Origin of the sequence: Nitrosovibrio sp. Nv4 (assembly GCF_900215485.1) — a bacterium.
Lineage (GTDB): Bacteria > Pseudomonadota > Gammaproteobacteria > Burkholderiales > Nitrosomonadaceae > Nitrosospira.
Genome location: NZ_OCMZ01000002.1, coordinates 689,835 through 747,505, shown reverse-complemented (window position 1 = coordinate 747,505; position 57,671 = coordinate 689,835). Strand labels below are relative to the sequence as shown.

Annotated in this window: 51 protein-coding genes (2 of these 51 cut by a window edge); 26 read left to right on the top strand and 25 right to left on the bottom strand. The window is 52.8% G+C overall.

Translation table 11 applies throughout. The features are described 5' to 3' along the window. The 8 genes from ctaD to CRO05_RS15900 all read left to right on the top strand — a co-directional run. Window positions 1-406, top strand: the end of a protein-coding gene (gene ctaD / locus CRO05_RS11670) for a cytochrome c oxidase subunit I (RefSeq protein WP_097067336.1). The gene continues 1,172 nt to the left of window position 1, outside the view; only the last 406 of its 1,578 coding nucleotides appear in the window; its start codon lies beyond the left edge, outside the window; its stop codon occupies window positions 404-406. Window positions 407-626: 220 nt separating this feature from the next. After that, window positions 627-1,475: a cytochrome c oxidase subunit 3 gene (locus tag CRO05_RS11665; protein ID WP_097067335.1), complete on the top strand. Its 849-nt coding sequence runs from the start codon at window positions 627-629 to the stop codon at window positions 1,473-1,475. Between the two features lie 64 nt (window positions 1,476-1,539). Beyond that, window positions 1,540-2,013, top strand: coding sequence for an Rrf2 family transcriptional regulator (locus CRO05_RS11660; RefSeq protein ID WP_097067334.1), 474 nt, complete (start codon window positions 1,540-1,542; stop codon window positions 2,011-2,013). Between the two features lie 135 nt (window positions 2,014-2,148). Then, entirely contained in the window at window positions 2,149-2,832 is a 684-nt protein-coding gene (locus tag CRO05_RS11655) for a helix-turn-helix domain-containing protein (RefSeq protein WP_235001419.1), read from the top strand. Between the two features lie 845 nt (window positions 2,833-3,677). Beyond that, a complete protein-coding gene (locus CRO05_RS11650) occupies window positions 3,678-3,977 on the top strand; it encodes a helix-hairpin-helix domain-containing protein (RefSeq protein WP_097067956.1) in 300 nt (99 codons plus the stop codon). A gap of 269 nt (window positions 3,978-4,246) precedes the next feature. Next, window positions 4,247-6,061: a translational GTPase TypA gene (gene typA, locus CRO05_RS11640; RefSeq protein WP_097067331.1), complete on the top strand. Its 1,815-nt coding sequence runs from the start codon at window positions 4,247-4,249 to the stop codon at window positions 6,059-6,061. A 138-nt stretch (window positions 6,062-6,199) separates the two neighbouring features. After that, on the top strand, window positions 6,200-6,832 hold the full coding sequence (locus tag CRO05_RS11635) for a DsbA family protein (protein WP_235001418.1): 633 nt from the start codon (window positions 6,200-6,202) through the stop codon (window positions 6,830-6,832). Window positions 6,833-7,200: 368 nt separating this feature from the next. After that, a complete protein-coding gene (locus tag CRO05_RS15900; protein ID WP_235001417.1) occupies window positions 7,201-7,377 on the top strand; it encodes an RcnB family protein in 177 nt (58 codons plus the stop codon). A gap of 25 nt (window positions 7,378-7,402) precedes the next feature. Here the strand turns inward: CRO05_RS15900 and CRO05_RS15345 are convergent, their stop codons facing one another. Beyond that, the gene (locus CRO05_RS15345; protein WP_143860925.1) at window positions 7,403-7,588 is read right to left on the bottom strand and encodes a hypothetical protein; all 186 of its coding nucleotides are present in this window, start codon (window positions 7,586-7,588) and stop codon (window positions 7,403-7,405) included. Between the two features lie 55 nt (window positions 7,589-7,643). Between CRO05_RS15345 and CRO05_RS11625 the strand changes: the two genes are divergently transcribed. After that, on the top strand, window positions 7,644-8,345 hold the full coding sequence (locus tag CRO05_RS11625) for a PEP-CTERM sorting domain-containing protein (RefSeq protein WP_181319833.1): 702 nt from the start codon (window positions 7,644-7,646) through the stop codon (window positions 8,343-8,345). 125 nt (window positions 8,346-8,470) lie between these two features. On the opposite strand, the gene CRO05_RS11620 is transcribed toward CRO05_RS11625, so the two are convergent. Both CRO05_RS11620 and CRO05_RS11615 read right to left on the bottom strand, forming a co-directional pair. Further along, entirely contained in the window at window positions 8,471-9,145 is a 675-nt protein-coding gene (locus CRO05_RS11620; RefSeq protein ID WP_097067330.1) for a hypothetical protein, read from the bottom strand. Window positions 9,146-9,454: 309 nt separating this feature from the next. Continuing rightward, window positions 9,455-9,886: an exosortase system-associated protein, TIGR04073 family gene (locus CRO05_RS11615; protein WP_097067329.1), complete on the bottom strand. Its 432-nt coding sequence runs from the start codon at window positions 9,884-9,886 to the stop codon at window positions 9,455-9,457. Window positions 9,887-10,391: 505 nt separating this feature from the next. On the opposite strand from CRO05_RS11615, the gene CRO05_RS11610 reads away from it, so the two are divergent. Both CRO05_RS11610 and CRO05_RS11605 read left to right on the top strand, forming a co-directional pair. After that, entirely contained in the window at window positions 10,392-12,989 is a 2,598-nt protein-coding gene (locus CRO05_RS11610; RefSeq protein WP_097067328.1) for a glycosyltransferase family 39 protein, read from the top strand. 216 nt (window positions 12,990-13,205) lie between these two features. Further along, window positions 13,206-14,672 (top strand): DUF4139 domain-containing protein, encoded by a 1,467-nt coding sequence (locus tag CRO05_RS11605; protein ID WP_097067327.1) that lies wholly within the window; start codon window positions 13,206-13,208, stop codon window positions 14,670-14,672. Between the two features lie 54 nt (window positions 14,673-14,726). Here the strand turns inward: CRO05_RS11605 and CRO05_RS11600 are convergent, their stop codons facing one another. The 5 genes from CRO05_RS11600 to pdxJ form a co-directional block, all read right to left on the bottom strand. After that, window positions 14,727-15,530: a class III extradiol ring-cleavage dioxygenase gene (locus CRO05_RS11600; RefSeq protein WP_097067952.1), complete on the bottom strand. Its 804-nt coding sequence runs from the start codon at window positions 15,528-15,530 to the stop codon at window positions 14,727-14,729. A gap of 144 nt (window positions 15,531-15,674) precedes the next feature. Then, a complete protein-coding gene (locus CRO05_RS11595; protein WP_097067326.1) occupies window positions 15,675-16,112 on the bottom strand; it encodes an Hsp20/alpha crystallin family protein in 438 nt (145 codons plus the stop codon). A 238-nt stretch (window positions 16,113-16,350) separates the two neighbouring features. Next, the gene (nagZ, locus tag CRO05_RS11590; protein WP_097067325.1) at window positions 16,351-17,400 is read right to left on the bottom strand and encodes a beta-N-acetylhexosaminidase; all 1,050 of its coding nucleotides are present in this window, start codon (window positions 17,398-17,400) and stop codon (window positions 16,351-16,353) included. Window positions 17,401-17,599: 199 nt separating this feature from the next. Continuing rightward, on the bottom strand, window positions 17,600-17,977 hold the full coding sequence (gene acpS, locus CRO05_RS11585) for a holo-ACP synthase (RefSeq protein ID WP_097067324.1): 378 nt from the start codon (window positions 17,975-17,977) through the stop codon (window positions 17,600-17,602). Beyond that, entirely contained in the window at window positions 17,974-18,699 is a 726-nt protein-coding gene (gene pdxJ / locus CRO05_RS11580) for a pyridoxine 5'-phosphate synthase (protein ID WP_097067323.1), read from the bottom strand. The genes acpS and pdxJ overlap by 4 nt, the downstream gene beginning before the upstream one ends. Window positions 18,700-19,250: 551 nt before the next feature. Between pdxJ and CRO05_RS11575 the strand changes: the two genes are divergently transcribed. After that, window positions 19,251-19,631, top strand: coding sequence for a YidH family protein (locus tag CRO05_RS11575; RefSeq protein ID WP_097067322.1), 381 nt, complete (start codon window positions 19,251-19,253; stop codon window positions 19,629-19,631). Between the two features lie 273 nt (window positions 19,632-19,904). Next, a complete protein-coding gene (locus tag CRO05_RS11570) occupies window positions 19,905-20,159 on the top strand; it encodes a hypothetical protein (RefSeq protein ID WP_097067321.1) in 255 nt (84 codons plus the stop codon). 110 nt (window positions 20,160-20,269) lie between these two features. Here the strand turns inward: CRO05_RS11570 and recO are convergent, their stop codons facing one another. From recO to rpoE, 10 genes are all read right to left on the bottom strand, one after another. Next, window positions 20,270-20,998: a DNA repair protein RecO gene (gene recO, locus CRO05_RS11565; protein WP_097067320.1), complete on the bottom strand. Its 729-nt coding sequence runs from the start codon at window positions 20,996-20,998 to the stop codon at window positions 20,270-20,272. A gap of 15 nt (window positions 20,999-21,013) precedes the next feature. Continuing rightward, on the bottom strand, window positions 21,014-21,925 hold the full coding sequence (gene era, locus CRO05_RS11560) for a GTPase Era (protein WP_097067319.1): 912 nt from the start codon (window positions 21,923-21,925) through the stop codon (window positions 21,014-21,016). 89 nt (window positions 21,926-22,014) lie between these two features. After that, on the bottom strand, window positions 22,015-22,689 hold the full coding sequence (rnc, locus tag CRO05_RS11555; protein WP_097067318.1) for a ribonuclease III: 675 nt from the start codon (window positions 22,687-22,689) through the stop codon (window positions 22,015-22,017). Between the two features lie 182 nt (window positions 22,690-22,871). Further along, on the bottom strand, window positions 22,872-23,675 hold the full coding sequence (lepB, locus tag CRO05_RS11550) for a signal peptidase I (protein WP_097067317.1): 804 nt from the start codon (window positions 23,673-23,675) through the stop codon (window positions 22,872-22,874). A 109-nt stretch (window positions 23,676-23,784) separates the two neighbouring features. Then, the gene (gene lepA / locus CRO05_RS11545) at window positions 23,785-25,581 is read right to left on the bottom strand and encodes a translation elongation factor 4 (RefSeq protein WP_181319835.1); all 1,797 of its coding nucleotides are present in this window, start codon (window positions 25,579-25,581) and stop codon (window positions 23,785-23,787) included. A 294-nt stretch (window positions 25,582-25,875) separates the two neighbouring features. Further along, window positions 25,876-26,166 (bottom strand): glutaredoxin family protein, encoded by a 291-nt coding sequence (locus CRO05_RS11540; RefSeq protein WP_235001416.1) that lies wholly within the window; start codon window positions 26,164-26,166, stop codon window positions 25,876-25,878. Beyond that, a complete protein-coding gene (locus CRO05_RS11535) occupies window positions 26,150-27,559 on the bottom strand; it encodes a DegQ family serine endoprotease (RefSeq protein ID WP_097067314.1) in 1,410 nt (469 codons plus the stop codon). The genes CRO05_RS11540 and CRO05_RS11535 overlap by 17 nt, the downstream gene beginning before the upstream one ends. 298 nt (window positions 27,560-27,857) lie before the next feature. Further along, window positions 27,858-28,862, bottom strand: coding sequence for a MucB/RseB C-terminal domain-containing protein (locus CRO05_RS11530; protein ID WP_097067313.1), 1,005 nt, complete (start codon window positions 28,860-28,862; stop codon window positions 27,858-27,860). Beyond that, window positions 28,859-29,407: a sigma-E factor negative regulatory protein gene (locus CRO05_RS11525; protein ID WP_097067312.1), complete on the bottom strand. Its 549-nt coding sequence runs from the start codon at window positions 29,405-29,407 to the stop codon at window positions 28,859-28,861. Before CRO05_RS11525 ends, CRO05_RS11530 begins: the two co-directional genes overlap by 4 nt. A 2-nt stretch (window positions 29,408-29,409) precedes the next feature. Continuing rightward, entirely contained in the window at window positions 29,410-30,012 is a 603-nt protein-coding gene (gene rpoE, locus CRO05_RS11520; protein WP_090878497.1) for an RNA polymerase sigma factor RpoE, read from the bottom strand. A 332-nt stretch (window positions 30,013-30,344) separates the two neighbouring features. Between rpoE and CRO05_RS15895 the strand changes: the two genes are divergently transcribed. From CRO05_RS15895 to nadB, 3 genes are all read left to right on the top strand, one after another. Continuing rightward, window positions 30,345-30,881, top strand: a complete 537-nt coding sequence (locus CRO05_RS15895; RefSeq protein WP_181319831.1) for a hypothetical protein — start codon at window positions 30,345-30,347, stop codon at window positions 30,879-30,881. 261 nt (window positions 30,882-31,142) lie between these two features. Further along, complete coding sequence (locus tag CRO05_RS11505; protein ID WP_235001415.1) at window positions 31,143-32,126, top strand: cation diffusion facilitator family transporter; 984 nt, start codon at window positions 31,143-31,145, stop codon at window positions 32,124-32,126. A gap of 166 nt (window positions 32,127-32,292) precedes the next feature. Further along, entirely contained in the window at window positions 32,293-33,885 is a 1,593-nt protein-coding gene (gene nadB / locus CRO05_RS11500; RefSeq protein WP_097067309.1) for an L-aspartate oxidase, read from the top strand. A gap of 233 nt (window positions 33,886-34,118) precedes the next feature. Here the strand turns inward: nadB and CRO05_RS11495 are convergent, their stop codons facing one another. Continuing rightward, on the bottom strand, window positions 34,119-34,382 hold the full coding sequence (locus CRO05_RS11495) for a hypothetical protein (RefSeq protein WP_097067308.1): 264 nt from the start codon (window positions 34,380-34,382) through the stop codon (window positions 34,119-34,121). A 408-nt stretch (window positions 34,383-34,790) separates the two neighbouring features. Between CRO05_RS11495 and CRO05_RS11485 the strand changes: the two genes are divergently transcribed. Beyond that, window positions 34,791-36,620, top strand: coding sequence for an ABC transporter ATP-binding protein (locus tag CRO05_RS11485; protein WP_097067306.1), 1,830 nt, complete (start codon window positions 34,791-34,793; stop codon window positions 36,618-36,620). A gap of 64 nt (window positions 36,621-36,684) precedes the next feature. Here CRO05_RS11485 and CRO05_RS11480 read toward each other — a convergent pair whose 3' ends face one another. Continuing rightward, window positions 36,685-37,632, bottom strand: coding sequence for a CysB family HTH-type transcriptional regulator (locus tag CRO05_RS11480; RefSeq protein WP_097067305.1), 948 nt, complete (start codon window positions 37,630-37,632; stop codon window positions 36,685-36,687). 257 nt (window positions 37,633-37,889) lie between these two features. Beyond that, the gene (locus tag CRO05_RS11475; protein WP_097067304.1) at window positions 37,890-38,411 is read right to left on the bottom strand and encodes a protein YgfX; all 522 of its coding nucleotides are present in this window, start codon (window positions 38,409-38,411) and stop codon (window positions 37,890-37,892) included. Between the two features lie 88 nt (window positions 38,412-38,499). Here CRO05_RS11475 and CRO05_RS11470 point away from each other — a divergent pair, with 88 nt between their 5' ends. From CRO05_RS11470 to CRO05_RS11435, 8 genes are all read left to right on the top strand, one after another. Then, a complete protein-coding gene (locus tag CRO05_RS11470) occupies window positions 38,500-39,570 on the top strand; it encodes a folate-binding protein YgfZ (RefSeq protein ID WP_097067303.1) in 1,071 nt (356 codons plus the stop codon). A 208-nt stretch (window positions 39,571-39,778) separates the two neighbouring features. Next, entirely contained in the window at window positions 39,779-42,595 is a 2,817-nt protein-coding gene (locus tag CRO05_RS11465) for an endo alpha-1,4 polygalactosaminidase (protein WP_235001414.1), read from the top strand. Beyond that, complete coding sequence (locus tag CRO05_RS11460) at window positions 42,585-45,299, top strand: tetratricopeptide repeat protein (RefSeq protein ID WP_097067302.1); 2,715 nt, start codon at window positions 42,585-42,587, stop codon at window positions 45,297-45,299. Before CRO05_RS11465 ends, CRO05_RS11460 begins: the two co-directional genes overlap by 11 nt. Further along, window positions 45,296-46,576: a protein PelD gene (locus CRO05_RS11455; protein ID WP_097067301.1), complete on the top strand. Its 1,281-nt coding sequence runs from the start codon at window positions 45,296-45,298 to the stop codon at window positions 46,574-46,576. Before CRO05_RS11460 ends, CRO05_RS11455 begins: the two co-directional genes overlap by 4 nt. Beyond that, on the top strand, window positions 46,576-47,679 hold the full coding sequence (locus CRO05_RS11450; RefSeq protein WP_097067300.1) for a protein PelE: 1,104 nt from the start codon (window positions 46,576-46,578) through the stop codon (window positions 47,677-47,679). Before CRO05_RS11455 ends, CRO05_RS11450 begins: the two co-directional genes overlap by 1 nt. Then, entirely contained in the window at window positions 47,676-49,262 is a 1,587-nt protein-coding gene (pelF, locus tag CRO05_RS11445) for a GT4 family glycosyltransferase PelF (RefSeq protein WP_097067299.1), read from the top strand. Before CRO05_RS11450 ends, pelF begins: the two co-directional genes overlap by 4 nt. 1 nt (window position 49,263) lies before the next feature. Then, a complete protein-coding gene (gene pelG / locus CRO05_RS11440) occupies window positions 49,264-50,634 on the top strand; it encodes an exopolysaccharide Pel transporter PelG (protein ID WP_097067298.1) in 1,371 nt (456 codons plus the stop codon). 481 nt (window positions 50,635-51,115) lie between these two features. Next, entirely contained in the window at window positions 51,116-52,159 is a 1,044-nt protein-coding gene (locus CRO05_RS11435) for a glutathione S-transferase family protein (protein WP_304528818.1), read from the top strand. Window positions 52,160-52,500: 341 nt separating this feature from the next. On the opposite strand, the gene CRO05_RS11430 is transcribed toward CRO05_RS11435, so the two are convergent. The 3 genes from CRO05_RS11430 to CRO05_RS15570 form a co-directional block, all read right to left on the bottom strand. Then, window positions 52,501-53,130, bottom strand: coding sequence for a PEP-CTERM sorting domain-containing protein (locus tag CRO05_RS11430; RefSeq protein ID WP_097067297.1), 630 nt, complete (start codon window positions 53,128-53,130; stop codon window positions 52,501-52,503). 242 nt (window positions 53,131-53,372) lie between these two features. After that, window positions 53,373-53,879: a hypothetical protein gene (locus CRO05_RS11425; RefSeq protein ID WP_097067296.1), complete on the bottom strand. Its 507-nt coding sequence runs from the start codon at window positions 53,877-53,879 to the stop codon at window positions 53,373-53,375. Between the two features lie 108 nt (window positions 53,880-53,987). Next, window positions 53,988-54,143 carry a hypothetical protein gene (locus CRO05_RS15570; protein ID WP_159462733.1) on the bottom strand — a complete coding sequence of 52 codons (156 nt, stop codon included), beginning with the start codon at window positions 54,141-54,143 and terminating at the stop codon, window positions 53,988-53,990. Between the two features lie 146 nt (window positions 54,144-54,289). Here CRO05_RS15570 and CRO05_RS11415 point away from each other — a divergent pair, with 146 nt between their 5' ends. Continuing rightward, window positions 54,290-57,340 carry a winged helix-turn-helix domain-containing protein gene (locus CRO05_RS11415; protein WP_097067294.1) on the top strand — a complete coding sequence of 1,017 codons (3,051 nt, stop codon included), beginning with the start codon at window positions 54,290-54,292 and terminating at the stop codon, window positions 57,338-57,340. A gap of 125 nt (window positions 57,341-57,465) precedes the next feature. Here the strand turns inward: CRO05_RS11415 and CRO05_RS11410 are convergent, their stop codons facing one another. Beyond that, window positions 57,466-57,671, bottom strand: partial view of a RimK family protein gene (locus CRO05_RS11410; RefSeq protein ID WP_097067293.1) — the end only. The gene runs 1,306 nt beyond the window's last position; only the last 206 of its 1,512 coding nucleotides appear in the window; its start codon lies off the right edge, out of view — the gene reads right to left on this strand; it ends in the stop codon at window positions 57,466-57,468.

Sequence of the window (57,671 nt, the reverse complement as noted above, 5' to 3'; positions counted from 1 at the left end):
CGTGCTGGTATCAGGCTCGCTCTTCGCCATATTCGCAGGGGCTTACTACTGGCTGCCGAAATGGACCGGGCATATGTATGACGAGACACTGGGCAAGTGGCATTTCTGGCTATCCATGTTCTTCTTCAACCTCACCTTCTTTGTCCAGCACTTCCTGGGGTTGGCAGGCATGCCGCGCCGTATTCCCGATTATGCACTGCAGTTTGCGGATTTCAACATGATTTCCAGTATCGGCGCCTTCGGCTTCGGCTCCACCCAGTTACTATTTCTTTACATAGTACTGAAGTGCATCCGTGGCGGCGCGAAAGCACCGGCCAAAGCGTGGGAGGGTGGGAAGACGCTGGAGTGGACATTGCCATCACCGGCGCCTTATCACAGCTTCCACACATCCCCAGTCATAAAGTAACCAGAGATAGGAGCGGACCATGCCAGCAGATATGAACATGCCGAACGCGGATATACCGGACAGCGCAGAAATAGAGAGAAGGCTTGCGGCAATCAAAACCGCCCTGTTCCTGCTGGCTTTCTCTCAGGTCATCCCTATATCGTATTATTTGTGGCAAGCTTATTGTTGCTAACTGATTTACGAAAATTTATTTAATGACATCATGAGCGAGAGAAAGAGCATGAGCCAGGGGAGTCACTATTACGTTCCAGCGCCATCGACTTGGCCTATCACCGGGTCGATAGCGCTGTTATTCATGGGTTTCGGTGCGGCATTTTCGGTCAATAAGATGCCGCTGGGCTACGGGTTGCTGGCATTCGGTTTTGCCGTGCTCATTTACATGCTGTTCGGCTGGTTTGGCACCGTTGCCCGGGAAAGCGAAAGCGGCAAGTTCAACCAGCAGGTGGATAAATCCTTCCGCTGGGGGATGAGCTGGTTCATCTTTTCCGAAGTCATGTTTTTTGCCGCCTTCTTCGGTGCGCTCTATTATATGCGGATATATTCCGTTCCCGAGCTTGGCGACCTGGAGCATAAATCGCTATGGCCGAATTTCACTGGGGACTGGCCAACCGCCGGTCCCGGCGTCACCGAGAAGTTCATGCCCATGGGACCATGGGGTCTTCCGGCCATCAATACCGTCCTGCTGCTGACCTCGGGGGTGACGGTTACCTGGGCGCATTGGGCACTCAAGCTGAACAAGCGCGGACAGCTCAAATTGGGATTGTTTCTCACTTTCGCCCTGGGCTTTCTCTTTGTCGGCCTGCAGGCATATGAGTATGGCCATGCCTATTCCGAGCTCAATCTCAAACTATCGAGCGGCGCCTATGGCGCAACATTTTTCATGCTGACGGGTTTCCATGGCTTCCATGTGACGCTGGGTTCCATCATGCTGTTCGTCATCTATTGCCGTGTGCTGAAGGGACACTTCACCCCTGAGAATCACTTTGGCTTTGAGGGAGTAGCCTGGTACTGGCACTTCGTGGACGTGGTCTGGCTCGGACTGTTCATATTTGTTTATTGGTTGATATGATGCCGGGGGATTTTATGCTGATTATTCAGGTCTACCTCTACAGTGATACTGCACTGATACATAGATGATTCTGTCTCGCACAACGCAGTATGCCATTCAGGCGCTCATCTACATGGCGACACAACCTCCCGGCGTGGCGGTATTGAATCGCACCATGGCCGAATGTTTGAGGTCGCCGCCCACGTATCTTGCCAAGATCCTGCAGGAATTATGCAGGGGCAATCTGCTCTATTCTTTTCGTGGCAAGCAAGGCGGTTTCTGTTTGCGGGAAAGCGGCGATAAAATCAATCTGATGCAAATTGTCACAATTACGGAAGGCCCCGGGTTTACCGAAGACTGTGTGCTGGGACTCAAGGTTTGCAGCGACAAAACCGCTTGCCCGATGCATGCGAGATGGTGGCCGATCAAGCAGGAAATCGTGAAACTGCTGCAGGGCCAGACCCTGGAAATGCTTGCTGCGAAGGTGGCGAGCGGAAGGTATCAACTGACCGATTTTCCAGGAGCAATTCTCCCTGGTGAGGTTCCAGGCGACTTGTAATTGCCTGGATAGTTTGTATTTCTATTACCTGCAGGTCCTGATATGTTAAAAAATGCCCCTGAAAAGATATCCTCAACCGCGGAATCGGCCAATGTGCCAATTGATTGCAAAAATTGCGGCGCCTATCAGTTATGTATGTCCCTTTGGCTGAAAACCGGCGATTCATCACTGCTTGAGCGCGTCGTCAAGAAAAAGCAGGTGTTCAAACGCGGGGAAGTCCTGTACCGCATGGGGCAACTCGTGGAGCACATGTATGTCATTCGGGGCGGGTCGGTCAAGACCAGTGTCAGCACCGAAGACGGGCAGGTACAGGTAATAGGTTTTCACGTGGAGGGAGAACTGCTGGGGCTGAATGCTATCGAGAGCAGGGAATATCACTGCGAGGCTCGGGCAATGGGCGTCACCTCGGTTTGCGAAGTGTCGATTGATCGTTTTGAAGAATTGGCCAAAAAAGATCCCTCCATTCAATATGAAGTTCTCAAGATCATGAGTGCGGAAATCCGGCACAGCCATGAATTGCTGACGCTGCTCGGTAAGCACAATGCCGAGGAGCGCCTGGCCATCTTTTTGCTCCGTCTATCGCGACAGTTTGCGAAGCGTCATTGTTCATCGACGGAATTCAACCTGAGCATGTCCCGCAGTGATATAGGCAACCATCTGGGAATCGCGGAGGAAACTGTGTGCCGCGTGTTTGCGCGCTTTCAGGATGACGGAATCATCAGCAGCGCATACCGGCATATCAAGCTCAACGATATAACGCGCTTACAGCAGATCGCCAATCATCGGCCCAGCTACAATCGTCCGGCCCTCTCCCGCTGAGGCGCCGATCCATTTAATTCCCGTCAATTCGGAAATCGCTGAGCCTTTCTGCTGGCGGCGCAAGCGTGGTCCTATGGCAAGGGCCTCTTAACTTCATTGATAATGTGCTCTTCGAAAGTCGGATAATCTTCACCAGCTTCAATATCGTTCCCACGGAAGACTCGTTCCGGTTTCAGACGCATCAAATGCAAATTTCTTCTTATCCGATGGAATCAGACTCGTCAAATCCCTGCTGCAACGCTACAGGAAGCTGATCTTCGTCAGGATATTTTTTCCGCCCGTGGCTATACATCGATTATCGGATATGAAAATTTGCCTGTCTTCAATTTCTGAAACCGCAGTTGCACCATCGTAATGCGATTCGTATAAGCTGTAGACATGATTCTGCCCGAATTTTGCGATTTCTGCTGCTAGCTAGCAGCAGTCGACCGCGTCGAGACTGGGGATGGGCTCGATCGGTCGTGGTGAGGGTATGACAGCGCTCGATTCCCGGACATGTTTGGCGCTGGTACCGATTATAGAATTTGGAAAGACTTCTTTGTCGGCGTTGATGCCCGTTGTCACCTGACCAGTGGTAGAACGATGGCATAAAAATCAACTGCGTGAGTGATGCTGCAGGCGGGTTCGACACGGCATTGGTCAACTACCTGTATCGAATTTCGACACAAAGAAAGTCTACTTTGACAGCAACGTCAAGAATGACGCCGGCGAGAAGGCAAGCGATGTGAATCTTGATCTGATACTCTTCGGTGTCGATCCTGGATGGAGGTTCAAGTCTGTCTGGTATTTTTATTCGACAGGAGTTTTTCGTTACGCATCATTTATTTTTAACAAAAGGGGAACCCATGAAAAAAACGCTTATTGCCATTGCCACGTTGTTAACTTTTACTGGCACTGCTTACTCGGCCGTCAATATCAATACGGCTACCCAGGCCGAGCTTCAGACTGTCAAAGGCATCACCGCCGCCAATGCGAAGGCGATCATCGATTATCGTTCAAAGGCGGGCTCATTCAGGGCGACGGATGATATCGCAAACGTTGAAGGCATTAATAGCCACACTATGGATATGCAACAACTCCGCGAGGATATTACAGTTACCGGCCCCACTGTTCTGAAAATGAAGGATAAGGCTGCAGTCAAGTAAAGTGGAGATAGCGGTTGCCGAGAACGATACGAGATGAAGGCTGTCATAAATGCGCAGGACACGCAGACGTTGAGTATGAAGTATTTTCCCGGGAATATACGAAACCCCGGCGAGTTCGGGGTTTCGTTTTTTAATCGAATCCCAATAGTTTTTTTTAAAGGCGGCACGTGTTATTTTACCCGAAAGATCACCATCGGTTATATGCAGGCGGGCTCCTGAGCAACCTGTTATAATGCCGCCCTTTTGTCCTTTCGACTGAGGTTTTTTCCATGCTTCGTTCCATCCGCAACATCGCTATTATCGCCCACGTCGATCACGGCAAGACCACTCTGGTGGATAAGCTGCTGCATCAGGCAGGCTCTTTTGCCGCGCACCAGCACATTGCCGATCGAGTAATGGATTCCAGCGATATCGAGCGCGAACGCGGTATCACCATCCTCGCCAAGAATTGCGCGGTGGATTATGAAGGGGTGCATATCAATATCGTCGACACACCTGGCCACGCCGACTTCGGCGGTGAGGTGGAGCGCGTGCTGTCGATGGTGGATGGCGTCCTGCTGCTGGTCGATGCAGTAGAAGGTCCGATGCCGCAGACCCGTTTTGTTACCAAAAAAGCGCTGGCGTTGGGACTGCGGCCTATTGTCGTCGTCAACAAGGTTGACCGGCCCGGCGCGCGTCCTGATTGGGTAGTGAATCATACCTTCGATTTGTTCGATAAGTTGGGGGCAAACGAAGAGCAGCTGGATTTTCCGGTGATATATGCCTCGGCGCTCAACGGTTATGCCATGACGGACCTGAAACAAACCAGTACCGATATGCGCCCGTTATTTGACACCATACTCAAGCATGTCCATGCGCCCGGGGGCGATGCCGAGAAACCGCTGCAACTGCAGATCAGCGCGCTGGATTATTCCAGTTTCGTCGGGCGCATCGGCATTGGCCGCATCAGCCGGGGCCGGCTCAAGCCCGGCCAGGACGTAATGGTGATGGCTGGAGCGAGCGTACCGAAGAAGGCCAGGGTCAACCAGGTTCTCGGTTTTCGCGGCATCGAGCGAGTGCAGCTCGACGAGGCGCTGGCAGGAGATATTGTCCTGATCAATGGTATTGAAGAGCTCTGTATCGGCGCGACACTGACCGATATCAATCAGCCCGAGGCCTTGCCGATGCCTGCTGTGGACGAACCCACGCTGACGATGAATTTTCAGGTGAATACATCGCCCTTTGCCGGTAAGGAAGGAAAATTTGTAACCAGTCGGCAATTGCGCGAGCGCCTCGAGAAAGAGTTGCTGACCAATGTTGCGATGAAACTGGAGGAAACGAACGATACAGACTCGTTTCTGGTGTCGGGGCGGGGCGAATTGCATCTCACCATTTTGCTTGAGAGTATGCGGCGCGAAGGCTATGAGCTTGCAGTGTCGCGTCCGCATGTGGTGATCCGCGAAATTGACGGCGTCAAATGCGAGCCGTTTGAAATGCTCACCGTGGATGTAGAGGAGACCCATCAAGGGGCTGTAATGGAGGCGTTGGGTGCACGCCGGGGTGATTTGCAGGACATGGTATCGGATGAACGCGGGCGGGTCAGGCTGGACTATCGCATTCCCGCGCGGGGCTTGATCGGTTTCCAGTCCGAATTCATGACGATGACACGCGGAACGGGCCTGATGAGCCACGTATTCGATGAATACGCTCCGATGCGGCCGGAAATTGCTGCGCGCCGGAACGGCGTACTGATTTCAGCGGAGCAGGGCGAAGCGGTGGCGTACGCGCTCTGGAAATTGCAGGAACGCGGACGCATGTTTGTCAGTCCGGGCGAACGTTTGTATGAAGGAATGGTGATCGGCATACACAGCCGGGACAATGATCTGGTGGTCAACCCCATCAAGGGCAAGCAGCTCACCAATATACGTGCATCGGGGACCGACGAAGCAGTGACCCTGACGCCGCCGATTCAGCTCACGCTGGAATCCGCGATCGAATTCATCGCCGATGATGAGCTGGTGGAAATTACGCCAAAAACCATTCGTATTCGCAAGCGTTTGCTGCAGGAACACGAACGCAAGAGAGCTTCCCGCGCTGCTGCGTAAGAAAATTCAAATGAATCAGAGCCGGGCGGATAAGCTTGTCAGTATGTTCCGCCCATTTTATCCGCATGCGATCGGCAGCATGGCGGTCAGTGCGTCTATACTTCTCCATTAGCCGAATGGTATTCGTATGGAGAGGTCATGTCCGCCATGAATGAAAAAATTCTCTGGTATGTTGCCGACCCCATGTGCTCGTGGTGCTGGGGCTTTACGCCGGTGATCGAGAGAATCCGGAATGAATATGGCGGCCACCTGAAAGTGGAGTTATTGCTGGGTGGCTTGCGGCCGGGTACGAACGAGCCAATGCCTTCCGCACAGCGCGAAGAGATACTCCATCACTGGCATACCGTGCATCGCGTGACGGGGCAATCGTTCAAGTTCGAAGGCGCGATGCCGGAAGGATTTGTCTACGATACCGAACCCGCCAGCCGTGGAGTGGTCGCCGTTTCCCTCATCAACCCTGAAGCGGTTTTCCCGTTTTTCAAGGCAGTGCAATCCGCATTTTATGTCGAGCAGCAGAATGTCACTAGCCCCGTTGTTCTGGCAAAGCTTGCAAGCAGCGTAGGATTGGACGCGGAGCAGTTCCTCCCGACACTCGAGTCTGATACGGCAAAAAGACAGACGCTTGCTCATTTTCAAAAGGCGCGCCAGTGGGGCGTGCACGGCTTCCCCACTGTGATAGGGCAGAATGGAGTGGATCGCAGCCTGCTTTCCGCAGGCTACTGTTCGTTTGAGGAATTGCGTACCAAGCTTGATGAAGGGTTGATGAAATAGCTTGATATCCGGCAGCAGTTTCATGTTTTTTTATGGATGAGCCCATGCATACAACATTTCTGAAGTTTTTTGCTTTGACTATTGCATTATCCATGTTTTCCATCTCCATGCCTGTCTCCGCCGAAAAGGGGGGAGGCAATCATAAAGCTGATCAGCATAGTCATCACAAAGGAAAAAAAGGGAATAAAGACAGGAATTATAGGGAACACCGGAGTACCAACAGGTATATCCCTCATAACTTTGATGATCGTCAACGCACGATCGTTCAAGATTATTACGCGCCCAGGCTTCGGAGCGGCCATTGTCCGCCCGGGCTGGCAAAAAAATACAATGGCTGTACGCCCCCAGGGCAAGCGAAGAAATGGAGAATGGGTTACCCCTTGCCCCGGGATATAATCTTTTATGATCTGCCGCCTCATTTGATGGGGCGGCTGGGCGGACCCGGTCCCGGCTACCGTTATGTTCGGGTTGCCGCCGACATTCTTCTGATTGCGGTCGGGACCGGTATGGTTATCGATGCCATTGAAGATTTAAACTCGATGTAAAACTGGGAGCGGCAAGGGAACGCGTTTACCGCTGCTGTTTTTGATCAGGAATTTTCATTCGGTCAATGACCATTTGTAAATCGCCGTCGAGTGGAAGGGGCTGACCTCTCCATGTGTTTGGAATAGCTAAACGTATTGGGTCGATAAAACTTACATTAAATCTCATAAATAAAGGTGAATCCTTAATAATCAATAATCTATAGTTAGGCATGATATTTGCTTATTATTAAAATGCTCAAGCGAGCATTTTATTCCATGGAGGGAGCATGAAAGTTACCCCAACGGCAACTCGAAATAAATTTGTCACGAGCGCACTGATAGGCCTGGGAATGGCTTTGCCTTTGTCCGCCTCTGCTCTGACGATCGACATAAATACCTATGTAACGGGTAGCCCGTCTTCTGGAACCGAAGCGACGGTCGCTACCCTGATACTGGGCCAGAACGGGGCTAATGTTGACTTTAGACTCAATAATATGGTGAATAATCTTGCCGGAAATATCGGAGACGATGCCTATATCTCGCAATTCTTTTTTTCCTACAGCGGTTCCCCTGTTCTCACCAGCGCTTCATTCCTGAATTTTGGAGGAACGCAGCTGATAAATGCTGATGATTTTGGCATAGATCCGTCCGGAAAGAATGCGGGCTACGACTTTTATCTGGACCTGGATTACCCCACCTCCTTCGCGGATAGATTCGTTGATGGCGAATTCACCACGTGGACAATCAGCAATGTCTCACTAGACGATTTCCTTGTCTCTGTACCGGGTAAAGGCCCCGCTTCGCTGGCCATGGTACACATCCAGCAAGTGGGCGCCGGGGAAGGCGGAGACGATTCTCTGAAGTATGTCGGGAGCGTAGGCACTCCACCCGTGGATGTTCCACAAAACCCGATCCCGGAACCTGGGTCGCTCGCGCTCATTAGTCTGGGATTGCTCGGCTTGGGCGCCATGCGTAAACGCAAAAAGTAGGCGAATCAATGAGATAAAACGGCCTGTCCGGGGACAGCTCGCTCAGCCATCTTGTTGAATGATTGGTTTTGAGCAGACTGTTAAGAGCGATTCTGGCAGGCCGTAACTGGAACGGTACTCGAGTATTACAGGCCTGTTCCACTGGACCAGCCGAAGCGCTCCAGTAGCTCCTGAATTGTATCGCTTGCGATGAGAAACGCGATGAGGTATGACGTTAAACTTAACAGGACGACCGTACCAATAGATTGCCATGGACTGAGGGTGGAGTAATGGCGCCACTGCGATAGAAATCCGGTATCCTTCGGTTCGTTGGTCTGATACCGTTCGAATTCCGCAAAAATCTTGCGCCGGGTACGGCTTAGTGCGTCTTTGACTCCTGCCCGATATGTGTCGTCGATAAGGTCGAGCCGTTTAGCCTCCATTACAAAAGACGATTCGTATGACAGCGCCTTCCTTGCCACCTCCTTGTAGAAATCCTGCATGCGTTCCAGGTATCGTTCATCTGCAAACATGGCGTCAACCATTGCCTTGAGGGTAGAGACAGCTTCCTTACTCAAGGCATTAGACTGGACAGCAGATTTCGGCTTCAGAACCTGGCCTATCTCCTGGGTAAAGTCATGTTCCTTCCTGGCAATAAGCTTGAGCCAAATTGCCTCGGCCGCCTGGGGGGATGGCGCGTGGAATTTCGCGTCGTCATAGTGTGTGGGATCGAACAATCTGTCGAGTTCCAGTTTTGCCGCACTTTCACAGTCAGCATCAATGGCTTCGAACCTGGTTTTGAGAGTGTCGTTTGTCGTCATGCCTGAAGCAACCTTGTATCCGGATGGGTTGAACTCGATGGAGCCCGTAGTTTAACGCGATTGCAAAATGCGTGCTCTGCTTGAGGATGCGTATTACGAGGAATGATAGCGCGCATGATATCGGCCATCAACAAAACCGAAGCGCATGGAATGCAGGCAACTCGCTCAATCGGAAGCGCAATATTGTAAAGCCCAAAAGATATGTCGCGGCAGGTGCCGGAGACGGAAGTGGATACTTTCTGTACGCTTCACTGTTCCCAACAAAAAGGGAGCCGAAGCTCCCTTTTTGAGAGATGGCAAAACAATGAACTATGGGTAAGTCTGATCTCTAGGCTTGTCCTGATAGGAGCTGCCCGCGGGTTTACCGTTGGAATCTGTGCTTAGCTTCCAGTCGGGATGGTAGTGCGTTTCCTTATCCCAATCTTTCCAGATAAAATCGGGGTAAATTATCGGCTTGGTGGGAATGACAAACGTCACCAGGTCTACAGCTCCGGTTAATGTGCGCCCAATCCCGTGTACAATTCCGGTAAACAATCCAACCGGAATTCCATAAGCAAGGCCTTTCTGGTTAGTATTGAGGATAATGTTTTTTGGGATTTCCCCTATCCCTGTTACCGTGTTCGCTACGCCATGCGCCAGTTTGTCGCCCACTCCCTCCGCATAACTATGAGCCATTGCCCCTTGAGGCGAAAAGAATAATAGTGCAGACAGTATCAGTAATGGTTTCAACATGTTTTTCATAGATACCTCCCTATAGTAGATTAAATAAATTAAATCCAACTTAATACTAGCATACCATTGAGATATTTGGGCGGCATCTCGAAAATTGATGCTCGCCGGGAGCGTTTTACTTACCTGGTGGTTCCGCGAGGAATGAGCAGTCGAAGAGAGAGCATAAAATACCGTTGGAGCGCCCGAGGGTACATGCTCGCCACATAAAAAAGAAATACTGGAATTTGTTTGGAAATCGTTGGTCTCGATATTCAGCGTCACATTCTGCACACCACACAGCGCCATTCACAGCCGCGCAGCCATGAATTATGCTACCCTTCGGCATGTTGTCCAGTCCGCCATTTGACCTGCTGTAATCAAGAAACAAGCGCATGATGATGCGCAGAAAAATAACGGTCACGTGAACTCCTTAATCAATTTGCCCGACCCAACCAGTTTCCTGTCTTTGCGTTCTCTCTCCTCAACGTCGTCCGGCTCGCCTAACGCGGCTATAACCAGCACTGTACAATTCTCGGTGGTGGTTCCAACGCTTAACGAAGCAGACAATATCGATCCCTTATTGACTCGTCTGTCTGCGCTTGACCTGCCAGCGTCGAGTTTTGAGGTCATTTTTGTTGATGATGGCTCAAGCGATGGAACGCCCGACAGGGTCCGAGCCTGGGCGAAGCTGGTGGATGCACCGCTGCATGTGCAGCTGCTTGAACGCCGTGAAAAGCCGGATCTCACACGCTCGATTCTGGCTGGGGTTGCGCTCGCGCGTGGCGACGTCATCGTCGTGATGGATGCGGACCTGAGCCACCCGCCTGAGCGGCTGCCCGCCCTCATTGCCCCCGTGCTGGATGGAAGCCACGATGTGGCTGTCGGCAGTCGCTACGTGCCGGGTGGGAGCACCGTGGGATGGCCGCTGCATCGTCAGTGGTTATCGCGACTCGGCGGCTGGCTTGCCCGACCCCTCTGTGATGTAAACGATGCAACCTCGGGATTTTTTGCATTCCGCCGGGAACTGGCCACCGCCGTTGCCGAGCGCGCCCGCGGATACAAGATTCTGCTCGAACTGCTAATGGCAGGTCACGGCAAGCTCAGGGTGACCGAAGTGCCTATCTGCTTTCATGATCGAACCCGCGGCACATCGAAGCTGTCCTTTCTACACCAGTGGACTTATCTGCAGCGCTTGATGACACTCGCCGGCGGCACGGTTTCCGTCGGTACCGCCAGCCGATTTGCAGCTGTCGGTTTGTTCGGCGTGGTCGTCGATGCGCTGCTGTTTCAATGGCTCATGAGCAGCGGCGCCGGACTTGCGCTGGCGCATATCATGAGCTTCTTCGCGGCTGCGGCGCTGAATTATTCGCTCAATTCGAAATGGTCGTTCCGCCGCCACCATGAAGGGTATTTGCGGTGGGATCAGTTCGGCCGCTTTCTAACGGTGGGCGTGTTTGCATTGTTGATGCGCGGCGGCGTACTGGCCCTGCTGGTCTATGGATGGAATGTGCCGTCGTTCCTGGCCATTTTCCCCGCGATCGCCGCGACGGCGGCAATCAACTACTTCGGCTCCGCCTTCTATGTATTTCCTGTCAGGCTGAATCCTCCCTCGCTGGATATACGCTGGCGCGTAGCCTCATTCGGTATCGTCATGTTTGCCGTGCTGCTGCGTCTGGTCTATCTCGGCGTGGCGCAACTGATTCCCGATGAAGCTTACTACTGGAACTATGCTCAGCACATGGATCTTAGTTTTTTCGACCATCCGCCAATGGTCGCATGGCTGATATGGCTCGGTACTTCAATTTTTGGCGATAACGAGTTCGGGGTTCGGATCGGCGCATTTATCTGCGGCCTGGTAACGATGGGCTATTCATACGCGCTGGCGCGCAACCTGTACGATAAATCGACGGGCATTCGCGCGGTGCTATTGCTGGCCGTGCTGCCGTTTGGCTTTGTTACGGCAACATTAATGACAGCCGACGCGCCATTGATGGCGGCCTGGGCCGCAACGCTCTATTATATGGAAAGGGCGTTGCTGGCAGGCTACAGCCGTTCAGTGTGGTTGGGTATGGGCATCGCTTTCGGCCTGGGTCTACTGTCGAAATACACGCTGGGCCTGCTCGGTCTTGCGGCGCTGTTGTTTGTCATCCTCGATCCCATTGCACGACCGTGGCTGCGTCGCCCTCATCCGTATCTTGCGGCGGCGCTTGCACTGCTGCTATTTTCGCCCGTGATCATCTGGAATATCCAGCACGACTGGGCCTCGATTCTGTTCCAATCGGAGCGGGCAACCGGAATAGGCAATAAATTTTCGTTGCATTGGCTGTTTCTCCACATGCTGCTGGTGTTGACTCCCGCTGGCTTGATGGCTGCCATACTGGCGTTGTTGCCTGAGCGGGACCATGATTCCCGCCCGCTTGCGAACAGGCGACGCCTGTTCGTGAGGGTTTTCACCGGTGTGCCATTGGCCGTGTTCTTCGGGCTCAGCCTCTTTGGCGCACCTAAATTTCACTGGACCGGACCGGTCTGGCTTGCACTGCTGCCAACGATGGCGTGGATGATGGGCCAAACCGGCGATTTGCGCAGCATTGCAATTCGCCTGAGAACGGCCTGGAAACCCACCATAGCGGTTTGCCTGTTTTTCTACGCATTCGCGATGCATTATGTGGTGCTTGGCATCCCCGGCATTCCATACGCGGGTTTTACCGAGCACTATTTCTGGCGCGAGGCAACGCATGAAGTCGAGCAGATTGCAGCGAAGGTTCAACACGAGACCGGACAAAAGCCAATTGTCGTAGGCATGAGCAAGTGGTCGGTTGCCAGCGCGCTATCCTTCTACAACGATAAAGCGCAGCCGATGGACATACGCTCGCGCAATATGTTCAGCCAGAATGCCGCCATGTACAATTTCTGGTATCCGACAGAGCCGCCGACAAGCCGGCCGATCATTCTTGTGGGCATGAGGCCCTGGCAGATCGAGCGTGATATAGAGGGCAATGACAATATTACCCCAGTGCTCATCCAGCCTGGCGCGGTTCAGGAGGTGGCGATCGAGCGGGACGGCAAACCGCTGCGTCGCGTGTACTATCGGGTGGCGCAGGGATACCTCGGCTCTCGCGCGCAGCAGGATTAACGTTAGAATCCTCTGAATAACGACGGTTGGTTGGCAACGCGATCGAGGTTTATCTGGAGATTCCCGTGGCCGCCGGACTCGACAGTTTCGTAATCCTTTATTCTCGCGAAGTTGCTGTTGTTGCATGTTTTCATATCGCTGCATGAACGAAAACGGGGATAGCGGGATATTGGGTTCCCGCGCGTCGCGCGGGAGTGGCGCTAATGAGGGAATGAAATGCTGAAGATATTGATCGCGAACATCCTTGCAGTAAGCCTGGCAGTAATTTCCCCGATTGGTGTTGCCGCCTCCGGAAGCGGCAAAGGTGAGATAGTCACAACGGCCTCGGAGCAGCAGGAGGTCGCCGTTACGATCTACAATGATAACCTCGCATTGGTGAAAGACTCACGCAGAGTCGGACTGGGAGCCGGTTTCAATAAACTGGCGTGGCGTGAGGTCTCCGCTCAGATGCAGCCCGAAACAGCACAATTGCGCAATCTGACCCATGCGGATGGGTTCCGTTTGCAGGAGCAGAACTTTGATTTCGACCTCTTGACCCCCCAGACATTGCTGGATAAATATCTTGGCAAGGAAGTGATGGTCATTCGCGTGAATCCCGCGACGGGCAAGGAAACCACGGAAGCGGCCACAGTGCTTGCCACAAATAATGGCGCCATACTCAAATATGCTGATCGGATCGAGAGCGGCATACCGGGCGAGGGCCGCCTGGCATTTCGTGGTGTACCCGAAAATTTGCGCGACAAGCCGACCCTTGTTGTCTCGCTCATTACGCCCGTGTCGGGCGAACAGAATCTCGAACTTTCCTATTTGACCACGGGGCTGTCGTGGCGCGCCGATTACGTTGCGGAACTGAATGAGCACGACGACCACCTCGATTTGAATGGCTGGGTTACATTGACTAACCAGAGTGGAGCAACCTATCCGGACGCAAGGCTGCAACTGGTTGCCGGGGATTTGAACAGAGTGCGTCAGCAGCAGCCTGTATCGCGCAAGGTGATGGGTATGTCACAAATGGCCGAAGCGATGGACATGAAGCAGGAAGTCCTGTTCGAATACCATCTTTATACGCTGCAGCGCCCTGCGTCATTGGCAGAGAATCAAACCAAGCAGGTAGCGCTGATGTCAGCCACCAATGTGCCAGTCAGGAAGGAATTTTTGCTGATCGGTGCGGATTATTATTACTCGGGCCGGTACGACGACATAGGCCGGAAGCTGAAAGTGGCAGTATTTGTCGAATTCATGAATAAGGGTGCCGGCCTGGGCATTCCGCTACCCAAGGGAATAACCCGGGTTTACAAGAAGGACGGGATGGGTAATGCTCAATTTGTGGGGGAAGATCAGATTGATCACACTCCCGCGAATGAAGCCGTTCGTCTGAAACTGGGGAATGCGTTCGATGTGACCGCTGAGAAAAAGCAGACGGATTTTAAAAGCTTGGACGGTGAAAAGCGCTACAGCAGCATCTACGAAACCGCCCATCAGATCGTATTGAAGAATGCAAAGAAACAACCGGTCGTAGTGACGGTGCGGGAACCAGTGCCGGGTGACTGGACGATGGTATCAGAGTCGCAACCTCATACCAAAGTTGCGTCCGGGGTGGCGGAATGGCAAGTCTCGATCCCCGCCGACGGGAAGACCACGTTGAGTTATCGCGTACGCGTCAAATATAAGGACAGGAACTAGCAGCCTGTCGATTCTTCAAGTCCGACAGGCCGCCAGGGAGGCACGAATCGAGTTTCAGTCACCGAACCGATATGAGGCCATGACGGTGTTCCATACAGTATCTATAAACATCCGGCGGCCTCTATCTTCTCCTGCCGCGCCCGCCACTACCATGAGGGGGATCAGGTGATCTTCCCGGGGGTGGGCCAAACGGGCTGCAGGCGCTTTTTCCCAGTTTTGCAGCCGCTCATTTCGAACCTGCACGTCAGCTTCTGAAATGGTTTCATTGAGCCACGCTTCAAACTGCTCGGAAACCGGTTTCGCTTGATCGCCTCCAAAGCCACGCATATTGTGATACGAGAGGCCGCTGCCCATAATCAACACGCCCTCGTCACGCAGTGGCAACAGCACTTGCCCAAGACGTATGTGCTCTAGCGGGTCATAGTTTGATTTCATCGAAAGCGTAACCACGGGAATATCAGCGTCCGGATACATCAGTACCAGCGGTGTAAAGGTCCCATGATCGAAACCTCGCGTGGGATCTTCTTTGCAATTGATCCCGGATTGGCTGAGGAGGGCGCGTATCCGGCCTGCCAAGGCAGGAGAACCGGGCGCCGGATAGCTGATATGGTAGGTATGCTCCGGGAAACCGGAATAGTCGTATACCATCGGCGGATGCTCGGAAGTAGCCACCGTGAACTGGGGCTCTTCCCAGTGGCCCGAAACCACCAGAATTGCGTCAGGTTTGAAGGGTAGCGTTTCAGGAATTCTGCTGAACTCGACGGCTGTTTTCGCAAACAGTTTTTTCATTTCCTGGATATACGGCCACGGCCCGCCCCCATGCGATATGAATAACGCGGGCAATCTGGATTTGCTCATGCTGATCTTTATGAAATTTGCCGTTGGAAGGCGAAAAGCCCTCGCGCCTGGCGAGGCGCGCACTTTGGTTATTCCGAATTGGAATAACTGGAATTAAAATCGAAGCCCGAAATGGAGCCCGAAGACTCCGTTCGGTTGTTGCTATTATTCGGCGGCGGTTACGTTAATTTTCTTGGGCTGGACAGCTTCGCGCTTGGGAATGACGATTTCCAATACGCCATGATTCGATTTTGCCGATATCGCGTCGGGATTGGCAGTGTCCGGCAAGCTGAAACGCCTGTGGAAAGAACCATAGGTACGTTCCACCCGCTTATAGCCTTCTTTCTCTGTTTTTGCTTCGGTTCTCTTTTCACCCTTGATGGTCAGTACTCCGTCTTCCATCGTGATGTCAATTTCTTCAGGTTTAACGCCTGGGAGATCAGCCTCAATAAGGAATTTATCAGGTTCTTCCTTGATATCGACCGCCGGTGCCCATTCTGCGGTAGCGGCTGATCCCTCGCCGTTCCCGCCCTCGCGTGCACGGTCCAGTTCCCTATGTAATTGATGTAATAAACTCCACGGTTCGTAACGAGCAATAGCCATAATACCTCCATATGATTTTAAGGTTGACCTGCCAATGCTGAGGTATTCAAATCAGCACTCTGTAATCAATATAGGTTCATTTGCCTATTTTTCAACCGTGATTCTTATTCTTTTCGGAATGCGTATCGGCGAGAGAATCTAATAGAGTTGTAAAACAGGAGAAATGGCGGACTTGATCCACCGGGACCGGATTGGAAAACAGATGGGGAAGGAAAGAGTAGCGGAGCCTCTGCTTTATCTATGCCAGCGGCAACTCGCCGCTACGGATTCCGATAGTTGCAATGTTCTCCACAGCTTTGACATAACTGGCCGTTTCATGGAGTTTTATGATTGAATCGGGGTTTGGTCGTCCGCGCATGCGCGCAAGACGGATAACGCTGATGGCGGGGATATCCCATCGTAATTCCGCCAGCAATTTATCCGCACCAGTCGGATTGTTGCATACCAGCACCATGTCGCAACCTGCATTTAACGCATTTTCCGCCCTCTGCAACATGCTGCCGGCAACTGCGGCGCCTTCCATACTCAAGTCGTCGCTGAAAATGCAGCCCTCGAATCCGAGTTCGCGGCGCAGAATCCTTTTCAGCCAGACTTCGGAAAAACCCGCGGGATGCGTATCGACTCTGGGATAAATGACATGGGCTGGCATAATGCCCGTGAGCCCGAAATCGATAATTTTGCGAAATGAAATCAAGTCGTTCATTTCGATTTCTGCATAAGGTCGTTCGTCTACAGGCATTTCAAAATGGGAGTCGGCCTGGATATAGCCATGTCCTGGGAAGTGTTTTCCCACTGCCGCCATCCCCGCTGATTTCAGGCCGGAGATAAGGCTGCGAGCCAGATCGATAATAGCTTGCGGACTACCATGAAAAGCCCGATCGCCGATGACACAGCTCTGCCCGTAATCCATGTCCAATACCGGCGTAAAACTGAAATCCACGCCTGCGGCCCGTAGTTCCGACGCGAGCACATAACCCATCTGCTGCGCCAGGTGGCGAGCCTGGCCGGGGTGCTCATCCCAGATCCTGCCCAGTTCGCGCATGGGAGCCAGCCTTGTAAACTCTTCCCGGAAACGCTGCACTCTTCCACCTTCATGATCGACCGCAATCAATAGCGGCGGTGCTCGGAGCCCGTGAATCTCGGTGGTCAGCTCCGTAAGTTGCCTGAGTGACGAGTAATTGCGGGTGAACAGAATCACCCCTCCCACTAGCGGGTGCCGGAGTTTTTTCCTATCACCGGCAGTAAGTTGCGTGCCTTGGATGTCGAGCATGATGGGCCCGAGCGACATTAATTCACCTCCATAAATTTGAAGTTCCGGATAACCTCATTTGCCGACTGCGGGGAGAAAGGTAACGACGGGATTCCACTGAGACGGATGCCGGCAAAGAAGTTTTAACTCGCCGTATATATGCATATGTTTACGCACAGGAAACAAATTCTTGGGGACGCACCACATCTATATCCAGAGAAAATTTTTATGGTGCTCGCTATTTTTCCAGAATCACAAAAGCACAAGCAAGATTCAGCTCATCGCTGATGGAAAGATGATGGCCTGTAATACCTTCGTTTATGACAAGCGCACTCAATGCGGGGTGAAATGTAAAGTATGGTTTGCCCAGATGATCATGTGTTATTCCAATGTGGTTCAGGCTTACCGGATAACGCATACCCGTCCCAAATGCTTTCGCAAGCGCTTCCTTGGCGGCAAAACGCTTGGCCAGAAACATGGCAGGCTGTCCGCTGCCGATATATTCAGGCCATTCCTCATCAGCCAGTAATCGTCTGGCAAAGCGCTCCCCATATTTTTCCAGCAAACGTGCAATACGGGATGGATCAACCAGATCGGTTCCAATTCCGTAAATCATTCGCGCGCTTCCAGCATCAATCTTTTCATTTGCTTTACGGCCTGTTCAAAGCCGATAAACAGTGCGTGGGCTACAATTGCATGCCCGATGTTCAGCTCCGATATATCGGTTATCGCTGCTATCGGTTGGACATTGCGGTAATGCAATCCGTGCCCGGCATTGACCCTCAATCCCAGGCCGATGCCTTGCATTACTGCTGCGCGAATTCGCTCCAGCTCATTTTGTTCCTCACTCGCAGTGCGTGCGTCGGCATAGTGGCCGGTATGAACCTCGATAGCTGGCGTGCCGGTCTGCGCCGCGGCGTCTATCTGGGCTTGGTCGGCATCAATGAACAGAGATACCCGGATGTCAGCCTCAGCCAGTCTGCGGCAAGCACGCTGTACCTGTTCGAAATAGCGCACCACATCAAGCCCTCCTTCGGTAGTCAATTCCTCTCGCCGTTCGGGCACCAGACAAACATCGTGAGGTCTGATACGCAGCGCAAACTCCACCATCTCGTCAGTGACGGCGCTTTCCAGATTCATGCGGGTTTTAAGCAGATTTCGCAGGATTTCGACGTCCCTGTCCTGTATGTGACGGCGATCTTCGCGCAAATGCAGTGTAATAGCATCCGCCCCGGCGGATTCCGCAATCAGTGCTGCCTCGATAGGGTTAGGATATGTCGTACCACGTGCCTGCCGTAAGGTGGCAACATGATCTATATTGACGCCCAGTCTGATCATAGTTGTTGCATCTCTTTAGTAATTAGGGAGAGTGTATCCGGTTGTTGGCGAGATAGATAAACAGCAATGCAGCACATCAGCGTTTTCTGCCGCCCGCGTCTGCGGTGATGGCTGATTTCCGGCTGATTGAGGGCTAAAATGAAACGGCTGCTCAAAACGCACCGCCGCATACCCATGCTACATAGCGCTGTACAACTCAAGGATGGAAGTTTAATCGTTTTGATTGTTCAGGTCACCGCAGGTGCGTAAAAACAGCGGCAGCCCGGTTCGCGGCAGGCTCCGCAGATGCATTTAATTTATATATTTTATATTCGGCACCGATCTGCTATCGGCTTGGGCCGAGCGGCTTTTTTCTGTTTTCTGATAGAAGAACGGCAATCTACATGATCTTGTGCCGTAGGATCCCCATTCCAAGCGGTAACAACCCTGCTCCCGAGCTGAAACCGGTGGATCAGGTTGGGCTGCGGGTTTTCAGTTCGATAGAAGAGTCCCAGTTACCGGGAAAGCGGTATCCTTGAAGATCCATGGATAAATAGGGGAAAAAAGAGAAAATGTCGGACTCGCGCGTTTTCTTCGCAGCTGAGCGCACGCTTCTGGCGTGGGTGCGTACAGGACTTACCCTGATGGCGCTCGGTTTTGTCGTTGCCAGGTTTGGCCTGTTTCTGAATCTCCTGACGGCGTCATTAGCAGATTCCGGTGCGGCTGTCACGAATGCCCACTCCGCGCATTGGCCCTCCGGTGTGCTTGGGACCATTCTTGTACTCACAGGCTCCGCAACAACGCTGGTTGCTCTACATAATCATCGAATTTACCTGCGCTCGCTCCCACCTGAGGATATACCCCGGTTGACCAAACCATGGCTTACCTCGTTTCTATCTTTATCGGTTGTCACAATTGGAGTTTTGCTTGCGGTATACCTGGTATTTTCATGAAGCTTATCTATAAGCCGTCGCCTTATCCGTTCTGCCTTTCTATGTTACTCAACGCACAGATGCGGCAAGTAAAAAGGAAAATGATATCAGCGTGATCTGCTTATGAAGAGGAGGGCGCCATGAACAGCATAGCTTCCTGGATCGCGTATATTGTAATACTGGTCGCTGGTTTGGGGGTCTTGGGAATAGGTTGGGTATGAATTGCAGTTTCAGCTGTAAAGCCGGAAGGGGCGATTGCTACTTCCGGTATTGCGTTGATGGAAGGAGATAAAGATGAATCAATATTTAACAAATGTGTCTCGGGTTAATTGGATACTCGGGGGTATCGCGCTTGGCGCCCTTACAATGTTTCTGCTGGACCCCGATAAAGGGAACCGGCGCCGCGCATTGGCGAGGGACAAGATGTACAGCGCGGCAGTCAGAACCCGCAAACGCGTGGACGCGAAGTCGCGTGACCTCGCCAACCGCGCAAAAGGGCTCCGTGCCGAAGCAAGCCACTTGATGTCCGAGCTGGACAAGGAAGCTTGATAACTGTCGAATAGTCAGCCTGATAGGGTTCGGGTTGAGGTCTGCGAATTTATCCATATGGTCCAGGCAGCCGCAATCAGGAAAGCAAGCTCCATCAATATGATGAAGTATCATAATTGTTGAAGGTCTTTCAGTAATTGCCGTGTGTGTAGCGGTTGGTCGCCAAGATAATGGTTCAGTATGTAGCGCATTAGCGTTTTGCTTTGTTGCCGGGTCAAGGTATCCGAGTAATCGCCCTGTTCCATGTCCAGAAGGGTGCTGCCTCGGATTGGCAGGCCATGGTGGCGGTTACCATTATCGACTTCCACGGGACCGCGTTCGATTTCGTAAGAGTAATCCTTATTCGAGTCGATGGGTTTACCGGACGCAACGTCTTGATTGAGTGTCAGCGCATAACCCAGTTCCTGCAGCAGGCGCTGCTCGAAGCGGCGCAGTATGGGAATGTAATCCGTCTGCATGCTCAATGCTGCCAATGCTTCCTGATAGTAAACGAATAATTGCTCATGGGGATCGTTGCGGTGCAATAGCCGGATCAGCAGTTCATTCAGATAAAAACCGCAGATCAGGCCCGTGCCCTGCAACGATCTCTGGCCGCCCTGCCATTCCGCCTTGTACAGCGTGCGTAATTCGGATTTACCTCCCCAGCTGAGTTGCAATGGTTGAAATGCCAGCAACAGGCCTCTCAACGCGGATTTGGGACGCTTGGCTCCTTTCGCGACGAGCGCGATCCGGCCGAAGTTGCGGGTGAAGGCTTCAACTACAAGGCTGGTTTCGAGGTAGGGGTAGGTGTGCAGCACGAATGCGGCCTGTGCGTCTTGTCGCTGTTTATCCGCAATCATTGTTTGTGCGAACGTTTACTCGTATCCGAGGTTTCTCAATACCCGCGCATCGTCAGCCCAGCCGCTTTTCACTTTCACCCAGACGTTGAGATATACTTTGCCGCCAAAATTTTCTTCCATATCTTTGCGTGCCGTTGTGGCGATCAGCTTGAGTTTTTCTCCACCTTTGCCGATGACGATGGCTTTCTGATTGGCTTTGTCTACAATGATGGAAGCATGAATTTTGCGCAGTTCACCTTCCATTGAGAATTGATCGATTACGACGCTGGTGGAATAGGGAATTTCTTCACCCAGTAGCCGAAACAACTTTTCGCGAACCAGCTCAGCGGCAATAAAGCGCTCGTCGCGATCGGTGACCTCATCTTCGGTAAACAATGGCGGATTTTGCGGCAGATATGGCCGTACCGCACGTATCAGGTCCGCTATCTGTGTTCCCTGCTCGGCGCTTATCGGAACGATTGCAGCAAAAGCAAATTCCTTTGCCATTTTTTCGAGAAAGGGAAGCAAGCGGGATTTTTCCGCGAGATGGTCCACTTTGTTGACAGCGAGAATCACCGGTCGGTCCGCAGGTAGAAGATTTACGACCAGCTTGTCGCGATCATCAAAATGCATGGCCTCAACAACAAATATCACCGCGTCGACATCGCGCATGCTCTGGGTAACCATGCGATTCATCTCGCTGTTCAGGCGGTTTGTATGCTGCGTCTGAAAACCGGGTGTGTCGACAAAAATAAACTGGGATTTTTCGTCGGTGAGAATGCCATTGATGCGATGTCGAGTCGTCTGCGATTTCCTTGAGGTAATACTGATTTTCTGCCCGACCAGCTTGTTGAGCAGCGTGGATTTGCCGACATTGGGCCGCCCTACGATGGCAACATAGCCGCAACGATGGTCGGGGGCGCCTGAGGCGTTGGAATCAGCGGTCATGGACGCAGCTATCCGCACGTACAAAAAGGGAATCCCGCCTGGGGAAACCGGAAGAGGCCTGAGGCATTGATTGGCCTATCCCCAACCTGCTAGTCTTGTGGATGAAGTTGTTCATAGGCTCGCTTTGCTGCCTCCTGCTCAGCGCTGCGCCGGGAGGCGCCTTCCCCCACAGTGCGGATATCGGGCTTGGAAATCATGCATTCCACCTTGAATTGCTGTTGATGAGCTTCGCCACTGGTGGCGATAACAGAGTATTGCGGGAGTGCCAGCCTGTGGCTCTGCAGGTATTCCTGCAGAAGGGTTTTGGGATCTTTGCCATGAGTTCGCGCATCCCAATCTTGCAGAGCGTGAGCGAAAAGGGCCGCGACCACTTTCTCGGCTTGTGCAAAACCTCCGTCGAGATAGATCGCCCCCAGCACGGCCTCCAGCGTATCAGCAAGAATCGAGGGACGCCGATCCCCGCCGCTTTTGATTTCTCCGTCACCAAATCTGATCAGCTTGCCCAGGTCGAGCATCTGCGCCAAATCAGCCAGCGACTGTTGATTGACCAAGTTGGCCCGAACCCGAGATAAGCTGCCTTCGGTAAGGTCGGGAAAATGCCGGAATATCAGTCCGGCTACTGCACAGTTGAGCACGCTGTCACCCAGAAACTCAAGGCGCTCGTTGTGCGGGAGACTGTGGCTGCGATGAGTGAGTGCCTGGTGCAGCAGTTTCGGTTGGTTAAAGGTGTAGCCAAGCTTCCGGCAAAGTGCTTCACTGTCCATATCCTGATAAGTAGAACCCTATATGCAGCTTCCCAATTTTCAGCTTCCTTGCTTTGTCAGCTTCCTTTGTGCTTTCCCCGGTTATATTCCGCGTCGTCCAACTGCTTCCTGCTTTGTCTGTTTCAAGAGACCGTTTTTTTCTGCATATCAGCTCTTGCTTCAGCATTTTCTATTTGCCAACGCTACTCGATGGACAATCCAATTCGTGTGAGATCACTGAAATTCCACCAGATCATGAAGGCTTTGCCCACAATATTACGCTCTGGCACAAAGCCCCAGTAGCGGCTATCGCTGCTGCTGTCCCGATTGTCGCCCATTGTAAAGTAGTTGCCGTCAGGTACCTTGCAGGTGAACCCACTGTCATTGTAGGTGCAGTTGTCGCGGAAGGGAAACGGACGGACGCCGGCAAGCTGTATGTCGGGAACCTCCGGATTGATGAGGGTTTTATAGCCATGATCTCCCAGCGATTCGGTAAAGCGGCGGCTATAAATATAATTCAGCCCGGACTCCACATAAGTATATTCCCCATTCGGCTCCATTTTTACGGGAGCACCATTGATAATCAAATGCTTATCATGGTACGTGACAGTATCTCCCGGTACGCCGATGACCCGTTTGATGTAATCCATCGAAGGGTTTTCGGGATAACGAAACACCATGACTTCGCCACGCTGGGGCTCTTTTATGTCCATTATTTTGAGGTTTATGACCGGCAGACGGATACCATAAGTGTATTTGTTCACCAGGATAAAATCCCCGACCAACAGGGTCGGAATCATTGAGCCCGAAGGGATTTTGAAAGGTTCCACCAGGAATGAACGCAGGCAGAAAACGACGAGTATCACCGGGAAAAAACTTTTTGGGTACTCCACCCACCATGGTCCCTGGGCTTCCGGCGCACGGCGACGCTCCAGTACGAAGCGATCAAGTAACGCGATACCACCGGTTATTACCAGCAGTATCAGCATAATGAGCGGAAAATTCATTCCTGTTCCTTATTCTTTTAGTAGAAGATGCCCCGCGCCTTTCACCGAACTGACGCAAACCTGCCTATCGGCAACGTGGTTTTTCGATACAGGCAGAGCTATTGTTTGTCTACTTGTCACCGACCTGAAGAATCGCAAGGAAAGCTTCCTGCGGAATCTCTACGTTGCCGACTTGCTTCATTCGTTTTTTTCCTGCCTTCTGTTTTTCCAAAAGCTTGCGCTTACGGCTGATATCACCACCGTAGCACTTGGCGAGTACATTCTTGCGCAGGGCTTTAATGCTCTCTCTGGCAATAATATGCGAGCCGATGGCGGCTTGCACTGCAATATCGAACATTTGCCGGGGAATCAACTCGCGCATTTTTTGTGCAAGTTCCCGCCCGCGGTACTGGCTGCTTCCCCGATGCACAATCAGAGACAGTGCATCCACTTTCTCGCCATTGATAAGAATGTCCAGCTTGACCAGATCGGAACCCCGGAATTCCTTGAACTCGTAATCAAGCGAAGCATAGCCACGGCTGGTGGATTTCAATTTGTCAAAAAAATCCATAACGACTTCGTTGAGCGGGATTTCATAGGTCAGCATCACCTGCCTGCCCATGTATTGCATATTTTTCTGGACGCCGCGCTTATTTATGCACAGTGTAATGACTGATCCGACATATTCCTGTGGAACCAGGATAGTAGCAGTAATGATCGGCTCGCGAATTTCCTCTACCTTTGAAGGATCAGGCAGTCTTGACGGATTCTCGATTTCAACTATTGAACCGTCGCGCATCACTATCTGATACACCACCGTTGGGGCGGTGGTAATGAGATCCATGCCATATTCCCGCTCGAGTCGCTCCTGCACGATATCGAGGTGCAAAAGACCGAGAAAACCGCAGCGAAAACCAAATCCCAAGGCTTGGGACGTCTCCGGCTCATACTGTAATGAGGAATCGTTGAGTTTCAGTTTTTCGAGTGCATCGCGCAAGGCATCGTACTGATTGGACTCCACCGGATAGAGTCCTGCAAACACCTGGGGTTTTATTTCCTTGAAGCCGAGCAGCGGTTGTAGCGCCGGACGATCCACCAATGTTACCGTATCACCAACTTTAGCGGATTTCAGTTCCTTGATACCGGAAATGATGAAGCCGACTTCACCCGCGCTGAGCGATTCGCGGTTCTTTGACTTGGGTGTAAAAACGCCCACCTGCTCGCACAGGTGGATGGCCTTGCTGGCCATGAGCAATATTCTGTCTCTCGGTTTGAGCGCGCCATCCAGTACCCGTACCAGCATTACTACGCCGACATAGTTGTCAAACCAGGAATCGATAATCAAGGCTTTTAGCGGCGCGGCAGGATCTCCCTTCGGCGGCGGAATACGCGAAATGACCGCTTCCACAATATCCTGTACGCCTTCGCCAGTCTTGGCGCTCGCACGCAAGGCCTCCTGTGCGTCTATGCCGATGATATCTTCTATTTCTTTAATGACCCGTTCCGGTTCGGCAGCGGGCAAATCAATCTTGTTCAATACCGGCACTACTTCCACACCCTGTTCAATGGCCGTGTAGCAATTGGCCACGGTCTGGGCTTCGACCCCTTGAGAAGCATCCACCACCAGGAGCGCGCCTTCACAGGCAGCCAGCGAACGCGATACTTCGTAGGAAAAATCGACGTGGCCGGGCGTATCGATGAGATTCAGCAAATAAGTATTGCCGTCGCGCGACTTATACTCCAGAGCGGCCGTCTGCGCCTTGATGGTAATACCGCGCTCGCGCTCCAGGTCCATGGAATCCAGCACCTGTGCTTCCATCTCACGGTCGGAAAGGCCGCCGCACAAATGGATAATGCGATCCGCCAGGGTGGATTTACCATGGTCGATGTGGGCAATGATGGAAAAATTACGAATGTGCTGCATCAGTTGTCCGGGAATGGGGACGGATAAAATCAAAGAGGATGGTGAGCGGGCTGGCACCGGAACAACTAAAAAGGGCACACGTGTGCCCTCTTGAAAGCTTGGTCACTCCAAGTTCCGCGAGACCCGGCGACCCTGTTTATTCAAGAATTCGCATTCTAGCGAATTTCGGCAAAATAAGCATCCAGCGCTGGTTGTTTCATCAGACAGGTCAGGAGAATTATTGCAAAAGCGACATGAAGCAAACATGACCTCACTTGAAAATGGGGTGCGCGAAATCTGCTCGCTCACCCATCGCAATCATCCCGCGAACTGGGGGAATATTCTGGCTACCGCAATAGGATCGAAATGATAATGACATATTTCCTCCCCTTCCGCTACCAGTACCGGAACTCGTTCACCATAACGCGAACGTAGATCACTATCGCTATCCACATCTATTACGTCGAGGCGAAAAGGAAGCCGCCCCCGCAATTCCTGCAGGGCGGCAATCATATCCTCACAAAGATGGCAATGCTCCCGGCCGTATACAACCAGCGTGAGAGGAGGGCGATCGGGATCAGGGGTAGCCATGTTATTTATTCTCGCCATTCATTTTCATCGTTATGAAAGTCGCGGTGTCGCCACGCCTTACCAGCAGCGCGATATTGCGACCTTTCGGGGTTTTATTAAGCAACTGGTTGAATTGCTCGACGGTTTTGACGTCCTGGTTGTTAATGCTGAGAATCACGTCGCCTGGACGGACGCCCGCACGGCTCGCTATGCCCGGTACCATATCTTCCACCAGAAGACCGCTGTCGGTTTCCAGTTGTTTCTTCTGTTCGGCGTTGAGCTCGCTCAGACTTAGCCCGATACGGTTCGAGGTATCGGGTGCTTTGCCCCGTTTACCGCCGCGGCCTACAGGTGTTTCGTCCGGCGGAATTTCGTCCACGGTCACCGTCATTTCCTTGGTGGCGCCGTTTCGCCAAACCTGTACCGGTACCTTCGAGCCTGGTTTGGTTGCGCCTACCATGCGGGGCAGATCACCCGCCGCGGTCACGGCTTTGCCGTCATACTTCATAATGACGTCCCTGGGCTCGATACCCGCTTTCTCCGCAGGACCGTCTTTTTGGACTGAAGCAACCAGCGCACCGCTGGGTTTGGGTAGTCCGAAGGATTCCGCGAGTTCTTTTGTAACCTCCTGAATCAATACACCTATTCTGCCACGGCTCACCTTGCCTGTAGCGATCAACTGGGTAGAAATATTCGTGGCCACGTCGATAGGGATGGCAAATGACAAACCCATGAAGCCACCGGTACGACTGTAAATTTGTGAATTGATGCCGACTACTTCACCTTTCATGTTAAACAGGGGACCACCGGAATTGCCGGGATTGATAGCTACGTCGGTCTGAATGAAAGGAACAAAATTTTCCTGTGCCAGAGAGCGCCCCTTGGCGCTGACAATACCGGCAGTCACGCTATTTTCAAAACCGAAGGGCGAGCCGATCGCTATCACCCATTCGCCAACCCGCAGTTTGGCTGGATCGCCTTGAGTCACCTTTGGCAAACCATTGGCTTCGATTTTGAGGAGCGCGATGTCGGTTCTGCGGTCGGCACCGATCAGCTTGGCGCGAAACTCGCGCTTGTCGGTGAGCTTTACGTTAATTTCATCGGCGGAATCCACCAGATGGGCGTTTGTCAGAATATAGCCATCGGAGCTTATGACGAAGCCTGAACCCAGCGATTTTGACTCGAAATCTCTTGGATTACCGTGAGGTTGCATGTGCCGACGAAAAAATTCGAAAAAGGGATCGTCCTCCGGGATATTCGGCATGCCCGGGAAAGCCGGGGTTCCCATGCTGGGCGCTTGTACAGTACTGATATTCACTACAGCCGGACCTTCTCTTTCAACCAGGTCGGTAAAATCGGGTAAATCCTGAGCTTGGGCGAAGACGGTCGTGGATAGTCCAAATAGCGCCATCAGAACAAGTTTATTTATCATTCTCTGTCTTCCATTGGAATAAAAATGAAAAAAGCCGTCCGCTTGACCTGATCAAGCGAACTTGCCAACGTATTCATACCGAATCGCCTGACGCGTTGGTATGAGGTCCTAGCTGATTCAACTCAAACGTTTCGGATTGAGATGTTTTTTCATCATTGTCTGACTATTTGTTTCGCATACATATTATCCAAGCCTGATGCGAAGTTATCTGAACAAATGCCCGTGACAGGGTATTTCCCGAAGGCATTGCCCAAACGTATCACAATACCGCTCTTGCGGAATACTTCAATACCAGCGTTCAATGGACTTTATGATTTGTTACTGAGTTTCCGATTTGCATCACAGTGGCTGGCGGCACCTCGCCTACCGTGGTAATGACGTTGTCGGCCGCGGTGCGACTATAGATGTTGATGGCCCCCCGGCTGTGGTAAAGCCCCTCGGCCGGAGGCGGAATGTCCTTCGACACTGGCTCGATAAACACTGACACCGCGGCAAGACCATCCGACAGCGCGATATGACCGACAGGACCCGATTTTCCCGAGAGGTTGCGTTTCATTTCAATGATTTTTTTGAATCCTGGCGGGATATCGTTTACCTGCCAGCCGAGTTTGCCGCTTCTCATTGTCGACGACACAAGATTGGTTGTCCGCCACTCGGCAGCTTTCGCGGCATATCTTGATTTCAACAGTTCCTTGTCTATCTCGCCGCCAATTTTCAGATCGGTAAAAACAAACTGTTCCACCACCCTATCCTTATCCATTACCGCAGCTTTAAGAAGCAGACCGGTGTCGACATCCACCCACAATTTCTGGCCATAACGCCTGTCATCTCGGGGCTCGAGCTCGATCACCTGACACAGGTAATCGCTGACACGCTCCTCTCCGCCTTTTTTAACAATATAGCTTTCATCGAGATTGCTCAATGGCTGGGGTAGAAGTGCCGGAAAAACCTTCCGCAACCAGCGTTTCTCGGTCACGACGGTCTTGCTTTCCGGCAAATAACATCTCATCTCGTCATTATTGCGGATGATCTCCCGCGGGGGGCCGTCGAGCACTACGCTCTTTTCATGCTCGCCTTCCTCATTTACCAAATGGATGATGCGAGACGTTTCGATGTGGTTACCGGATGAATAAACGAAGGTGCCGACGTAATTATATTGGCGAGGTGCGGCAGCGATCTTTTGCAACCAGCTTAATGCTTCTGGGGATGAATTCGATGGATGTTGCGCGAATACGGACTGAGCGTGGGCGGATAGCAGCAACAGGGCGGCTAGTGCGCCCCGTATCAATGCAATCCGTGTCATCTGGCGAAGTTTTCGCGTGATTCCGCAGCTGTACGCATATAGGGCGCTACGCCATGCATGGCGGTACTGGGCGAGAATTCCCGGTGTGCCAGCAGGTAATCGTTAATTTGAGCGGGAGTGGAGGCTGGAACAGAAACCGCTACAGGAATCGCCGGTAAAGCACCCGCGGGAGCCGGTTGGTTGTCGGCAAGATTTTGCTGCAACGGGTCTGGGCCCTGCGTTGTTTGCAGGCTCATCCATCCCGCTACTGCAACCGCCGCGATCGAGGCTGCGGCCGCATAAGCAACCGGTTTCCGCCTCTTCGCCGGACGAAGCACGGACACAGCCGGTATAGCCAGTATAGCGGGTTCAGAGGCCAATCTTGCGCTAACACGCCGCGAGATATTGAAAGGCCTTACCTCCGATTGTCCCAACGCATCGCTGATCAAATGATAAATGGCCCATTGTTCGTGTAGCCCATCTGTTCCGGCGAATTGCTCGACCAAAACCGCAGCATCTTCCGGGTCGAGTTCGCCGTCCATCAGCGCTGATACTTTATCTTCCATGTCTACCACCTCTTATCTTTGCCGGTTCCCAGCAGGGGCCGTAATTTTTCCGCTATCGCTTCCCGGGCGCGAAATATTCGCGATCGGACCGTACCGATGGGACAATTCATGATGACTGCAATTTCATCATAACTCAGCCCCTCAATTTCTCTCAACGTAATTGCCGTACGTAATTCTTCAGGCAATTCTTCCAGCGTCTGGTTCACCGTCTGAGCGATCTGCTTGCTTGTCAGTTCACTTTCGGGGGTGTTCATTTCTCTTAACTGGCCAGCTTCCTCGAAGCCTTCGGCATCTTCATTATCGAATCCATTGCTGGTGGTTGGCGCTCGCCGCCCTTGAGCCACCAAAAAATTCTTTGCCGTATTAATACCAATCCTGTACAGCCAGGTATAAAACGCGCTATCACCACGGAATGACGGCAACGCACGATAAGCCTTGATGAAGGCTTCCTGGGTCACATCCTCCACTTCTGCCGAATCGCGGATAAATTGCGACAGCAATCGTGCAAGTTTGCGTTGATACTTGACCACCAGCAGATCGAACGCTTGTTTATCGCCATGCTGCGCGCGTTCCACCAACTGCTGATCGATTTCCCGGTCACCCATGCCGCCTGATCCCTGAATTATGATTTTTTACTTGCAACTGCTGCATTACGAGGCAGCCCAGCCAAGTATACCCGTTCAAGGGTCCATCAGGGAATTACGCGGAGGCTCACTATCCGTGGTCTGTGTGAAGAGACAACGCACATTATAAATTAGTTCAGTTGAAGATATGGTTATTCAGTGAGACAGAGTTCATGGCAAAATTCATGACGGTTTTAATAACGGGCCAGCAAGGATTCAAGGGCGGATAAAAGGAATTAAAGGGGAATTCAACCAGCCGCAATCCGGTTTTCCCTGAGGTTACCTATGGCCCGAATCGCTGTTACTCCGACGCAATGCAAAAGAACACCGCATCGCGCCGCATTGGGAGAACGTTCAACCCGCCATGCTGGTGTGACGGGTTTCACCAAACTCGAAAACTGTCCGCATTTACCGGAAAATCAGCCGCTGTAGCCCGACATTTAGCCCGACATTTCGCGACAACTCTCGGCGCACTCGCGGCATGCCGTGGCACAGTCGTCCATGCCGTCCAACTGTTCGCAGCTTTCGGCACACGCATCGCAAATCTCGGCGCAAATTCCGCAGATCTGATTGCTGTACGGAGAACCGCTCAGCATGAAGTTAAGCGACGTCTGACAGATTTCGGCACAGTTCATCATCAGGCGGAAATGATCGGCTTCGACATGCCTGCCGCCCAATTCCAGGCAGTGATTCATGGCGGCCTGCAAGCAAGTCTGATGGCAATTGTCGCATGCTGCAATGCAGGTCTGCACGCTTTGGTCGTTAGTCATATACATGAACATGGGAGTCTCCTTTTCAAGGATCATCAACGGTTTCCCGGTTTCGCCATGGCAAAACCGGGCTATCCGTAATGTGCGCCAACGGGCCGACGTATTCTGTACGCTAACAGACATAATCCTTGCCGTTAAAACAGAGAAGGTAGAGCTGGCAATCCTTTTTCTCGCGGATATTCCAGATATTCCTTTTCCCAGCTTTTCCAATCCGATCAGGAGCATGAATAAGTTGCTATCATGCTTCTATGAGTACCCTATGAGTAAATCATGCGTCCACATCAGCCAGGGTGGGATCAAAGCCGGTAGTGTTGAGGATCAGCCCACTCGATATGCGTACACATGATTGCCAGATCTCGTTCCTCATCCAGCGAACCGATGGTAAATCACCACAGCCACGAACATGATTCTTCCGGGGCGCCTCTGCAGACCGGACATGTCCATCATCGTCACACTGGCTTGCATAACAACACTGGACGCGCTTTTGTCATCGCAATCGTGTTAAACATCAGTTTTGTAGTGGTTGAGTTCGGATATGGCTTTGCCGCCAACTCTACGGTACTGATGGCGGACGCGGGACACAATCTGTCGGACGTGCTGGGCCTGGTACTAGCTTGGGGAGCTGCGATTCTGGCGCGCCGGCCAGCGCGCGGACGGTACACCTATGGGCTGCGCAGCACGTCCATATTGGCCGCGCTGGCAAATGCCACGCTGCTTCTCGTGGCATGCGGTGCAATCGCCTGGGAGGCCGCCCAACGGTTTTCGCAACCGCCGGTCGTAGCAGGTCTGACTATTGCATTCGTCGCAATGGCCGGCGTCATTGTCAATGGCTTATCCGCGTGGCTGTTCTTGAAGGGTAGCAAGAACGATTTGAATATCCGGGGCGCCTACCTGCACATGGCGGCGGATGCTGCGGTTTCCGCAGGAGTGGTAATCGCGGGAACCGTTATAGTTTTCACCGGCTGGTACTGGCTCGATTCTGTCATTAGCCTGATCATCGTTGCTATCGTCATCGGCAGTACCTGGGGCCTGCTTCGTGATTCAGTGCAACTGATTTTGAGCGCAGTGCCGGCAAATATCGATATCGATGCAATTGACGCTTATCTAAGATGCCAACCCGGCGTGACTGATATTCATGATTTGCACATCTGGGGCCTCAGCACTACGGAAAGTGCGTTAACAGTCCACCTGGTTATGCCGGACGGCTACCCCGGCGACGAGTTCATGGATAGCATCAGAGAGACCCTCGAAAATCGTTACGCAATTCATCACTGCACCCTGGAAATCGAACAGGGGACCATCAGTCATTTTTGTCCCGTCAAATAATCCTCAAACCGAGCGAATCTTCCAGATAGCGACAACTGCGTCTGAATTATCCTGTTTCGCTGCCGGGTAAAGAAGCCGCGCGGCGCAGAAGCTGTCAGGCGGGTATAAAGGGCAGCAACGGTCTGTTATCATCCTCTATTCACAAAAATAAAATAATGACACTCAAGTGCCACAGCTCAACTTTGATACCCTGATTATCGGCAGCGGTCTGGCTGGTCTCACTCTTGCGCTTAACCTGGCGCAAACCAACAAGGTAGGTCTCATCACGAAACGCGCGTTACTGGATGGTGCGAGCGGTTGGGCGCAGGGCGGCATTGCTGCTACGCTCTCTGAAGAAGATTCTCCCGAGGCCCATATTCGGGACACGCTTATCGCGGGCGCCGGTTTGTGCAACGAAGGGGTTACCCGATACGTCGTCGAAAATGGCCCACAGGCCATCCAGTGGCTCATCAGCGAAGGCGTGCCTTTTACACGCGATCATGACAACGGGACGGGTTATCATTTGACGCGGGAGGGGGGTCATAGTGTGCGGCGGGTGATTCATGCCGCGGATGCTACCGGTCAAGCTGTGCAACGGACACTGAGCGAAAAGGCACGCACCCATCCAAATATCTCCGTGCTTGAGCATCATGTTGCCATCGATCTCATTACCAGCGCCAAACTGGGCCATATCGCCGGAACCAGCAACCGCTGCTACGGCGCTTATGCCCTGGACAGTGTGACCGGAAAAGTCCGCACCATTCGTGCGCACAACACCGTAATGGCGACGGGCGGCGCCGGCAAGGTTTATCTCTACACCACCAATCCCGACACCGCTACAGGCGACGGGATCGCCATGGGCTGGCGGGCAGGCTGCCGCGTGGCTAACATGGAATTCGTCCAGTTCCACCCGACCTGCCTCTATCATCCCCACGCCAAATCCTTTCTCATCAGCGAAGCGGTACGCGGCGAAGGAGGCCTGCTGCGGCTCCCGGATGGTTCGCGCTTCATGCCTTTACACGACGAGCGCGCCGAATTGGCTCCACGCGACATTGTTGCCCGAGCGATCGACTTTGAAATGAAGAAGCGCGGGCTCGATTGCGTTTATCTTGATATCTCTCACAAGTCGGCGAATTTCCTGAAGGAGCACTTTCCCACCATTTATAAACGCTGCCTGGAGTTCGGCATCGATATAACCAAAGAGCCGATACCCGTCGTGCCTGCCGCACACTACACTTGCGGCGGCATCATGACCGACTGGAAAGGCAAGACGGACTTGGACAACCTTTATGCGATTGGCGAAACCGCTCATACGGGTCTGCACGGGGCCAACCGGCTGGCGAGCAACTCGCTGCTGGAATGCCTGGTGTTCGGGCAGGCCGCAGCCAGGGATATTATCGAACAACCGTTCGAGCCCGCGATGAAACTGCCTCAGTGGGACGAAAGCCGCGTGACCAATGCAGATGAGGAAATCGTCATTTCGCACAACTGGGATGAACTGCGGCGTTTCATGTGGAGTTACGTCGGGATCGTCCGCACCACGAAACGACTGCAACGGGCGCAGCACCGTATCAAGCTGCTGCACGAAGAGATTAACGAGTATTACGCTAATTTTCGTGTAACCAGCGACCTGCTGGAACTGCGTAATCTGGTGGATAGCGCCGACCTTATCGTGCAAAGCGCCATGTTGCGTCACGAAAGCCGCGGCTTGCACTATAGCCGGGATTATCCCGAGTTGTTGCCTGAGGCGGTGGATACGGTGCTGAAAAGGCAAAGCTGAAAACGATAAATGCCGCCGCATTCCGGCATTGAGCAGTCCTGGTAAAACCATCGATTTCTCTTACATACTCCTTTGGCATCGATCGAAAACTCGCGTGGCTTTCCCATTGCGCATCGCGGTCCATCAGCCTGAAACGTTCCGCATCTTCCAGAAAGCAGTTCTGCCGACGCATTGGATACAAGTACAACGAGTGGCGTTTCTGCGCATCACCCAGACCTTCGCCTCTGAAATTTTCAAGCAGCAGGGGGTCGTGCCGGCGAGCGCCAGCAATTCGGATTCGGTAGCTCAGGCGATGGATTCTTGTAGCGCACAGTTAATTCCACCATGGCGGAGAGCTTCGTGAGCGCCGAGGTTCTTGATATACATATCGCCGCTTCGTTACAACAGGCCGGCGTATCCCGGCACTCCAGGAAAATGTCTTCCGCCGGATCCGCCTTCCAGTTTTCCAATTGGGTAATTCCCATTTTAATCATGTCGCCGATCCTCTCATGGCGCATTCGCTCTGCTCAGGCAAGCGTCAGGACGAGCAATATGCAGATTAGGATAATCAGGGGCTGACAACGTGATTTTCCAGGCAGCGGACCGGTTCCCGGATCGGATTGATGAGGGATGTGCGCATCGGCGCCAAGGCAGCGCTGCTCCATGATTTTGCGTTATTCGATATGCGCCATTCAACGATTCGATAGGCCGATGGACGATCGATGACCGGATACCGCGTTGGAGAATCGGTGCTATTGTATATTTTATTGCATTCAGCACGCATAGGGCTGTAGCCATCATTCCATTAAGCATAGCTGCGCATCGAACATCGAATATATCTGCGTCCGCCAAGGATCAACAAGGATCAAATTAGTGGTATTTGGCGATAAGCTTTGCGTTTCAAAAACTGCTTCTGGATGGTTTAAATGTTTAGTTATTTCGAAAAACTGCTTTACCCCTATCCCGATTCGATGGACAGAATCCCGCCAAAGGGCTTTCTGGCATTCATATGGGTAGCTACGACCGGCGTGAGGTGGCATCTCGTTGCGATGACACTGCTAACCGCAACCATAGGCGCATTCGAAGCAATATGGTTTGCCATACTGGGAAAAATTGTCGACTGGCTGAACCAGATACCGCCCTCTCTTTTATGGGTTCAGGAACGGAATATGCTTTTACTGTTTGCCGGGTTATTGATAGTCAGTCCATTACTGGTGGGATTGCAGAATCTCGTCAAGCACCAGGTACTGGCGGGCAATTTCCCCATGCGGCTGCGCTGGAATTTCCACCGGATGATGCTTAATCAAAGCATGAATTTTTATCAGGATGAGTTTGCTGGCAGGGTAGCGGCCAAGGTCATGCAAACCTCGCTGGCGCTGCGCGATGTCTGTTTTATTCTGGGCGACATTCTCGTTTATGTGACGATTTATTTTTTTACGCTGGTTGCAGTGGTGAGCAATTTTAATTCCTGGCTGGCAATTCCTTTTATAGGATGGTTCCTCGTTTATATTTTCGTGTTGTGGTTTTTTGTACCGCGGCTGAGCCGTGTTTCTCAATCCCAGGCCGATGCACGGGCGCTCATGACGGGACGCATCAGCGATGCCTATACGAATATTGCCACTGTAAAGCTTTTCTCTCATGGAGGGAGGGAGGCGGGTTACGCAAGATCGGCCATGCAAGAGTTTCTGCAAACGGTGCACAGCCAGATGCGATTGATCTCCGGCTTTGGAATCGTGAATCAGATCATGAGCGCCGCCCAGATCATTTGCGCAGTCGGCACCGCCTTGCTGCTGTGGACGGAAGGACAGATAGGGGTCGGCGCGGTGGCGGCCGTCGGTGCAATGTCGCTGAGACTCAACGGTATGTCGCAATGGGTCATGTGGGAAATGACTACACTGTTTGAACAGATTGGTACAGTGCGGGATGGTATTACCACTTTGTCCCGCACGCATGTGGTAACCGATTATCCGGAAGCAAAGACGCTTCAGATTAAAAATGCCGAAATCAGGTTTGAGGATGTCCTCTTTTGTTACGGTGGGGATACCCCGGTGATAGACCATCTTTCTTTGCATATCAGGCCCGGTGAAAAAATCGGCCTGGTTGGCCGTTCGGGCGCCGGAAAATCCACTTTAGTCAATTTGCTGCTCCGATTTTATGACGTCGAGCAGGGGCGCATATTGATTGATGAGCAGGATATCAGATACGTTACCCAGAACAGTTTGCGTGCCCATATCGGTATGGTCACCCAGGATACGTCGCTCATGCATCGCTCTGTAAGGGAGAACATCCTCTATGGCCGGCCGGAAGCAACCGACGCGGACATGATAGCGGCTGCCAAAAAAGCCGAAGCACACGGCTTTATAACGGGTTTGACCGACCCAATGGGACGTAAAGGCTATGACGCGCATGTGGGCGAGCGCGGAATAAAGCTTTCAGGTGGTCAGCGCCAGCGGATTGCGATCGCGCGTGTCATGCTGAAAGATGCACCGATTCTTCTGCTTGACGAAGCCACCAGCGCATTGGACTCCGAAGTGGAGTCTGTCATTCAGTCAAGCTTATACCGGCTGATGGAAGGCAAGACGGTGATAGCAATAGCCCATCGTTTATCGACGATTGCGGCGATGGATCGGCTGATAGTGATCGATAAAGGCCGAATTGTAGAAGAAGGTAATCATCAGAGCCTCCTGGCACTCCATGGTCTCTATGCGCGCTTATGGAACCATCAGAGCGGCGGGTTTCTGGGGGAAGATATGTAGTGTTGATAAGCATCGGTTCTCTGGGACGGACAGCGAGAGGGAATGAAATGTCGCGGCAGTCGGTTCAATTATCGAGTTCTACATCATCAGCCTCCGGTTTGACGCCCGAGCGAATTGCGGACTCGGTTAGGGAGGGTAGGCACAACTCGATGAAGCGGTAGGCGTATCCGCGAAGATAATGGCCGCGGCGAACAGAGATATTTGTCGTATTTTTCTCGAAAAGGTGTGAACTGTCGAGCAGATTGAGTCGTGTGTCCCGTGTCGGATTGAAAGCCATCGAGGCAACGATACCCACCCCCAGTCCGAGCTCAACGTATGTTTTGATGACGTCGGCATCCAAGGCCGACATTGCGATATCGAGCAGCAAACCGGCCCTTGCAAACGCCTGATCAATTCCGGCTCGTCCGGTCAGGCCTTCGTGATACGTAATAATTGGAAACTCGGCAATCGCCTCAAGGGTGAGCGGATGTATCGATTTCAGCGGATGCTCGTGTGGCACGATCACAGCATGATGCCACGAATAATAGGGAAAAGAGGCCAATTCCGCGACGCTCTCCAGCGCCTCGGTAGCGATCCCGATGTCCGCGATGCCGTCGAGCAGCATCGTTACGATCTCACCAGGGCTAGCCTGATGCAGAACGAGATGTACTTGGGGAAAAGCCTTTTTGAATAGCGTCACCACTGAGGGCAGCGCATACCGCGCTTGCGTATGGGTGGTGGCGATAGTAAGCCGTCCCTTGTCCCGATTGCTGAACTGTTCAGCCAGTCGCTTGACGTTTTTGGTATCAATCAGGATGCGTTCGACGATTTTCACCAACTCCCTTCCCGGATCGGTCAATCCGAGAAGTCGCTTGCCCTTGCGCACGAATAGTTCGACACCCAGTTCGTCTTCCAGATCTTTTATGTGCTTGCTGACGCCGGATTGCGACGTGAAGAGGGCATTTGCCGCTTCGGTGAGATTGTAATTCTGCCGGACGGTCTCATGGATGATGCGCAACTGTTGAAAGTTCATATTGTTATTTTTCCAGATATCTCATAATGATTGAGCCTGTTTCTCAGCGCGCGGATAACCGAAGGGTATTGTATAGCCTCGTGATGTATTTGGCATTTGGCAAAAAGCCCGGAAAATACATTTTGCCAAAGGTGGAGCGGTGAAGCTTCGGAGCAGATTCAGAGCAATTGATTGCGGGTTGCCTTAAACTGCCCGTATATTAAACCGCTGATTTCCGAAGCCCGGGAAGCGGGGGTAGCTATCGCAATGCTAATGCCTCAGCCCTGATGATCAGCCGGAGCGTCTTTCGGGTCTTTCCATTTCCACCGTAGCAGCACCCGCAACTGCCTGAACTCCTCGGGGTCTATTGCGTCTGGCAGTATCACGACGCTGCGCGAGAAAACGCTTCGTCGGGGAAGCTCTGAAAATCGGACATCGGCGGGCTTCACGGGTTTCAATTCGAGCACGGTAAGGTAGGGCGCAACAAAGCTGCTGGCGAGCAGTGCACAGGCAATGCGTTCTCCGCGTCGGGTTTCAAGCATGCAAGCCATTTCATCGGATAGTTCGAAACCAGTTACCGAATCCGGTGAACGTAACAATACATAACGCCTCAGGTAGAAAATAAGGCTGACAGCAAGCATTGCGGAACCTGCCAGCTTGACTGACGCAGGCAACAAAAGGGGCCACAACAGGCCTATAGCGGAAAAGTGGGCAAAACTCAGCATCACCGCAAGGCGTGCGGAGGGTTTGAGGCGGACAACGAGTATCGGCGGAAGGGACGGAGGCAGGAGATCAGCCATGGTCAATTATCTCATTCCTGGCAATTTGCCGCTCATCCGGAGCGTATGCTTTATAATCGACCTTTTTCGCAGCCATAGATCGTTCTGAATGAACCTTATCTGGCAAGCCTATCTGCAAAATTGTCGCGCAATAATCAGGGATGGTCGCGTCGTCAGCTATGGCAACGCCCCTGCCGAGCTTGCGAACACCCGCGCCGCAAGTACCGGATCTGCTACGGTGCTGAGCGATCTTTCGCACTTCGGCCTGATCCAGTTTTCGGGAGGCGACGCGCAATCGTTCCTGCAAGGACAGTTGAGTTGCGATGTAAGGCAGGTCAGTTCCTCAGCTGCTCTGTACGGGAGCTATTGCAATCCAAAAGGCAGAATGCTGGCAAGTTTTCTGATCTGGCGCGACCGTGACGGAGATGATGGCAACTTTGTCATGCAATTGCCATCGGCATTGCTTGCAGCCATTCAGAAGCGTTTATCCATGTACGTGCTGCGCGCCAAAGTCAATCTGTTTGACAGTAGCGGTATGTGGGTGCGCATGGGCCTTGCCGGGAGTGGTGCCGGGCCGCTTGTGCAGCAAGTTACGGGTGGTATTCCCGATTCCCATCTCGGCGTGATTCACGGTGAACATGCAAGTGTAATTCGCCTTGCACAGGACCGGTTTGAACTGATCGTTGCCCCAGAGCATGCGTCTTCAATAGCGGAACGCTTGAGTCGGGATGCTATGCCAGTCGGCGCCCCCTGCTGGGACTGGCTGGAGATCAAGGCCGGTATTCCGCTGATTACGCCTGCAACCCAGGAGCAGTTCGTGCCACAAATGGCCAATCTGGATGCCATCGGGGGGATAAGTTTTCAGAAAGGTTGTTACCCTGGCCAGGAAATCGTCTCCCGCACCCAGTATTTGGGCAAAATAAAACGCCGCATGTATCTCGCCAACATTAAGCCGACTGGCCCAGAAATTCCGATTGAAGCGGGGGACGAGTTGTTCAGCGCGGATATGGGAGAACAATCAAGCGGTATGGTAGTCAACGCAGCAGCCTCGCCAGACGGTGGATATGATGTGTTAGCTGTCGTACAGATAAGCAGCGTCGGAGCTGGTAAAATTTATTGGAAGTCTCTGAACGGTCCGGCACTGGAGATCATGCCACTACCTTATAAAGTGAGTCAATAACAAAATACCACCACTTTTTTCATCTTATGAACTTAAGGTATTACCAAAAAATATCATACGTTCGACAGATTACGCTATCCGGGGTACCTTAAGCGCCTGCTGGGTATGTCACGGCGTATCGTTCAGATCGGCAAGAATATCTCGATAAGTTTTGCTCCACGCTGTATCACAATGCTCTACCGGTGCTCAACCAGCAAAAGAGTTGGTAATGGGAAGATCAACTGCCTGGTTTGATATCCTTGCCCTCATGCATAGCAATCGTGAACTTAAAATGCTTAATAGCAAAATACTGTGTTTCCGCTTCCGTATCTGGCCGTTGTTGCTGCCGCTCATGTTAGTGGCATCGACAGTGTCCGCCGATGAGCTCGAACAGCGCGACATCGCGTTTTACTATGGCAGCCGGCCGCCGGTCGAGGATTTGCGCCATTTCGATCAGATTGTCATTCAGCCAAGCCAGGTTCTCCCGCACGAGAGAACGGCCTTGTTGAATCTGGATTCGCTCATATTTGCCTATATTTCATTCGGCGAGATCGCGCGCAACAGCGACGACATGGAGCGAATTGATACGAAATGGTCGATCGGTGTTAATCCGGCATGGAACAGCCTGGTGATGGACATGAACGATCCTGCCTGGCACGAATATCTGCTGGAGCACCATTTCGGTCGCTTATGGCGTGATGGCTACCGCGCCTTCTTCCTCGATACTGTTGACAGCTATCTGCTTGTGACAAAGGAAGGTGCAGAACGTACCGAACAGGAGAAAGGGCTGGTTGCGCTGCTGGCGGAAGTGAAGCGGCGCTTTCCCGGTTGCAAGCTCATTCTCAATCGCGGCTTCGAAGTGCTGGACCGCGCCAGCCAATATGCGGATGGTATGGTTGCGGAATCGCTTTTTCAGGGTTTTGATCCGGTTACCGGCAAGCACGCGCCAGTCAAGGAAGAGAACAGGACGTGGCTCCTCAGCCAGTTGAGGCGTGTGCAAGATGAATTCAAGGTACCGGTTATCGTGCTCGATTATGTCGAGCCGGGCAATTGGACAGAAGGCGAAAAAACGGCGCGGGAAATTGTCAAACTGGGGTTTATGCCCTGGGTCGCAAATGGCGATTTGACGTGGTTGGGGCATGGCCGCATCCGTTTAGCGCCGCGCAGGCTGCTGGCCATCATAAACGGTACCCCGGCGCAACAAATGGATCAGGATCTGTTCAAGCATGCAGCCATGCCGCTGGAATATCTCGGTCTGGCGCTCGACTATTGGTATGTCGATAAGCTTCCTTTGCCCATCGAACCGCTCGTCGGGCGTTACGCCGGCGTAATTGCATGGCTGGGCGAAGACAACGAAAATGGTACGAGCCGCCACGAAAATGTCTGCGCGCGTTTGCAAACAGAGGTCGATGCCGGTTTACCGGTAGTATTCATGGGCTACTTGCCAGGGGGCATCGCCTGCCGCAATCTGATCGATTATCAAGGAAACTTGCAACCTACAACAGGCATGCTTAAGCTGGACGCCGCCAGCGAGCGCCTGGGCCGCCCAGGTGCAGTGCCGGTAGTTGGCAGCGGTACGCTTGACGTGCGCGTCCGAGATCGCACGGAGGCATGGTTGACGTTGAGCGATGGATCCAATGTATATCATCCCGTTGCGGTCAGCTCATGGGGAGGCTATGCATTACACCCCCATTTGATGAGCGAGACCGCATCGGGCCGCCATGAATGGCTGCTTGATCCTTTTTCTTTTTTCCAGGCGGCTTTCCGCCTGCCGGTGCAGCCAGTATTCGATATGACGACGGAAAATGGACGCCGCCTGGGCATAGTCGAGGTGCGGGGCGACCGTCTGTTTGAGAAAGATGAGCACGGTGTTGAAGCAATCGACCGGCTTCGGGCATGGATCGGCAGGAATCCATCGCCGGTAACGCTGGGCATCATCGAGGCTGAGGCAAACAGTGAAGAGCGGCGCGCGAAAGTACGGCAACTGGCTGCCATGCCACAGGTTCGATTGGCGAGCCACACATATAGCCACCCTTTCTATTGGGGCGTGTTCGAGGGCAAGACAGATGCCGATCAGCAGCCTTATCGCTATAGCGTGTTTTTGGAAGGTTATGCGGCGGAGATGACGCGCGAAACTGCGGGAACCATCCCGTTTCTGCAATCGGTGGCGCCCGGTTCTCCATTGTTGCTTATCTGGTCCGGCGATGGCAAACCCGTCCCGGCCGCTTTGGCGGCTGCGGGGAAGGCGGGCCTGCCCAATTACGGCGGAGGCGGTCTCCACTGGCAGAGCGGCCCGTTATCCATAGCTGATCTTTCTCCGACACTGCGGCCCACGGAATGGGGTACCCAGGTGTTGACCCCCTTGACCGGCGAACCGCTGTTCGCGCAACTCTGGTATGGGGAAGCATTGAACTTCGGTACGATCAGCGACTGGAACCGGCAGCTCGATTTTCCACGGCGGCTGCGCATATCATCCCTATCCATACATGCCGACGCGCTATTACACGCGCGAGGCGCGGACCTTCTGGATCAGTTAGCCGCTGAACAGCGTAACGAAAATGTGCTTGGCATATGGCTTGATGAATATGTTCAGCGTGCGCAGGCCTTTCAAACAGCGAGCATTGCGCGCGACCTCAATGGCAATTGGCTACTTTTCGGAGATGCGCTCAGAACGGTGCGACTGCCTGTTTCTGAAATGGCACCGGAAATCTCAACCGATGTTGTCGGATATTCTAATCGAAATGCCGACCGCTATATTTATCTGGCGCGCAATCATGCCGTCCTCAAGCACAGGCGTGATAAGCGAAACGAGGCCCCGGCCTTGAGACTGATCGATGCCAGCGCCCCGTTGAAATCCTGGCATCTCAATGACGATGGATCCGCCACCCTTTTATTTGAGCCGCGCGGTGATTTGACCCTTGAGGTATCCAAATCCTGCGCTGTGAGTCTGAATGGGGAGGCGTTGACCGCCCGCCGCGATAATTCCCATTCCATTTATGCGGTGTCAGCAAACAAGGCATCAGGAGAATTCCGGCTTGAGTGCTGAAATACGGCGAGAATCGCTGTTGAATGCGCCAGCGCTAATGTTCCTTAGTGCCGTACTTCTAATCGTTTTCTGGATACTGTTTCCTCGTCAGCCCGCATTCAGGGATCCGGCCAATTTATCCGCAAACGATGCCTTGTCAGTGGCTTATCTTCGTGTCCTCGTCCAATCCGATCCTCACAATACACCGTTGCGTCTGTCGTTCGTCCAGGTGTTGACTGAAGCGGGCATGACCGATGAGGCCGCCCAGGCCATCGATCCCTTGAAGCGTGCTCCCGAATCGGACCTGACCTATGAAATCCGTCTTGCGGAGCTCAAGCTGTCCTTGCAGCAGCTCTACCGGCGTCCTGCCGAGGATGTCGAAGCAGCGCTGCGCGCCCGCATCGCTGAACTCGTTCCTTCATTATTGCGCATTGCGGATAAAGACAGCGAATTAAACCAGGTAGTTACACTGGCAGAACAGTTTGGCGATCCCTCGGTATTGGCCGAAACGTTTGAGCAGTTGCTTGTTCTGCGGGATGAAACTGACGAAAAAAAATCACGTTGGCTTGTTTTCGCCGCAAAGCAGCGCATGGCGGCTGCTCAGCCCCGCTTGGCCGCGCGGCATCTGTGCGAGGCCCTGGTGCTTGAGCAAACCGCAAAGAAAAAGATGGAAATAGCGAAATCCTGTTTGCATGCCTACCTTCAGGCAGGCGTCGATCAAGAGGCGTTGAAGGCTGCCGTACAGATGCTGAGCAGTTCCGCAAGCTCTGGTCTCAAGGGCGATGCCGGGCTTTTGTTGCTGGCCGCGAATATTGCCGAGCCGATGGGGGATAGTGAGCACGCATTGGCCTGGCTGGAAGAATCCAGCCGGTTATTACCCCGGGATCAGGCGCTTGCCGAACGCGTCCTGCGGCTGCAGGTTTCCATGGGACTGCTGGCCGAAAGTCTTTCGCGCGCGGCGTCGCTGCGAACTTCCCTTGTCGTCGGCAGTGAACGCCATCGTTTGCTTGCCCGCATTTATGACTGGAACGCGCGGCCGGACGAAGCGCTGGACCTTTGGCTGTCTTTTGCACGCCATGCAGCCGATGAAGAGGCGGAGTCGCGCGCATTTGCCCTTGCACGAGCGAAACCGGATCACGCAGCGCTGGTGCAGTTGCTTGAGGCTGTCATGCCGCGGCGCAAGCTGGCCGCGGCCGAAGTCGATGCTTATGTCAAAGCGGGTCTTAGCACCGCACAGCCCTCCCATGTGGAGGAGCAATTGCGCCGACACGCCGAACGTTTCGATGACCCTCCAGCAATAATGAAAGCATTGGCAGACCTACTTGTCCTTCAAGGCAAGCCTCTCGAGGCGATTAAGGTGTACGAAGAAATGCCTGATAAGCAGAATGGACAGCAGAGGTTGGCATTGGCCCGGCTATATGAAGAAGCGGGGAACGCTCAAAAAAGTTTCGAACTGCTGTTTCGCGAATCCGGTGCGCCCGATGCGGGGTATGCCGAGGAGTATTGGTTGTTGCTGGCTAAAGTTTCCATGCAACTTGGCAAGGATGACCATGCAGTCAAAGCCTATGAAAAAGCCCTGGTTCTTCGACCGAAGGATGTGGAAATACTCGAGCATCTGCAACGTTTGGCGGCACGCCATCATGACGATAAGAAAAGCGAGCGTCTTGCGCACTATGGATGGGATAGATTGAAGCGTGTCGAAGATCTGCAACGCCTCATGCATTATTCCTGGGCTCGGAAAAATTGGGAAGAGCTTGATCATTTGCTGTCTGTCGCCGAAGCGCAGCCGGCGATAGCGCACGCGCCTGATTACTGGTATTTTCGTTCGATACGAAAAATGGCCAGCGGCGACAGGGACGCGGTCCGGGAGGCATTGCGCGAGCTTTTGCGGCTGCGTGGGCCGGAACCTGAAGTTACAGAGGCAATGATCTGGCTGTTATTGTCCGACAAAAAAGTCGATTCCGCATTGCTTGATACGGTCGTTAAGCCGTACCATAACCCGTCGGGTACTCAACCGGCGGTAAGTCCGCCTTTGGCTGAAGCCCTTGCAGCGGCAGAGCACACGCTGGGCAGATCCCCTCAGGCGGCGGCCCGGTATCTGCAATCCCTGGAAGCAAGACCTCGTGATTTTTTATGGACATTGACATTGGCCGACAACATGGAGTGGGCAGGTTGTCCCGCTAACGCCAACCATGTCCGCTTGGATGCGCTGCAAATGTTTGCTTCCCAGCGCTTCCCTCAAACGGTAGTGAAGTTTCCTCCGCGTTTGGCCGAGTACCTCTTCGGATCAAAAGATTCGCTGGTACAACACGGTGCGGGCAGGGATGACTTTAAGAAGCTGCAATCGATACGCGAGCGCTGGGGGTTTACGGGGATTTTGGACAATGCGGATCACTTTGCGCTGCGGCGTCAACGCGAACGCCTGGAGACGACCGCGTGGGAAGCGTTTGCCGATGCGGTAAGAAAGAAGGATGATCCGGCGGTGTCGGCGCAACTGGCAGCAATTTCCGAGCATCTGGAACGCCAGCCAGCCGGACCTTCGCATAAGGACATGCTGCCGTTATCCATCGATGACGTTGACCGGGCCAACCGATGGCTTGCGGGAGAAGCGCCGCCCAATCAAAGCGATTTAAATAAGGAGTTGGACGTCTGCCGTCAAACGCTGACAAAAGTCCGCGAATCCAAAATGATATCTAAACCGGACAAGGAGCCGGCAAAGCTATGAAAAAACCCTGGCTGGAGGGAATTGAAGTCATTGACGTCAATACTCCTGTGTCGGCGTGGGGCGGGTGGCTCGAAACATTCGTGGTGACTGCAATTGTGATCGCGGCGTCATTTGTTACTCAGCAGCACGATCCTTTCCGGCTGGGCGGAGGATTTCCATGGCCGGTCCTCGCCCCCTTGCTGGCAGGACTACGATATGGATTTGTCTATGGTTTTGTCAGTGCCTTGCTGATACTGGCGACGTTGGGCGTGGCCATCAATCAGCAGTGGCAAATTTCGACCGGATTTCCGCTGCCCTGGGCGATTGGCACGGTTATCGTGGCAATGGTGGCGGGAGAATTTCGCGATATGTGGGGGCGTCGCTTACATCGATTGGAAGGCGCCTATCAATATCGTGCAGAACGTCTTGAGGAGTTTACGCGCAGTTATCAGTTGTTACGCCTGTCGCATGATCGGCTGGAGCAAACAGTTGCCAACAGCGGATTTTCGCTGCGTGAAGGCATCATGCGCTTGCAACCGGCGCTCGATGCCATGAATGGCGCCAATATGCTAAATGAATCCTCGCTACAACGGCTTATCGAATTCATTGCGGAATACGGTGCGCTGACGCAGGCATGTATCGTCGGAATAACAGCCGACCGGATTGATACGGGCAGAGTGTTGGCTTGTATCGGGGACAAGTTTCCAATTGATGGTAGCGATCCTGTAGCGAAAAGCGCGATTGAAAGCGGCGAGTTGGCGGCGGTAAATCTTATAAAAGAATATGCGCTGGATCAGAACCAGTTATTGGCCGCCATTCCTCTGGCCGACTCCACGGGCGAGATTCATGCAATGCTGTTGGTCAAATCCATGCCATTCTTTGCGTTCCACGAAAACAATTTAAAGCTTATTGCAGTGCTTGCCGCGCATGGCGTCGATCATCTTCGTTTTGGCACGGCCAGCTCTTCCGTTGCGCGTTTTATTGCTTCTTTCGAGCGTGTGTATCAGGATTTTCTGAGATTCAATCTCGACGCAACGCTCCTGAAGTTATCGGGATCTTCCGGGGATGTCACAAGTACTTACGGAAAATTACGGTCTTCCGTGCGCGCTATTGACCTGTTTTGTATGACGCATGATAAGGATCAGCTCGTCATCTGGCTCCTGCTGCCGCTGACCGATACGGCGAATGCGCGAGTATGGATGCAACGCGTGGATGATGTTCTTGCATCGGTGTCAAGCGAACTGGTAGCCATCAGCGATATCGACCCCCAACAGGTTCGTTCTCTGGAGCAGCATTGATGTATCGAATGCCCATGCTATTGGGGCTGGCAGCCGAGGCACTGGCCGGCTTGCTGCTCTGGTTGAGCGGGAGTGGCTGGGTAGCGAATTGGACGGCGAATCTGGCGATGCTGGCAGCCTTGGGATTTCACTCTGTTTCATCTTATTATTTTGCTCGAGGTTTCTGGCTTTTGCTGCCACGCCGATACAAGCTCCCCGCGCGGAGCAGCTTGGGTTTTCTGTTTGTCCTGTTATGGATTTTGCCGGTCGTCGGTGTGTTGGGCGTGCTGTGGAGTGTCACTACCGCCTTGAAACGCCCTCGCAGCCGTTCTTCGAAAAACGTAAAAATGGTTGCGTTGCCTGAGCTCCCTTTTTCGCCTCCTGTCATTTTCCCGACGCCGCCCTACAGCGAGGGCGCACTGCGCCAGATAATATATTTTGCCGAGCGTCCGTTGAAGCGGTTGAAAGCTGTGATGGCGACCCGGCACATGGCGCCACGCGAGGCCATGATGGTGTGGTCGAAGGCGACCCGCGACCCTGTCGACGACGTGCGGCTGCTGGCTTATGCAATGAGGGACGATAACGAAAAAAAACTGATTGAACGCATCCTGACCTTGACGGAGGCACTGCCGGAAGTTCCAGCCCGTATGCAGAACTCTTACCACAAAACGATTGCGGCATTATGCTGGGAGTTGGTATATCACCGTCTGGTTCAAGGCGCCGTCAGACAGCATTGGCTGGATACGGCCAGGCATCACATGGAGCTTGTACTTGTCCCATCGTCCGGTGCGCCAGCCGACGCACCCGTTTCGTCCGCTGGACCCCGTATGCCCACAACGGCCGGTAAGCCTGTCGCATCTCCTGTGCGCGATGCGACAGATGCAAACAGCTGGCTATTATATGGACGGATTCTGCTGGAATCGGGCGAACTCTCAATCGCGCGCGAGGCCTTTATCAGCGCAAGAACCGGCGGCATGGAGGAACAGAAAATTCTGCCGTGGCTCGCCGAAGCTGCCTTTCGGGAACGAAAATTTTCAGACGTGAAGCGCTATCTGTCGGCACTCACGCGGCCTGGCGAGAAGGGACGCGAACTGGCGCTGGTAAGAGCATGGTGGACCCAATGAATAGCGCCATCAGGGCAGACACGGACAAATCCCTGAGGGGACCGTCGACGGAACCGGTGGCTGATATCGCCTTGTTGCTGGAAGGTACTTATCCATATATACGTGGTGGCGTATCGTCGTGGGTGCACCAGATCATCGCGGGTTTGCCGGAAATAAGATTCGCCGTAATTTTTATTGGCGCCGAACAGGAAATGTATGGCTCCGCGCAGTATCAATTCCCATCCAACGTAACGCATGTCGAAACGCATTATTTAATGCAACATGAAAAGCAGCTCAAGCCGAACTCCCGCAAGGGCAACCGCAGGGCCTTCTCGGAAATGGACGAGTTGCACGCGTACATGCGCCAGTCCGAATCAATACCGAGCGAGAAAATGATAAATGCATTTTCCCGGCTGGGTTCGGGTGGCGGCATCAGCAAGGAAGATTTTCTGTATAGCGAAGCTTCATGGGATTACATCACCGGGCAGTACCGGCAGCGATGCACTGAGCCCTCGTTTGTCGACTATTTCTGGGCCATACGCGCAATGCATACGCCCTTATTTGTATTGGCGGATATTGCAGCGGGGTTGCCACCGGTGCGTGCGGTGCATGCTATTTCGACCGGTTATGCCGGATTGCTTGGAGCGATGATTCGCCTGCGGCGCAATATTCCGTTTGTGCTTACCGAGCACGGCATTTACACGAAGGAGCGGAAAATCGATCTGGCACAGGCTACATGGATTCACGATCATAATGACGATGTATGTAACACGCTGCATGATGAAATGGGATACATCCGTGGTTTGTGGATCAAATTCTACGAGCAGATCGGCCGCATGGCCTACGCACAAGCGTCGCCCATTGTCAGCCTGTATGAGGGCAATCGCCTGAGACAAATAGCGGATGGGGCAGCGGCGGAGAAAACGCTGGTCATTACCAATGGAATCGATGTTCAACGCTATCAGGCCGCGCTGGAGAAGCGGCCGGAAGAAATTCCGCCGGTGCTGGGATTGATCGGGCGCGTGGTGCCCATCAAGGATATCAAGACATTCATCAGGACGTTGCGAATGCTCGTTAATGAGCGACCCGATGCGCAGGGATGGATCGTGGGTCCGGAAGATGAAGACCCTGTATATGTGAATGAGTGCAAGGAATTGGCCGCCAGCCTCGGTTTGAAAGACCAAGTCAAATTCCTGGGCTTTCAGAATATGCTTGAAATTCTTCCACAACTGGGACTGATGGTATTGACCTCGATCAGCGAAGCTTTGCCTCTGGTAGTGCTCGAGGCATTTGCCAGCGGTGTGCCATGTCTTGCAACCGATGTGGGTTCCTGTCGCGAGCTTATCGAGGGACGCAGCGAGGAGGATCGCGCGCTAGGCGCGGCGGGAAGCCTGGTTTTTATCGCCGATCCGGAGGGAACGGCAAAAGCCGCGCTTGAACTGCTCAATAACCCACCCCGATGGCACGCTGCACAACAGGCAGGGCTCGAGCGGGTGAAACGTTACTATAATGACAAGTTGATGTTCTCGTCCTATGGGGATCTTTATGCCAAAGCGCTGGATTCTGGCCTCGCCCCGGCTCGGCAACCTTCAGTAAGCACCTGAGATGGCAGGCATAGGATTTGAAATTCGCAAAATCCTGGAGCGCGACAGCTACTGGTCGGTGCTGCGCGCCTACGGCTACGCGGGTTTAGTCAGCGGCGGCCCATGGGTGCTTTCTATCCTGAGCATCATGATGATCGGCATTCTTGCCGTCACACTTGGTGTCGCGCAGCAGGAGGTCAACGCATTCCAGATTTGCGTCACTTACCTCATGGCGGGCTCGTTAATCTGGACCGGCGGCATGCAGCTGATGTTTACGCGTTTCGTCGCGGATCGGACTTATGCAAACGACAAGCCCGAGGTCCTGCCAAACCTGTTCGGCGTTCTGATTATCACGATGGCGGGCGGCTTCGCATGGGCTGGCCCGTTTATTTTCTGGTCTTTCACTGGATCGTTTTTCCAGCAACTGTTGTTGCTGAGTAATTTTGTCGTACTGAGCGGCATGTGGATCACCCTGATCTTTCTATCGGGAATGAAGGCCTATCGCCGGATAGTCTGGACATTAGCCAAAGGTTATCTGCTCGGTATTGTGGTGGCGCTGGTGGCATCTACATGGGAACTGAACGGTTTATTGCTGGGTGTATTGGTGGCTCATGGCTATCTGCTGTTTTCGTTCCTGCATCATATCGTTCGCGAATATCCAGGGAACTCCCTGCTCAAATTCGATTTTCTCGACCGCAACCGAAGTTTTTATAGCCTGTTCGCAGTCGGAACTCTATATTACCTGGCAGTATGGATCGATAAGTTCATTTTCTGGTTCGTGCCGTTCACGTCCGAAGCGGTCATCGGTCCGCTGCGTGCCTCCATCATCTACGATCTTCCTATTTTTCTGGCCTATCTGTTTATTCTGCCCGGAATGGCCGTGTTTCTCGTGAGTATAGAAGCGGACTTCGCCGAACAGCACGAGCGCTTTTACCGTGCCGTCCGGGAAGGCGACACGCTTATGCATATAGAATACAGGCGCGACCGGATGGTCTATGCCGCCCGACAAGGAATCTATGAGATTTTCAAAGTGCAGGGTTTAACGGTTGTACTGTGTCTGCTATGGGGCAGGGACCTGTTGCATGCTGTTGGCATTTCTCCATTATATATTCATTTGTTTTACATCGATGTCGTTGCAGTCAGCGTGCAGGTATTGCTGATGGCAATTCTCAACGTGCTCTTTTACCTCGATGCCCGTCGCGAGGTACTGATTGTTACAGCATGTTTTTTCATCACGAACCTGCTATTCACCTTTGCCACATTGCAACTGGGAGCGGAAACATTCGGCTACGGATTTGCAGCATCGGTAACGCTGTCGGCCTTTCTCAGCCTGTTCATCCTATCGCATAAATTCAACCGCCTGGAATATGAAACCTTCATGTTGCAGAATTAGGCGGAGGAATTGGAACGGAACTGAGTACCAGGAGTAGATAGGTTATCACGCTGCATCGATTGCGCGTGGCGAGACTTGACCTCCTCCCGCCTGTCGAGATATCTCACACCTGAGGTGAGAGCCGGAATCCCAAGGTCGTGTAAGCCTTTCATTCACATCGATAATGTTTTTCTGAGCTATTATGGCATAGTAATTGCTTGATAGTTCGCAACAACAATAGCAGCTGCTTCCAAACCGGCAACCCCTCGCGCTTCTTGATCTGGGAATGCCTGGCTTCTGCGTCGCGCAGCGCAAATCGAAAGAAAAACAATAATAAGGTGTTCATACACCACGTTTCATCTTGGCCCGCTTCACGCGGGCTTTTTATTCCTACTGGCCGGGTTGGACGCGAGGCGCAGGCCGGTGGGAGTACCCTCAATCCGACATTTTTATTTCCCAGAAAAGGCGTTGTAATGTGAGTTGATGGGTAAATAGCGCGGTATTGAACGGATTCTCGCACAATCTGATCCGCGAGAAATTCAAAATGGGCTTACTGGTCAAGGGCAAATGGGTCGATGAATGGTACGACACCAAATCGACGGGGGGCAGTTTTGTCCGCACCAACGCTCGGTTTCGCAATTGGATCACGGCCGATGGAAGCCCTGGACCGACCGGCGAAGGCGGTTTTCCGGCTGAGAAGGGCCGTTATCACCTGTATGTGTCGCTGGCCTGCCCCTGGGCGCATCGCTCTCTGATTTTTCGCGTCCTGAAAGGTTTGGAAAACATGATTGGAATATCGGTCGTCAATTCCTACATGGGGGATCACGGCTGGACGTTTGAGGAGGCTGCGGGAGTGGCGCCCGATCCCGTGGGTGGCGCCCGCTATCTTTATGAGGTCTACCTGCGCGCGGCCCCTGATTACAGCGGGAGGGTAACCGTGCCGGTGCTATGGGATTTACAGCGGGATACCATAGTCAGCAATGAGTCGGCGGACATTATCCGCATGATGAACGCGGCCTTTGATGGCATAGGCGCAGTGGAAGGGGACTACGCGCCTGCTGCACTGCTGCCGCAGATCGACGAGATCAATGGGCGCATCTATGACAACGTTAATAATGGTGTGTACAAGGCCGGTTTCGCCACTGATCAGCGAGTCTACGAGCACGTGGTAGCGGATTTGTTTGACTGTCTGGGCGAACTGGAGCAGCGTCTGTCGCGCCAGCGTTATCTCCTGGGTAGCCGTATCACGGAGGCTGATTGGCGGCTATTCACTACGCTGATCCGCTTCGATCCGGTTTACCACGGCCACTTCAAGTGCAATCTCAGGCGTTTGATAAACTACCCCAACCTCTGGAGTTTTGTCCGTGAGCTGTACCAGTGGCCCGGTGTAGCGGCAACGGTGAACATGCGGCATATCAAGGAGCATTATTACCGCAGTCATCCTACCATCAACCCCAATCGTATTGTACCTGCAGGTCCAATTCTGGACCTTGATCAGCCTCATGATCGGGCACGGCTGCCAAATGCCATTGAGAATGATGGGTAGACTGGATGGCATAGCGAACCCTGTGGAGAAGAAGCCGCCGAACGCTTTCATGGACGTCATCAGAACGTCAGTCCTTATTCGGACCCGTGAATGATGACCAATGGATGGGGGCGTAGCCAAAAATGGAGAGGGATTCCTTCCGACTGATTGTCGGATTGCCCGACACCGATGAGACCTGCTCCGTTAATATCCTGGCGGCATCGCTTTCGCAGCCCAAGGGAACATCTGCATTAGGACGTGTTAACCCTGATGGCTAACACATCCTAATCTGTGCAGGTTCTTTTCTCCTGGATGAGCAGAAGCGCAGGATGCGGGTTCCTTCGCTGCTTCACGCTAATGTTTCAGTTTTGTTTTCGTCGAGCCATAAAGCCCATCAGGCCAAGACCTGCCAAAAGCATTGCGTATGTTTCAGGTTCTGGGACTACTCCGACAGTCGCGGTCTGGGTCAAGGAAAAAGTATAAGTGTTCCCAGCCCCAGGGTCGGGGAGGTTCAGGTTGAAGTAGCTATCCTCGACCGAGGCGCCCGCCTCCAACTCTCCAGTAAAATTCAATTCCCTGGGGCCAGCAGATACTGAGTCGAGAGTGAAGTTAGGGGCGAAATCCGGTGCCAAGTAATGATCAGCGCTAAAGTAGTTGAAAACAACGCCATCGCCAGGAATACCCACAGACTCATCAATATGCAAGTGGAGGTCAGTAAATGCTGTTGCAGTGCTATTAGTGATTGTTTCATATATATGATGTTCTGAATTATCCCCTTCCGTATGGGCAACCGTGAACCTCAGAGTGACAGGATCGGCACTGGAGAACGCGGTTGAAAGATACTTAAACGTAGGAGCAGGATCTTCAAAAGAAAATGACCCCAAGCCTGGTCCGCTCGCTGTGATGCCGGTTATGACGGAAGAAGCGGTTGCGGTGGCAACTGATCCTCCAAAAGCCATAGCAACCAGTAGAGACTTTGTTGTTACGTTCATTGTTTTCCTCCTGAAATTAAAATTTCACCTCTTGGTACTTGCGCCGCTTGTTAAAAGCTAAAGCCTGTTCGTCGGCGTCCGAATGGCATCCTGAATGCTTGGTACATGTATTAAGGCGAGCATGCGATCAGACTACTTGCAGCTCCTCGTCAAGCCACGGATTTCTCTGGTTTTAATTCCCGGCAGCCATCAATCAAGGCAGGCGTGATGACTGTCGGGAATCCTGGTTTCTCCGCAACTTGTTATTGCGAGACTCTAACCATCTTGCTACGCAGAGATGGCGGAACATCTTCTAAAAGAACAATGCGAGTTGTATTCTCAACTGTTCTACCCTGTCTTGGTGCTTGCAATGTGACATCTATTTCATTTGTATCCAGTTTCCACATGGCTCCCGTTGCAGGATCAACGATGAGCCAGCCGATAACTCCTCCAAATACCAGATTGCCCGCAACATACCAGCCATTAACCTTTGTATCCACAGTAATATTTTGTTCTGCAAAACCTTCTTTTTTGATGTTTACCGAATATTTTTTACCGCTGAAATAGCCCTTCTTTTTCTCAAGGGGCAACGAGGTAGGCGTTTTGCCTTCGAATATTTTGGTGCCGGATTCATCCAGGATCACAATAGTCGCCTGATCAGGTGCACTCCGGACATTCAAGGTTTCATGAGCACTATTCCCCATGATGGTGGCACAGCCAGCCAGCACAGTTGAAGCGAATAAAACCGGTATTGCTTTCCACATCTTCATATTTCCCTCTTCTTCCTAACAGTTGATAAAATGTAACGCCTGAGTATGAGCTTGGGAGCGTGACCCTAATAGAGAAGCAGAAAACGTGCCCGCCATACCCGGAGGCAATTATTGGATCATGAGCGGCAAGCAGGCAGTGCTGGAACCTGCCGCAGGCGTATCAAGCTCGTCTGACGCAAGATGGGGAAGCAATTTTTCCAACCGGCCCACTTCGGATGGGTCACCACTCAGGCCAAACATGTCTATTGAATTTGATTTCTTCATTACGTGCTTCTCTTGATTATTCATCAGCTAGAATCGCGGAATTGAAAGGAAAATTCATAAAGGTTCGGTTAAATATCGGTTAAATATTGCTCAGTTTATTTTTCTCAACCCTTCCATAAGGTTAAGATGTGTTCAGGAACAATGGCGTGCAGACAAATTACTTGGAATTCCATCCTTTCAGGCTGGATAAAACCAACGCGATCCTGTGGCGCGGCGATCAGGTAGTGCGGTTACGTCCGAAGAGTTTCGCCATGTTGTGCTATCTCGCGGAGCGATCCGGCACGCTTGTGACGAAGGATGAGTTGCTTGATGAGGTATGGCAGCACCGCTGCGTTGGAGAAGCAGTGCTGAAAGTATGCATTAACGAATTGCGCCGGACTCTCGGTGACAATGTTTCAGCCCCAAGCTACCTTTTAACTGTCCCCAGGCGCGGCTACCGTTTCATTGCCCCGGTTACTAGATCTCCACAGGAAACGGAAGAAGCAGTCTCCACTGTTTACCTCAAAAACCAGCTACCTGACAAAGCCGAATATTGGATAGACCGGGGTTCGCCACAAACTCGTCTGCTGGCTATTTGGCAGAAATCAATGAAAGGTTCGCGCCAAGTCGTTTTCGTCACAGGGGAGAGCGGAATCGGCAAAACGACGCAGATCGAGATGTTTCTCTCCGCAGTATCCAGCCAAAATCCGGGCGTCTTGCGCATGCGTTGCGTAGAGCGCTTTGGCCAGGGTGAAGCGCTGCTTCCTATGATCGAGGCTATTGAAAAGCGTTGCAGTGCACCTGAGGGAAGGAAACTCGTCGAGCTGTTGTATCGACACGCACCGGTTTGGCTTGCGCAATTGCCGTCAGTGCTACAACCCGAAGAGCGCGCAGCGCTTCAGCGCGAGATTTTTGGTGCAAGCCGTGGACGTATGGTGCGAGAAGGCTGCGAGTTGCTGGAAACCTTGAGCAAGGTACCCTTGATTCTCGTGCTTGAGGATGTCCATTGGAGTGATCACGCAACACTGGACTTTTTAAGTCTGCTTGCACAGCGTCATGTGCCGGCGTGCCTGATGGTGCTCGCGACATATCGTCCCGTCGATGCAAGCCAGCAGGTGCACCCGGTTACGGTGATCCATCGGGATTTGCAACTGAGGGGAATCTGTTCCGAAGTTGCCCTTGGGCCGTTTTCCCGCAACGAAGTCAAACATTACCTCACTCGGCGTTTTCCAGGCATAGACATTCCCGACTCGATGAGCCAATCATTTTTTATCAGAACCGGCGGGCATCCTTTGTTCATATCCAATCTGATCGAATACTTGATAAATCAGCATCAATGGTCGCCGTCGTCTCAAAAAATTGCGGTGGATACAGCGCTGCCGGAAACCATCCGCAGGGTTATAGAACGTGAAATCGAACGATTGAGTCCGGAGGAGCAGCGCGTTCTGACGGCAGCGAGCGTGGCCGGAATGCAGTTTCGGGCGAGCCTGCTTTGCGCTGTTCTTGGTATGGAGATCGTCGAGGTAGACCGCTGCTGCAATACCCTGGTCAGACGCGGCCAGATATTGGTATCCGATGGAATGGAGCAAAGCGCGAAAGGGGATGTTGCGGGCCACTATGCATTCCGCCATGCCTTATACCTTGAAGTTCTCTACCAGCGGCTTTCTCTCGCTGAAGCGATACGAATGCACCTTCGCATTGGAGAATGTCTTGAAGCGTTATACGGCGAGCAAAACGTCGAGCATGCAGGTGAACTCGCTCTGCACTTTGAAAACGGGTGGGAATGGCTTCGGACGATCCGCTATCTGGTACAGGCGGCTGACAACAGCACCCGGCGCTTTGCCAATCGGCAGGCGCACGACTACCTGGTGCACGCCTTTCAGGTAATAGAACGTTTACCTGCGGAGCAACAGGCGGAAACAAGCATGAGCCTCCTCAAGCAATCAGCGGCGGTAAGGCGTTCGATGGGCGACATGGCGGGAGCGAAAACCGATCTGGAGAAAATGCTGGCGGTGGCAAGAGCCTTGGGAAACAGCCGGGAACAGGTTGTAGGACTCCTCGAATTAAGTCGAGTCCTTGTTTTGTTGAATCGCCTTGAGTGTCTCGAGTTCGCGGAGCAAGCGCTTTCAGCTTGCGTAGCCCTTGAAGACAAGATCCTGCAGGCGATTGTCAAGGGCATGTGGGGTGGCCTGAACCTATTGTTGCGGCCGTGGCGGAAGGAATATTCTGCCGCATGTCACGAATCCATGGATGCGGTTCGCGCCACGGGAAATCCGCTAGCGCTTCACTCGCGGTTGACCCAGCACATTTACGTTGAATTGCTGGCCTCGAATTACCAGAGCGCTGCGACGACAGCAGTCGAGGCGCTAGCGCTATCGCGCTTGTTGGGAGATGGCTACATGTTCATGGCGGGCCATTACTACTATGGTTTAACTCTGCTGCATGGCGGTGAATGGGGCAGATTGCGCGAGACTGCAGAACAAAGCAGGCGTGCGTTTGAATGGCATGACGGCGGTTTGCTGCTTCGGTTGCATCATCACATCTTGATGGGCTGGTTGCATGTGGCGGGCGGTGATTTTTTGGGTGCTAAAGCATATTGCGAGGAAGCGCTGTCGGAAGGCGTCGGTGCCTGGGCTGATTTCGTCACGGTTCATTGTTCCGCAATCCTGGGAAATGCCCTGTACGGACTAAAGGATTATGCTGGCGCCATTCGATGCTTTGACGCTTTTTTTCAGGCGGAAAAAAATAAGGCTCTCCCGATATTCTCCAACTATTTCTTCCCTGCTTGCCTTGGAGCGGGGGAAACATGGCTCGCACTAGGAAAATTGGATAAGGCGCGTGACCATGCGCAGCGCTTATGTGATCTTTCCAGCGGTCCGCCTGAGCGCACCTATCTTGCACTCGGCCACCGCCTGCTTGCCGAGATTGCGATAACGGAAGAGGTTTTGGACGAAGCGAATTCGCATATTGCGGAGGCGCTCGAAATCGTTGAAAACGCGAAAATTCCCCTTGCCGCGTGGAGGGTCTACGCGACTGGGGAAAAACTGTATCATCGGCTGGATGACGTGAGAAGGATGAGTCACTGCCGATCAAAAAAACAGGATGAGATCGATCAACTGCTCAACTCTCTTCAAGTATCAGACCCCTTGCGGGAACATTTGCTAAATCTTGCGGAAAGCCACGATTCCCTTTCCTCAACAGGATACAGCCTGGCCTGAGGCAATTTTTCAATCATCCGCACGCTAAAAGCCTTGTTACGTGGATACAAGGAGCTTTTTAACCTAAATCCGCCCAGTGGCCTCATAAAAGCATGAGCGTGCGCCTGGGGAAGGCCATTGATCGCTCATCGAGAATTGCCTTGTTTGTGCGCTTCTATCCGCTTCAGGAAAACACCCATCACTTCCCGGTAGAGCACATCCTTCAGCACCGCATCTTCATTGCCAGCGTCCACATTCGGATTGTCATTGACCTCGATTACTTTGCACCGGTTATCCATCTGCTTGATATCCACGCCGTAGAATCCGTCGCCGATAAGATTGGCCGATTCAA

Bases quoted from the DNA above. Each gene is read 5' to 3' on its own strand.
- CRO05_RS11665 (WP_097067335.1), top strand. From the start codon at position 627: ATGAGCCAGGGGAGTCACTATTACGTTCCAGCGCCATCGACTTGGCCT.
- CRO05_RS11660 (WP_097067334.1), top strand. From the start codon at position 1,540: ATGATTCTGTCTCGCACAACGCAGTATGCCATTCAGGCGCTCATCTAC.
- CRO05_RS11655 (WP_235001419.1), top strand. From the start codon at position 2,149: ATGTCCCTTTGGCTGAAAACCGGCGATTCATCACTGCTTGAGCGCGTC.
- CRO05_RS11650 (WP_097067956.1), top strand. From the start codon at position 3,678: ATGAAAAAAACGCTTATTGCCATTGCCACGTTGTTAACTTTTACTGGC.
- typA (WP_097067331.1), top strand. From the start codon at position 4,247: ATGCTTCGTTCCATCCGCAACATCGCTATTATCGCCCACGTCGATCAC.
- CRO05_RS11635 (WP_235001418.1), top strand. From the start codon at position 6,200: ATGTCCGCCATGAATGAAAAAATTCTCTGGTATGTTGCCGACCCCATG.
- CRO05_RS15900 (WP_235001417.1), top strand. From the start codon at position 7,201: ATGGGTTACCCCTTGCCCCGGGATATAATCTTTTATGATCTGCCGCCT.
- CRO05_RS15345 (WP_143860925.1), bottom strand. From the start codon at position 7,588: ATGCCTAACTATAGATTATTGATTATTAAGGATTCACCTTTATTTATG.
- CRO05_RS11625 (WP_181319833.1), top strand. From the start codon at position 7,644: ATGAAAGTTACCCCAACGGCAACTCGAAATAAATTTGTCACGAGCGCA.
- CRO05_RS11620 (WP_097067330.1), bottom strand. From the start codon at position 9,145: ATGACGACAAACGACACTCTCAAAACCAGGTTCGAAGCCATTGATGCT.
- CRO05_RS11615 (WP_097067329.1), bottom strand. From the start codon at position 9,886: ATGAAAAACATGTTGAAACCATTACTGATACTGTCTGCACTATTATTC.
- CRO05_RS11605 (WP_097067327.1), top strand. From the start codon at position 13,206: ATGCTGAAGATATTGATCGCGAACATCCTTGCAGTAAGCCTGGCAGTA.
- CRO05_RS11600 (WP_097067952.1), bottom strand. From the start codon at position 15,530: ATGAGCAAATCCAGATTGCCCGCGTTATTCATATCGCATGGGGGCGGG.
- CRO05_RS11595 (WP_097067326.1), bottom strand. From the start codon at position 16,112: ATGGCTATTGCTCGTTACGAACCGTGGAGTTTATTACATCAATTACAT.
- nagZ (WP_097067325.1), bottom strand. From the start codon at position 17,400: ATGTCGCTCGGGCCCATCATGCTCGACATCCAAGGCACGCAACTTACT.
- acpS (WP_097067324.1), bottom strand. From the start codon at position 17,977: ATGATTTACGGAATTGGAACCGATCTGGTTGATCCATCCCGTATTGCA.
- pdxJ (WP_097067323.1), bottom strand. From the start codon at position 18,699: ATGATCAGACTGGGCGTCAATATAGATCATGTTGCCACCTTACGGCAG.
- CRO05_RS11575 (WP_097067322.1), top strand. From the start codon at position 19,251: ATGTCGGACTCGCGCGTTTTCTTCGCAGCTGAGCGCACGCTTCTGGCG.
- CRO05_RS11570 (WP_097067321.1), top strand. From the start codon at position 19,905: ATGAATCAATATTTAACAAATGTGTCTCGGGTTAATTGGATACTCGGG.
- recO (WP_097067320.1), bottom strand. From the start codon at position 20,998: ATGATTGCGGATAAACAGCGACAAGACGCACAGGCCGCATTCGTGCTG.
- era (WP_097067319.1), bottom strand. From the start codon at position 21,925: ATGACCGCTGATTCCAACGCCTCAGGCGCCCCCGACCATCGTTGCGGC.
- rnc (WP_097067318.1), bottom strand. From the start codon at position 22,689: ATGGACAGTGAAGCACTTTGCCGGAAGCTTGGCTACACCTTTAACCAA.
- lepB (WP_097067317.1), bottom strand. From the start codon at position 23,675: ATGAATTTTCCGCTCATTATGCTGATACTGCTGGTAATAACCGGTGGT.
- CRO05_RS11540 (WP_235001416.1), bottom strand. From the start codon at position 26,166: ATGGCGAGAATAAATAACATGGCTACCCCTGATCCCGATCGCCCTCCT.
- CRO05_RS11535 (WP_097067314.1), bottom strand. From the start codon at position 27,559: ATGATAAATAAACTTGTTCTGATGGCGCTATTTGGACTATCCACGACC.
- CRO05_RS11530 (WP_097067313.1), bottom strand. From the start codon at position 28,862: ATGACACGGATTGCATTGATACGGGGCGCACTAGCCGCCCTGTTGCTG.
- CRO05_RS11525 (WP_097067312.1), bottom strand. From the start codon at position 29,407: ATGGAAGATAAAGTATCAGCGCTGATGGACGGCGAACTCGACCCGGAA.
- rpoE (WP_090878497.1), bottom strand. From the start codon at position 30,012: ATGGGTGACCGGGAAATCGATCAGCAGTTGGTGGAACGCGCGCAGCAT.
- CRO05_RS15895 (WP_181319831.1), top strand. From the start codon at position 30,345: ATGCAAAAGAACACCGCATCGCGCCGCATTGGGAGAACGTTCAACCCG.
- CRO05_RS11505 (WP_235001415.1), top strand. From the start codon at position 31,143: ATGATTGCCAGATCTCGTTCCTCATCCAGCGAACCGATGGTAAATCAC.
- CRO05_RS11495 (WP_097067308.1), bottom strand. From the start codon at position 34,382: ATGCGCCATGAGAGGATCGGCGACATGATTAAAATGGGAATTACCCAA.
- CRO05_RS11485 (WP_097067306.1), top strand. From the start codon at position 34,791: ATGTTTAGTTATTTCGAAAAACTGCTTTACCCCTATCCCGATTCGATG.
- CRO05_RS11480 (WP_097067305.1), bottom strand. From the start codon at position 37,632: ATGAACTTTCAACAGTTGCGCATCATCCATGAGACCGTCCGGCAGAAT.
- CRO05_RS11475 (WP_097067304.1), bottom strand. From the start codon at position 38,411: ATGGCTGATCTCCTGCCTCCGTCCCTTCCGCCGATACTCGTTGTCCGC.
- CRO05_RS11470 (WP_097067303.1), top strand. From the start codon at position 38,500: ATGAACCTTATCTGGCAAGCCTATCTGCAAAATTGTCGCGCAATAATC.
- CRO05_RS11465 (WP_235001414.1), top strand. From the start codon at position 39,779: ATGGGAAGATCAACTGCCTGGTTTGATATCCTTGCCCTCATGCATAGC.
- CRO05_RS11455 (WP_097067301.1), top strand. From the start codon at position 45,296: ATGAAAAAACCCTGGCTGGAGGGAATTGAAGTCATTGACGTCAATACT.
- CRO05_RS11450 (WP_097067300.1), top strand. From the start codon at position 46,576: ATGTATCGAATGCCCATGCTATTGGGGCTGGCAGCCGAGGCACTGGCC.
- pelF (WP_097067299.1), top strand. From the start codon at position 47,676: ATGAATAGCGCCATCAGGGCAGACACGGACAAATCCCTGAGGGGACCG.
- pelG (WP_097067298.1), top strand. From the start codon at position 49,264: ATGGCAGGCATAGGATTTGAAATTCGCAAAATCCTGGAGCGCGACAGC.
- CRO05_RS11430 (WP_097067297.1), bottom strand. From the start codon at position 53,130: ATGAACGTAACAACAAAGTCTCTACTGGTTGCTATGGCTTTTGGAGGA.
- CRO05_RS11425 (WP_097067296.1), bottom strand. From the start codon at position 53,879: ATGAAGATGTGGAAAGCAATACCGGTTTTATTCGCTTCAACTGTGCTG.
- CRO05_RS15570 (WP_159462733.1), bottom strand. From the start codon at position 54,143: ATGAAGAAATCAAATTCAATAGACATGTTTGGCCTGAGTGGTGACCCA.